The 56,830-nt window shown below is 71.6% G+C and carries 53 protein-coding genes (2 of these 53 only partly in view); 28 read left to right on the forward strand and 25 right to left on the reverse strand.

Annotation, left to right across the window (positions count from 1 at the left end; genetic code table 11):
• A protein-coding gene (locus ACFQQL_RS10740; RefSeq protein ID WP_382394153.1) for an alpha-hydroxy acid oxidase crosses the window boundary here: on the reverse strand, positions 1-1,213 show its 5' portion. It extends 5 nt beyond the left edge of the window; only the first 1,213 of its 1,218 coding nucleotides appear in the window; it begins with the start codon at positions 1,211-1,213; the stop codon falls past the left edge of the window.
• 24 nt (positions 1,214-1,237) lie between these two features.
• On the reverse strand, positions 1,238-2,551 hold the full coding sequence (locus ACFQQL_RS10745; protein ID WP_382394155.1) for an MFS transporter: 1,314 nt from the start codon (positions 2,549-2,551) through the stop codon (positions 1,238-1,240).
• 131 nt (positions 2,552-2,682) lie between these two features.
• Here ACFQQL_RS10745 and ACFQQL_RS10750 point away from each other — a divergent pair, with 131 nt between their 5' ends.
• From ACFQQL_RS10750 to ACFQQL_RS10760, 3 genes are all read left to right on the forward strand, one after another.
• Entirely contained in the window at positions 2,683-3,330 is a 648-nt protein-coding gene (locus tag ACFQQL_RS10750) for a GntR family transcriptional regulator (RefSeq protein ID WP_382394157.1), read from the forward strand.
• A gap of 352 nt (positions 3,331-3,682) precedes the next feature.
• Complete coding sequence (locus tag ACFQQL_RS10755; RefSeq protein ID WP_382394159.1) at positions 3,683-4,063, forward strand: nuclear transport factor 2 family protein; 381 nt, start codon at positions 3,683-3,685, stop codon at positions 4,061-4,063.
• A gap of 246 nt (positions 4,064-4,309) precedes the next feature.
• Positions 4,310-6,031: a dihydroxy-acid dehydratase gene (locus ACFQQL_RS10760; protein ID WP_382394161.1), complete on the forward strand. Its 1,722-nt coding sequence runs from the start codon at positions 4,310-4,312 to the stop codon at positions 6,029-6,031.
• A 224-nt stretch (positions 6,032-6,255) separates the two neighbouring features.
• On the opposite strand, the gene ACFQQL_RS10765 is transcribed toward ACFQQL_RS10760, so the two are convergent.
• Positions 6,256-7,005: an alpha/beta hydrolase gene (locus ACFQQL_RS10765; protein ID WP_382394163.1), complete on the reverse strand. Its 750-nt coding sequence runs from the start codon at positions 7,003-7,005 to the stop codon at positions 6,256-6,258.
• A gap of 102 nt (positions 7,006-7,107) precedes the next feature.
• Here ACFQQL_RS10765 and ACFQQL_RS10770 point away from each other — a divergent pair, with 102 nt between their 5' ends.
• From ACFQQL_RS10770 to thiD, 4 genes are all read left to right on the forward strand, one after another.
• Entirely contained in the window at positions 7,108-7,389 is a 282-nt protein-coding gene (locus ACFQQL_RS10770; protein WP_382394165.1) for a DUF1905 domain-containing protein, read from the forward strand.
• A gap of 55 nt (positions 7,390-7,444) precedes the next feature.
• Positions 7,445-8,212: a metallophosphoesterase family protein gene (locus ACFQQL_RS10775; RefSeq protein WP_382394167.1), complete on the forward strand. Its 768-nt coding sequence runs from the start codon at positions 7,445-7,447 to the stop codon at positions 8,210-8,212.
• A gap of 39 nt (positions 8,213-8,251) precedes the next feature.
• Positions 8,252-9,451 carry an L-2-hydroxyglutarate oxidase gene (gene lhgO / locus ACFQQL_RS10780; RefSeq protein ID WP_382394169.1) on the forward strand — a complete coding sequence of 400 codons (1,200 nt, stop codon included), beginning with the start codon at positions 8,252-8,254 and terminating at the stop codon, positions 9,449-9,451.
• A 74-nt stretch (positions 9,452-9,525) separates the two neighbouring features.
• Positions 9,526-10,317, forward strand: coding sequence for a bifunctional hydroxymethylpyrimidine kinase/phosphomethylpyrimidine kinase (thiD, locus tag ACFQQL_RS10785; protein WP_382395362.1), 792 nt, complete (start codon positions 9,526-9,528; stop codon positions 10,315-10,317).
• Between the two features lie 5 nt (positions 10,318-10,322).
• Here the strand turns inward: thiD and ACFQQL_RS10790 are convergent, their stop codons facing one another.
• A complete protein-coding gene (locus ACFQQL_RS10790) occupies positions 10,323-11,366 on the reverse strand; it encodes a LacI family DNA-binding transcriptional regulator (RefSeq protein WP_382394171.1) in 1,044 nt (347 codons plus the stop codon).
• 151 nt (positions 11,367-11,517) lie between these two features.
• On the opposite strand from ACFQQL_RS10790, the gene ACFQQL_RS10795 reads away from it, so the two are divergent.
• The 5 genes from ACFQQL_RS10795 to ACFQQL_RS10815 all read left to right on the forward strand — a co-directional run bounded on the left by ACFQQL_RS10795 (position 11,518) and on the right by ACFQQL_RS10815 (position 19,044).
• Positions 11,518-12,819 (forward strand): ABC transporter substrate-binding protein, encoded by a 1,302-nt coding sequence (locus ACFQQL_RS10795; RefSeq protein ID WP_382394173.1) that lies wholly within the window; start codon positions 11,518-11,520, stop codon positions 12,817-12,819.
• A gap of 26 nt (positions 12,820-12,845) precedes the next feature.
• Positions 12,846-13,814, forward strand: coding sequence for a carbohydrate ABC transporter permease (locus ACFQQL_RS10800; RefSeq protein WP_465254049.1), 969 nt, complete (start codon positions 12,846-12,848; stop codon positions 13,812-13,814).
• Positions 13,815-13,924: 110 nt separating this feature from the next.
• Complete coding sequence (locus tag ACFQQL_RS10805; protein ID WP_465254050.1) at positions 13,925-14,731, forward strand: carbohydrate ABC transporter permease; 807 nt, start codon at positions 13,925-13,927, stop codon at positions 14,729-14,731.
• A gap of 59 nt (positions 14,732-14,790) precedes the next feature.
• The gene (locus ACFQQL_RS10810; protein ID WP_382394179.1) at positions 14,791-17,115 is read left to right on the forward strand and encodes an FAD-dependent oxidoreductase; all 2,325 of its coding nucleotides are present in this window, start codon (positions 14,791-14,793) and stop codon (positions 17,113-17,115) included.
• A gap of 99 nt (positions 17,116-17,214) precedes the next feature.
• Complete coding sequence (locus ACFQQL_RS10815) at positions 17,215-19,044, forward strand: glycoside hydrolase family 2 protein (protein ID WP_382394181.1); 1,830 nt, start codon at positions 17,215-17,217, stop codon at positions 19,042-19,044.
• Between the two features lie 6 nt (positions 19,045-19,050).
• On the opposite strand, the gene ACFQQL_RS10820 is transcribed toward ACFQQL_RS10815, so the two are convergent.
• From ACFQQL_RS10820 to ACFQQL_RS10845, 6 genes are all read right to left on the reverse strand, one after another.
• Complete coding sequence (locus ACFQQL_RS10820; protein ID WP_382394183.1) at positions 19,051-19,419, reverse strand: DUF4342 domain-containing protein; 369 nt, start codon at positions 19,417-19,419, stop codon at positions 19,051-19,053.
• Between the two features lie 124 nt (positions 19,420-19,543).
• On the reverse strand, positions 19,544-20,443 hold the full coding sequence (locus ACFQQL_RS10825) for an alpha/beta fold hydrolase (RefSeq protein ID WP_382394185.1): 900 nt from the start codon (positions 20,441-20,443) through the stop codon (positions 19,544-19,546).
• Positions 20,444-20,491: 48 nt separating this feature from the next.
• Entirely contained in the window at positions 20,492-21,934 is a 1,443-nt protein-coding gene (zwf, locus tag ACFQQL_RS10830) for a glucose-6-phosphate dehydrogenase (protein WP_382394187.1), read from the reverse strand.
• 80 nt (positions 21,935-22,014) lie between these two features.
• Positions 22,015-22,644, reverse strand: a complete 630-nt coding sequence (locus ACFQQL_RS10835; protein WP_382394189.1) for a DUF998 domain-containing protein — start codon at positions 22,642-22,644, stop codon at positions 22,015-22,017.
• A 1-nt stretch (position 22,645) separates the two neighbouring features.
• Positions 22,646-23,737: an LOG family protein gene (locus ACFQQL_RS10840; protein WP_382394191.1), complete on the reverse strand. Its 1,092-nt coding sequence runs from the start codon at positions 23,735-23,737 to the stop codon at positions 22,646-22,648.
• Between the two features lie 54 nt (positions 23,738-23,791).
• Entirely contained in the window at positions 23,792-24,556 is a 765-nt protein-coding gene (locus tag ACFQQL_RS10845) for a maleylpyruvate isomerase family mycothiol-dependent enzyme (protein WP_382394193.1), read from the reverse strand.
• Positions 24,557-24,699: 143 nt separating this feature from the next.
• On the opposite strand from ACFQQL_RS10845, the gene ACFQQL_RS10850 reads away from it, so the two are divergent.
• The gene (locus ACFQQL_RS10850; protein ID WP_382394195.1) at positions 24,700-25,254 is read left to right on the forward strand and encodes a flavin reductase family protein; all 555 of its coding nucleotides are present in this window, start codon (positions 24,700-24,702) and stop codon (positions 25,252-25,254) included.
• Positions 25,255-25,262: 8 nt separating this feature from the next.
• On the opposite strand, the gene ACFQQL_RS10855 is transcribed toward ACFQQL_RS10850, so the two are convergent.
• The 4 genes from ACFQQL_RS10855 to ACFQQL_RS10870 all read right to left on the reverse strand — a co-directional run bounded on the left by ACFQQL_RS10855 (position 25,263) and on the right by ACFQQL_RS10870 (position 28,165).
• Complete coding sequence (locus tag ACFQQL_RS10855; protein ID WP_382394197.1) at positions 25,263-25,532, reverse strand: hypothetical protein; 270 nt, start codon at positions 25,530-25,532, stop codon at positions 25,263-25,265.
• Positions 25,533-25,590: 58 nt separating this feature from the next.
• On the reverse strand, positions 25,591-26,622 hold the full coding sequence (locus tag ACFQQL_RS10860) for a trypsin-like peptidase domain-containing protein (RefSeq protein WP_382394199.1): 1,032 nt from the start codon (positions 26,620-26,622) through the stop codon (positions 25,591-25,593).
• A gap of 52 nt (positions 26,623-26,674) precedes the next feature.
• Positions 26,675-27,640: a DMT family transporter gene (locus ACFQQL_RS10865; RefSeq protein WP_382394201.1), complete on the reverse strand. Its 966-nt coding sequence runs from the start codon at positions 27,638-27,640 to the stop codon at positions 26,675-26,677.
• Positions 27,641-27,745: 105 nt separating this feature from the next.
• Positions 27,746-28,165: a ChaB family protein gene (locus ACFQQL_RS10870; RefSeq protein WP_382394203.1), complete on the reverse strand. Its 420-nt coding sequence runs from the start codon at positions 28,163-28,165 to the stop codon at positions 27,746-27,748.
• Positions 28,166-28,276: 111 nt separating this feature from the next.
• On the opposite strand from ACFQQL_RS10870, the gene ACFQQL_RS10875 reads away from it, so the two are divergent.
• The gene (locus ACFQQL_RS10875; protein ID WP_382394205.1) at positions 28,277-28,771 is read left to right on the forward strand and encodes a GNAT family N-acetyltransferase; all 495 of its coding nucleotides are present in this window, start codon (positions 28,277-28,279) and stop codon (positions 28,769-28,771) included.
• A 41-nt stretch (positions 28,772-28,812) separates the two neighbouring features.
• On the opposite strand, the gene ACFQQL_RS10880 is transcribed toward ACFQQL_RS10875, so the two are convergent.
• The 5 genes from ACFQQL_RS10880 to ACFQQL_RS10900 form a co-directional block, all read right to left on the reverse strand.
• Positions 28,813-29,589 (reverse strand): HpcH/HpaI aldolase family protein, encoded by a 777-nt coding sequence (locus ACFQQL_RS10880; protein WP_382394207.1) that lies wholly within the window; start codon positions 29,587-29,589, stop codon positions 28,813-28,815.
• Complete coding sequence (locus ACFQQL_RS10885; RefSeq protein WP_382394209.1) at positions 29,574-30,371, reverse strand: fumarylacetoacetate hydrolase family protein; 798 nt, start codon at positions 30,369-30,371, stop codon at positions 29,574-29,576. Before ACFQQL_RS10885 ends, ACFQQL_RS10880 begins: the two co-directional genes overlap by 16 nt.
• A gap of 10 nt (positions 30,372-30,381) precedes the next feature.
• Positions 30,382-31,473 (reverse strand): 3,4-dihydroxyphenylacetate 2,3-dioxygenase, encoded by a 1,092-nt coding sequence (gene hpaD / locus ACFQQL_RS10890; protein WP_382394211.1) that lies wholly within the window; start codon positions 31,471-31,473, stop codon positions 30,382-30,384.
• Between the two features lie 29 nt (positions 31,474-31,502).
• Positions 31,503-33,020, reverse strand: coding sequence for a 5-carboxymethyl-2-hydroxymuconate semialdehyde dehydrogenase (hpaE, locus tag ACFQQL_RS10895; protein WP_382394213.1), 1,518 nt, complete (start codon positions 33,018-33,020; stop codon positions 31,503-31,505).
• 75 nt (positions 33,021-33,095) lie between these two features.
• The gene (locus tag ACFQQL_RS10900) at positions 33,096-34,628 is read right to left on the reverse strand and encodes a fumarylacetoacetate hydrolase family protein (RefSeq protein WP_382394215.1); all 1,533 of its coding nucleotides are present in this window, start codon (positions 34,626-34,628) and stop codon (positions 33,096-33,098) included.
• A gap of 152 nt (positions 34,629-34,780) precedes the next feature.
• On the opposite strand from ACFQQL_RS10900, the gene ACFQQL_RS10905 reads away from it, so the two are divergent.
• From ACFQQL_RS10905 to ACFQQL_RS10915, 3 genes are all read left to right on the forward strand, one after another.
• The gene (locus ACFQQL_RS10905; protein ID WP_382394217.1) at positions 34,781-36,181 is read left to right on the forward strand and encodes an MFS transporter; all 1,401 of its coding nucleotides are present in this window, start codon (positions 34,781-34,783) and stop codon (positions 36,179-36,181) included.
• Positions 36,182-36,193: 12 nt separating this feature from the next.
• Complete coding sequence (locus ACFQQL_RS10910) at positions 36,194-38,128, forward strand: FAD-binding monooxygenase (protein ID WP_382395364.1); 1,935 nt, start codon at positions 36,194-36,196, stop codon at positions 38,126-38,128.
• Between the two features lie 146 nt (positions 38,129-38,274).
• Positions 38,275-39,927 carry a thiamine pyrophosphate-binding protein gene (locus tag ACFQQL_RS10915; protein ID WP_382394219.1) on the forward strand — a complete coding sequence of 551 codons (1,653 nt, stop codon included), beginning with the start codon at positions 38,275-38,277 and terminating at the stop codon, positions 39,925-39,927.
• 15 nt (positions 39,928-39,942) lie between these two features.
• On the opposite strand, the gene ACFQQL_RS10920 is transcribed toward ACFQQL_RS10915, so the two are convergent.
• Positions 39,943-40,590 carry a GntR family transcriptional regulator gene (locus ACFQQL_RS10920; protein WP_382394221.1) on the reverse strand — a complete coding sequence of 216 codons (648 nt, stop codon included), beginning with the start codon at positions 40,588-40,590 and terminating at the stop codon, positions 39,943-39,945.
• 152 nt (positions 40,591-40,742) lie between these two features.
• Here ACFQQL_RS10920 and ACFQQL_RS10925 point away from each other — a divergent pair, with 152 nt between their 5' ends.
• Both ACFQQL_RS10925 and ACFQQL_RS10930 read left to right on the forward strand, forming a co-directional pair.
• Positions 40,743-41,051 (forward strand): EthD family reductase, encoded by a 309-nt coding sequence (locus ACFQQL_RS10925; protein WP_382394223.1) that lies wholly within the window; start codon positions 40,743-40,745, stop codon positions 41,049-41,051.
• Positions 41,052-41,080: 29 nt separating this feature from the next.
• A complete protein-coding gene (locus tag ACFQQL_RS10930; protein WP_382394225.1) occupies positions 41,081-42,451 on the forward strand; it encodes an aminomethyl transferase family protein in 1,371 nt (456 codons plus the stop codon).
• Positions 42,452-42,496: 45 nt separating this feature from the next.
• Here the strand turns inward: ACFQQL_RS10930 and ACFQQL_RS10935 are convergent, their stop codons facing one another.
• From ACFQQL_RS10935 to ACFQQL_RS10945, 3 genes are read right to left on the reverse strand one after another with little or no spacing between them, the layout of a single operon-like run.
• Entirely contained in the window at positions 42,497-44,380 is a 1,884-nt protein-coding gene (locus tag ACFQQL_RS10935) for an FAD-dependent oxidoreductase (protein ID WP_382394227.1), read from the reverse strand.
• A complete protein-coding gene (locus ACFQQL_RS10940) occupies positions 44,377-45,318 on the reverse strand; it encodes an intradiol ring-cleavage dioxygenase (protein WP_382394229.1) in 942 nt (313 codons plus the stop codon). The genes ACFQQL_RS10935 and ACFQQL_RS10940 overlap by 4 nt, the downstream gene beginning before the upstream one ends.
• Positions 45,319-45,364: 46 nt before the next feature.
• Entirely contained in the window at positions 45,365-46,522 is a 1,158-nt protein-coding gene (locus tag ACFQQL_RS10945) for a maleylacetate reductase (RefSeq protein ID WP_382394231.1), read from the reverse strand.
• Positions 46,523-46,655: 133 nt separating this feature from the next.
• On the opposite strand from ACFQQL_RS10945, the gene ACFQQL_RS10950 reads away from it, so the two are divergent.
• Positions 46,656-47,660: a LysR family transcriptional regulator gene (locus tag ACFQQL_RS10950; protein WP_382394233.1), complete on the forward strand. Its 1,005-nt coding sequence runs from the start codon at positions 46,656-46,658 to the stop codon at positions 47,658-47,660.
• A gap of 39 nt (positions 47,661-47,699) precedes the next feature.
• Here the strand turns inward: ACFQQL_RS10950 and ACFQQL_RS10955 are convergent, their stop codons facing one another.
• Both ACFQQL_RS10955 and ACFQQL_RS10960 read right to left on the reverse strand, forming a co-directional pair.
• On the reverse strand, positions 47,700-48,188 hold the full coding sequence (locus ACFQQL_RS10955; RefSeq protein ID WP_382394235.1) for an SRPBCC family protein: 489 nt from the start codon (positions 48,186-48,188) through the stop codon (positions 47,700-47,702).
• A complete protein-coding gene (locus ACFQQL_RS10960) occupies positions 48,185-48,526 on the reverse strand; it encodes an ArsR/SmtB family transcription factor (protein ID WP_382394237.1) in 342 nt (113 codons plus the stop codon). Before ACFQQL_RS10960 ends, ACFQQL_RS10955 begins: the two co-directional genes overlap by 4 nt.
• A 103-nt stretch (positions 48,527-48,629) precedes the next feature.
• On the opposite strand from ACFQQL_RS10960, the gene ACFQQL_RS10965 reads away from it, so the two are divergent.
• The 8 genes from ACFQQL_RS10965 to ACFQQL_RS11000 form a co-directional block, all read left to right on the forward strand.
• Positions 48,630-49,076 (forward strand): nitroreductase family deazaflavin-dependent oxidoreductase, encoded by a 447-nt coding sequence (locus ACFQQL_RS10965; protein WP_382394239.1) that lies wholly within the window; start codon positions 48,630-48,632, stop codon positions 49,074-49,076.
• A gap of 194 nt (positions 49,077-49,270) precedes the next feature.
• Complete coding sequence (locus tag ACFQQL_RS10970; RefSeq protein ID WP_465254051.1) at positions 49,271-50,293, forward strand: ABC transporter ATP-binding protein; 1,023 nt, start codon at positions 49,271-49,273, stop codon at positions 50,291-50,293.
• The gene (locus ACFQQL_RS10975) at positions 50,290-51,354 is read left to right on the forward strand and encodes an ABC transporter ATP-binding protein (RefSeq protein ID WP_382394243.1); all 1,065 of its coding nucleotides are present in this window, start codon (positions 50,290-50,292) and stop codon (positions 51,352-51,354) included. The genes ACFQQL_RS10970 and ACFQQL_RS10975 overlap by 4 nt, the downstream gene beginning before the upstream one ends.
• Complete coding sequence (locus ACFQQL_RS10980) at positions 51,351-52,304, forward strand: ABC transporter permease (protein WP_382394245.1); 954 nt, start codon at positions 51,351-51,353, stop codon at positions 52,302-52,304. The genes ACFQQL_RS10975 and ACFQQL_RS10980 overlap by 4 nt, the downstream gene beginning before the upstream one ends.
• A complete protein-coding gene (gene opp4C / locus ACFQQL_RS10985; protein WP_382394247.1) occupies positions 52,301-53,230 on the forward strand; it encodes an oligopeptide ABC transporter permease in 930 nt (309 codons plus the stop codon). Before ACFQQL_RS10980 ends, opp4C begins: the two co-directional genes overlap by 4 nt.
• A 124-nt stretch (positions 53,231-53,354) precedes the next feature.
• Entirely contained in the window at positions 53,355-54,578 is a 1,224-nt protein-coding gene (locus ACFQQL_RS10990; protein ID WP_382394249.1) for a M20 metallopeptidase family protein, read from the forward strand.
• Between the two features lie 89 nt (positions 54,579-54,667).
• A complete protein-coding gene (locus ACFQQL_RS10995) occupies positions 54,668-56,335 on the forward strand; it encodes an ABC transporter substrate-binding protein (protein ID WP_382394251.1) in 1,668 nt (555 codons plus the stop codon).
• A 252-nt stretch (positions 56,336-56,587) separates the two neighbouring features.
• Positions 56,588-56,830: the beginning of an ABC transporter substrate-binding protein gene (locus ACFQQL_RS11000; protein ID WP_382394253.1), read on the forward strand. The gene runs 1,407 nt beyond the window's last position; only the first 243 of its 1,650 coding nucleotides appear in the window; its start codon is at positions 56,588-56,590; its stop codon lies off the right edge, out of view.

Consider the following 56,830-nt stretch of genomic DNA (forward strand, 5'->3'; position numbering starts at 1 on the left):
GTCGGCCCTGGTGCAACAGGTGCGGCCCCAGCTGGTCCACCGAGCCGGCCCCCAGCAGCTTCATCGTCGTGCGGATCTCCTGAGCCAGGATCTGCAGAGCCCGGTCCACGCCCGGCCGACCACCGGCCATGAGGCCGTACAGGTACGCGCGGCCGACGAGCGTGAAGTCGGCCCCGGCGCACAGCGCGGCCACGACGTCCGTACCGGAGAGGATTCCGGAGTCCAGCACGAGCTCGACGTCGGGTCCGACTGCGGTGCGCACGGCGGGAAGGATCCGCAGGGGAGCAACTGCCCGATCCAGCTGCCGACCGCCGTGGCTGGACACGACGACGCCGTCGGCTCCCGCGTCGACGGCCCGGACCGCGTCCTCGGGACCCAGTACCCCCTTCACGAAGAGCTTTCCGCGCCACACCGACCGGATCCATGCGAGGTCGGTCCAGTCCAGCGTGGGGTCGAACATCGAGTTGATCATGGAGGGCAGATCGGTCGTCGAGTGGGACAGCGAGGCGAACGCCAGCGGTTCCGTGGTGAGGAAGTTGAACCACCATCCCGGTCGGTATGAGGCGTCGAGAACGGTGCGAGCCGTGAGGCGTGGTGGGATCGTCATCCCGTTGCGCAGGTCCCGCAGCCGCTGGCCGGCGACGGCCGTGTCAGCGGTCACCAGCAGCGTGTCGTATCCGCCGGCGGCGGCACGTTCGACGAGTCGGCGCGACGCGTCGCGGTCCTTCCACAGGTAGAGCTGGAACCAGCGACGGGCGTCGGGCGCGGCCTCGGCCACCTCCTCCACCGACCGCGTACCCATGGTGGACAGCGCGAACGGGATGCCCGCCTCCTGGGCTGCTCGCGCTCCGGCGATCTCGCCCTCGGCGTGCAGGAAGCGGGTGAACCCGGTCGGGGCGATCCCGAACGGGAGGGCGGCACGGCCCCCGGCGATCGTCGTGGTCGTGTCGGCCTCCGCCTGCCCGCCCTGCAGCACCCGAGGCAGGAACTCGACCTGGTCGAACGCGGTACGCGCCCTGCGATAGCCGATCTCGTCCAGGGCTGCACCGTCCGCATAGTCGAACGCGGCCCGGGGTGTCCGCCGTCGCGCGATGAGACGCAGGTCGGCGATGTCGGCGGCGCGAGCGAGCAGGGCCGGTGTGCGGCGAAGCGTCGGTGCCTCGAGCTGCAGCAGGCTCGCAAGGTCGCGGAGGTTGGGGACCTGCCGCCTCATGGGTCTCCTTTCGGGACGAGTGGCTCAGTCCTGGGTGGGGCGGGGCGCGACGGCGACGGCGACCAGAGAGAGTCCGCAGCACAGCACGAGGTAGAGCGCGGCGTAGAGCGTGCCGCCGCCCGCAGCCTCGATGAGCGCCGCCGTGATCAGTGGCGTGAGGCCAGCCACGATCGCGCCGTTGATCTCGCGGGTCAGCGCGACGCCGCTGTAGCGGCGGTCGAGCGGGAAGAGGCCGGTGAGGAACGCGCCCTGGGAGCCACCGGTGGCGGACATGGCGAAGGCGTAGCCGCACAGCAGTGCCGCTGTCGCCTGCCAGAAGTTTCCGCTGGACAGCGCGTTGAAGAGCGGGAACGCGAGTGCCAGGCCGACGATGCTCCCGGCGATCATCATGGTCCGGGAACCCACACGGTCGGCAAGTAGGCCGCCCACCGGGCTGAGCACGACCGCCGCGAGGGAGGAGATCGTGACGGCGAGGAGCGCCTGCGTCGCCCCGAGTCCGACGGCGTCGGAGGAGAGATAGCCGACGGCGAAGACCGCCATGATGTAGTTGAGCGCGTTGTGCCCGGTGATGGACAGGAAGCCGGTGGCGAGTGCGCGCTTGTTGTGGCGGAAGATCTCGGCGGCGGGCAGCTTGCGCTCGACGGGCTGCTCAGCCATCGCCGCCCGGTACTCGGGTGTCTCCTCGAGGCTCCGGCGGATGTAGAGCGCCACGAGGAAGAGCACCGCGGACACCAGGAACGGCAGCCGCCACGCCCACCCGAGAAGGACGTCGTCGCCGAGCGCGGAGACGCCGAGGAAGGCAAACGTCGCCAGGGCGATGCCGGCCGGTGGGCAGGAGAGTGGCAGCGACGTGATCAGGCCGCGGCGGCGCCGTGGCGCATACTCGGCGACGAGTGTGACCGCACCGGCCAGCTCGGCCCCGGCACCGAAGCCCTGGATGAGACGGAACAGCACCAGGAGCACGGGCGCCAGGAGTCCAACCTGGCTGTAGGTCGGCAACAGGCCTACGGCTACGGTCGCGACGCCCATGAGTAGCACGGTCAGGAGCATGGCGGGACGGCGTCCGAAACGGTCACCGAAATGACCGATCAGTACACCGCCGAGCGGTCGGGCGCCGAAGCCCACGGCGAACGTGGCGAACGCCGCGAGGTCGCCGGCCGACTGATCACCCGAGAAGAACAGAGGTCCGATGACCACGCCGGCTGCCGCACCGTAGAGCGCGTAGTCGTACCACTCGATGACCGTTCCCGTGACGGCGGCGATGACGGCCTTGCGAGCCCCGCGCGGCCAGCCGTCCGTGGCGTCTGGGTGCTTCGTGTCCTCGTGCGGCAACGCCATGATGTTCCTCCTCGAACACGTCTGGGCGTGACGTACCTGAAGAATATTTCTAGCGCATCTATGATCTGACCCGCGAGGCCCGTACCACGTGGCGAGCAGGACCGGCCGGGAGGTCAGGTGTGCGACGGTTGATGACGGACCGCATCCTCGAGCGGCTTCGTGAGCAGATCCTCGAGGGCGGCCTGGCCCCCGGCGAGGTCGTTATCGAAGGTGCGCTGGCGGCGAGCTTCGGGACGTCCAAGACGCCGGTCAGGGAGGCGTTGCGCCAGCTCGCCAGCGAAGGGTTGCTCACCGTGCTGCCGAAGAAGGGGTATCTGGTGCGCGGCCTGAACCTCAACGACCTCCGTGAGGTCCTGGACCTGCGGATGCTCCTGGAGCCGCATGCCGCCGGGTCGGCGGCGGAGTTCGTCGATGACGTCGTCCTCGAGGACCTGCGCGCCGCGGTGGAGCGCCAGTCGGCAGCGGGCGAGGGCACGGTCGAGGCGACGCGCAGCGCCCGCCGGTTCCACGGCGCCGTCGCGCGCGGCTCGCGGAACGGGCATCTCGCGGAAGCCCTGGAGCGTTGCTTCGTCGACATGTCGCGGGCGCACCACCTGCATGCCGGACTGCATGCCTCGTTGTCGACCGCGGCCGACGTGTCCGGGCACGAGGCCGTCTTCTCGGCCATCGCCGCGGGTGACGCGATGGCCGCCGAGGAGGCGATGCGTACGCATCTGCGGTCGGTGCGTCGCACGGTGATGGCGCAACTGCACCGGGCCGGCCGACTCTGGGAGGAGTGATCTCAGCGGCCATGAGCGGGCTGCTTCGGTTGGGAACGTTTCGCGTGCGGACGGATCGCGTTGCGGCGGATCACGCGAGGCCGTCACAGGACGAACGGGGGTACAACGCAACGGTTGACGTCGTGTACGGAATCATATATTGCTAGTCGTCGAGTCAATCCACTGACCAGTTGTGGTGGTCAGTGGGAATTGGTGAGGCATCCGGGTGGGCGGCGCAGTGGGCCCAAGTGATCCCGAGGCCTGCGGCGCCGCTTCACAGTGGACCGTGAGCCCATCCGCGTGTTCCCTGGCCGGCCGGGCTTTGCTTCCGGTGCGGATGTCCGCCCGGCGCAACTCCGACCGAGGGAGAGACATGAGTCAGCACTCCAAGGAAATTGTTCTCAACTTCTACGAGGCGTATAACCAACGCGACGTCGAGCGAGCGATGTCATACATCGGGGACACCTATATCCAGCACAACCCGTGGGTCTTGGACGGGCCGGCCGGATTTCGTCGGTTCGTCGAATTTCTGCGCGACAAGTTCCCCGATGGACGGAACGAGGTCAAGCGTGTCATCGCCGAGGATGACCTCGTCGCCCTGCACGTCCACTCCCGCCGGACTCCGGATGAGGAGGGGCGCGCCATCGTCGACATCTTCCGTGTGGAGAACGACAAGATCGTCGAGCACTGGGACGTGATCCAACCGATCCCGCGCGAGATCTATCCCCCCGTCACTGACAACGGGTACTTCTGATCGGTACTCGGAGATCGCGTCACGGCGGGCGGTCTCGCCAAGGAGCCTGACGCAGTCGCGGTTGCAATAGGACGGTTCGCCGTACCCCTGAACGTCCCGAACCCAACCCACTAGGCACATACGACCCGCGACGCCAGCCCGGTTCGACGTGCGGCTGCGGCGTTCGTCGGATCCGAGACGAAGCCGGCGCGGCGCGGTGCCTCTAGCATGTCGGCGGGCCGTGCGTGCCGCCGCGAAGGAGCGTCCATGTCGCAGGAGCACATCCATCGGCTCGACGGTCGGATCTTCCGTGACGACGGCGCCGACGGCATGGTGCACCGGGCGTTCCTGCGCGCCGAGGGCTTCAGCGCCGAGGAGGTGCGCCGCAGCCCTGTCATCGGGATCTCGACGAGCTGGAGCGAGCTCAACCCTTGCAACAACGGCTTCCGGGAGCTCGCGGCGGCGGTCAAGCGGGGCGTCGAGGCCGCCGGCGGGCTCGCCCTCGAGTTCCCCTCGATCTCGATCAGCGAGCCGTTCAGCCGACCGTCGTCGATGTACCTGCGCAACCTCATGGCGATGGACGTCGAGGAGGCGACGCTCGCGGCTCCCATCGACGGCGTGGTGCTGCTCGGTGCCTGCGACAAGACGGTGCCCGCCGTCCTCATGGGAGCGATCAGCGCCGGGACGCCGGCCGTGCTCGTCACGGGGGGCCCGCGACCCGTCGCCTGCTGGCAGGGCAGGCCGGCGACCGTCGACGACCAGTGGGAGGTCATCGACTCCCGGCGCGTCGGGAACCTCAGCGACGAGGACTGGCGCGCGTTCGAGGGCGTCATCCACGGCGGTCCCGGAAGCTGCAACGTCATGGGCACGGCGACGACGATGGCGGCCATCGGCGAGCTCCTCGGCTTCGCGCTGCCCGGCTCGAGCCTGCACCCGGCGGCCTCGCCGGAGCGCACGGAGGTCGCCGAGGCGTCGGGGCGGCTCGTGGCCGACGTGGTGGCGCGCCGCATCACGCCGGCGTCGCGCATCACGATGGACGCCCTCGAGAACGCCGTGCGCACCGTCTGCGCCCTCGGCGGCTCGACGAACGCGCTCATCCACCTCGAGGCGATCGCCGGGCGCGCCGGGCTGCGCATCGGGTTCGACCGGCTGCGCGAGTGGTCGCGGAGCACCCCGTTCATCACCGACGTCAGACCGAACGGCCGCGGCTTGCTGAGCGAGCTCGAGGCAGCCGGCGGCATCCCGGCCGTCGCTGCCCGGATCCGGCACCTGCTGCACGAGGACGTTCCCACGGCCGACGGCCGCTCGTGGGGCGAGGTGTTCGACGACCTGCCGTCGCCCCCGCCCGCGGGCCCGATCGGTGACCCGGCGGCGCCCCTGACGCCCGACGGCGGGATCGCCATGGTGCGGGGCACGCTGGCACCCGGTGGCGCGGTCATGAAGATCGCCGGTGCTCCCGGCAGCATGCGGCGACACCGGGGCAGGGCGGTCGTCTTCGACGGTGTCGCCGACATGTGGGCCAAGATCGACCGCGACGACCTCGACGTGGACCCCTCGAGCGTGCTCGTGCTCCGCGGTGTCGGGACGCTCGGCGGGCCAGGGATGCCGGAGGTCGGCCACGTCCCGATCCCGGCAAGACTCGCCAACGCCGGCGTCACCGACATGCTCCGGGTGACGGATGCCCGGATGAGCGGTACGTCGAGCGGCAGCGTCGTGCTGCACGTCTCGCCGGAGGCCGTCGTCGGCGGGCCGCTCGCCTACGTGCGGGACGGCGACGAGATCGAGCTCGACGTCGCCGACGGGCGCCTCGACCTGCTCGTCCCGCCCGAGGAGCTTGCGCGCCGCGAGCCGGCGGATGTCGGGCCCACGGAGCCGGCCCGCGGGTGGGGCCGGCTCTACGCCAGGCACGCGCTCCAGCCCGACGCCGGGTGCGACTTCGACTTTCTCGTCGCCGAGGCACAGCACCCGGGCAGAGGGGACCTGGCCTGAGCACGATCGGTCGGCCGATGGTCATCCGGGTGCTGGCGGCCGGGCAGATGTCGTCGTGCGGGGACGGGTCCCCACCAGGCTGTAGCCGGTCCTCGATGCCGGAGCGCGGCTGGGGGTCGCCCGAGACCGCCTGGCTCGTCCTCGCGCAGCTCGCACACCAGCCGCGGGGAGCCGTGCAGCCCCCGAGCCGCCTGGAACGCGACCTTCGCCGGCCGGATCGGTGCCTACTCGGACCCGACGGGGAAGTCGCCCCAGAGTCGGTGCAGGAAGGCCACGCTCAGCGCGAGCCATCCCTGCACGGGCTCGTTGACGTAGTCGCTCCTGCCGTCGGCCGTCAGCGGTTTGGCGAGGCTGAGGCCGTGGGTCCCGGAGTCGTAGACGTGCAGCTCGAAGCGCACGCCGGCACGGGCGAGCGCGCTGGCGAACGCGAGGCTGTTGACGATCGGGACCACCTCGTCGTCGGCCGTGGAGAAGAGGAACGTGGGCGGCGTCTGCGCCGTGACGTGCTCGTCGGTCCCGGGGATGGCGGTACCCATCGGGTCGCCCATCGCGGCCAGGGTCACCGGGTAGCCCAGCACCAGGGCGTCGGGCTTGACGTCGCTGACCGTGCCGAGGCTGGACGCCAGATGCCCGCCCGCGGAGAAGCCGACGGCGGCGATCCGGTCCGGGGCGAGACGCAGCTCCGCGCTGCGCTCACGGATCAGGCTGAGCGCGGCCTGCGCCTCGCTCAGGGCCTCCTCGAACGTGTGCTCGTCCCCGACCGAGTAGCGCAGCACGAAGGCGTTGAACCCCTCGGCGAGGTAGGCGAGTGCGACGGGCTCGGCCTCCCGGTCCGAGACGTGCCGGTAGCCGCCGCCCGGGAGCACGAGCACCGCCGGCCGGACCGCCGCGTTGCTCAGCGCGTCCGATTCGTCCTGGAGGTAGCCGGTGAGCCGTGCGCCGGCATCGCCGACGGCCTCGGTGAAGACGTGCATGTCGCCCCTTCGCGTCGCGGAGATCTCTCAGCCGATATGGCGATTCAGGATAGGGCGCGTCGTCATCGGAGAGACACTGCTGGACGAGGAGGAGGGACGATCATGGCTACGACGCCGCTCGACATCCGCTTCACCGCCACGCTCGGCAAGGCACGCGAAGGCGACACCTGGACCTGTGTGCAGCTGCCGGACTCCGCGACGATCTTCGGCACCAGGGGACTCGTCAGGGTCAGCGGTACGGTCGACGGGCACCCGTTCCAGGGCTCCTTCATGGCCCTCGGTGACGGCACGCACAAGCTCCCGGTCGCGGCCGCCGTACGCCAGGCCATCGGCAAGACGGACGGCGACGACGTCGAGGTCCACCTCACCGAGCGCCGCGGCTGACCCTGGGGGCGCGGTGACGCCCGCCCAGGGCCGGCCGTCGTGGGAGGATCGCCGGGTGCCGCTCGACCGCATCGCCCTGATCTCGGACGTCCACGGCAACCTCACGGCGCTCGAGGCCGTGCTGGAGGACATCGCCGCTCGCGGCGTCGACCGGATCATGAATCTCGGTGACTACGTGGGCAAGGGCCCGCGGGGCAGCGCCGTCGTCGACCGGTGCCGCGAGGTGTGCGAGGTGAACGTGCGCGGCAACTGGGACGACTTCCTGCCCGGCTACGACGTGGACAACCCGATGAGCCCGGACAACCCCGCGTTGCTCTGGTGGCGGGACGAGCTGCGGCCCGACCAGCGCGACTGGCTGCGGACGCGACCCCTGAGCCACGACCTGCTGATGAGCGGACGCCGGATCCGGCTCTTCCACGCCTCGGCCTCGAGCGTGCACACGCGCGTGTGGTTCCACCACACCGCGGAGGAGTTCGCCGGGATGTTCGCCACCACCGAGCTCACCGGGCCCGGGCCGGAGCCGACGATGGTGGGCTACGGGGACATCCACGACGCCTACGTCGAGACGAACCGGGGCCGCACCCTGTTCAACGTCGGCAGCGTCGGCAACCCGCTCGACGAGCCGGTCCCGTGCTACGTGATCCTCGAGGGCGTCCTGGACGCCCCGGACCCGGCACTGTTCGGGCTGCAGCACGTGCGCGTGCCCTACGACGTCGAGGCCGAGATCGCCGTCGCCGCCGAGGCCGGGATGCCCGAGCTCGAACCCTGGACGCGGGAGCTGCGCACCGGCGTCTACCGGAACGCGGAGGCGGCACCGGGCTGAGGCCGACCGTGAGCGGCTTCCGCCCGTACCCTCGGACGGATGACTGAGGGGCGCGCGTTCGCCGTGGTCGGTGCGGGCATCATCGGGTGCGCCGTCGCACGCGAGCTGCTCTCTCGCCTGCCCGGGGCCGCAGTGACGGTGTACGAGAAGGAGCCACGGGTCGGGGCGCACCAGAGCAGCCACAACTCCGGCGTCGTCCACGCCGGGCTCTACTACCCGCCCGGTGGCCTGAAGGCGCGGCTGTGCCGGCGGGGTGTGGGGCTGCTCGAGGAGCTCTGCCGCGAGCACGACGTCCCGTACCTCACCTGCGGCAAGGTTCTCGTCGCACGGGACGAGCCCGAGGTGGACAGGCTCCGGGCGATCCACGCCCGGGCGACGGCGAACGGCGTCCCGGGCGTCAGGCTCGTCGGACCGCAGGAGCTGCGGGAGATCGAGCCGCACGTCGTCGGGGCCGGCGCGCTCCACTCGCCCCGCACGGCGATCACCGATTTCGCGGCGGTCACCCGCGCCCTGGCCGACGACGTTCTCGCCCGCGGCGGCACACTGCAGCTGGGGGAGGAGATCCGCACGATCCTCTCGACGGCGTCCGGCGCCGAGGTCCGCACCGATACGGCAGCCGCACGGTACGACGCGGTCGTGGTGTGCGCGGGCCTCCAGTCGGACCGGCTCGCGCGCCGCTCCGGCGCGCCGCGTGAGCCCGCGATCGTGCCGTTCTTCGGTCAGTATTACCGGGTCGACCCCAGCCACGAACACCTCACCCGCGGCCTCGTCTACCCGGTGCCCGACCCGCGCCACCCGTTCCTCGGCGTCCATCTGACCAGGCGCGTCGACGGCGGGATGACGGTGGGCCCGAACGCCTTCCTCTCCCCGGGGCGTGAGCGGTACGCCGGGTGGATGCCCGACCTGCCGGACCTGCGGGACGTGGTGACCGCACCGGGCTTCTGGCGGCTCGCCGCGCGTAACGTGCCGACGGCGGCGGCGGAAGCCCTGACCGTCCTGCGCCCGGCACGGTTCCTCGCCGAGGCGCGTGCCTACGTCCCGGCGCTCGCCGACGCGACGCTCACCTACGACACCCGCGGCGTACGGGCCCAGGCTCTGGGCCAGGACGGCGCCCTCGTCGACGACTTCGTCATCCAACGGTCCGGCCCGGTCACGCACATCCGCAACGCCCCCTCGCCGGGCGCGACGTCGTCGCTGGCCATCGCCGAGCACATCGTGGACGACGTCCTGGACCGGTGAGCGGAGGGGCCCGCGTCAGGAGTACGTTGGGACGATCGAACCTGCTCGTCGCGCGTTCCCGAATCGGAGGACCGATGGTCAACCTCGCCTACGTCATCGCCGGCTCTGAAGCCACCGGCGGCGCCGGTATCCAGGCGGACCTGAAGACCTTCCAACAGCTGGGCGTCTACGGCGTCGGCACCCTCACGTGCATCGTCTCCTTCGACCCCAAGAACGACTGGTCGCACCGCTTCGTCCCGGTCGAGCCGGAGGTGATCGCCGACCAGATCGAGGCCGCGACGGCCACCCATGACCTCGACGTCGTCAAGATCGGCATGCTCGGCACCCAGGGCACGATCGACGTGGTCGCCAAGGCGCTGAACGAGCACGACTTCCGGCACGTGGTCCTGGACCCGGTGCTCATCTGCAAGGGGCAGGAGCCGGGCGCGGCGCTCGACACCGACAACGCCCTGCGCGAGCACGTGCTGCCGCACGCGAGCGTCGTCACGCCGAACCTCTTCGAGGCCAAGACGCTCTCCGGCATGGACACGATCGAGACGGTCGAGGACCTCACCGAGGCCGCCCGCCGCATCCACGAGCTCGGTCCCACGTACGTGATCGCCAAGGGCGGCGTCGAGCTGCCCGGCGACGAGGCCGTCGACGTGCTCTACGACGGCGAGGAGACGCACGTCTTCGCAGTGCCGAAGGTCGGGCAGGAGCGAGTCTCCGGCGCCGGGTGCACGCTGGCCGCAGCCGTCACGGCGGAGCTGTCCAAGGGCGCCGACGTGCGTGACGCCGTTGCGACCGCGAAGGCCATGGTGACGGCCGGCATCGAGGGCCGGGTGGCCGCCCGCACGCCGTTCGAGACGGTCTGGCAGGGCGCCTAGGCGCGCTAGCGTCCGGCCAGCACGCCTGTCGAGCTCTCCCGCGGAACGAGCGTATGTCCGACGACGGTCTCCTCCGGTGCCGCGTCATGGTCCTCGATCCGACGGATCACCAGCTCGACGGCCCGCTCCGCGCTTGTCTCGATGTCCGGTGCCATCGTGGTCAACGTCGGGTTCGAGTAGGCCCCCTCGGGGAGGTTGTCCCACCCCGTGACGGCGACGTCGTCGGGAACTCGCACGCCGTGCCGTCGGAGGGCGTGCATGGCGCCGACCGCGATGAGGTCGCTGGCGCACACGAGACCGTCGAACCGCACGCCACGCTCCATCAGGTCCTCGACAGCCCGAGCCCCTGACTCGCGGGTGAACTGCTGCGCCGGGACGACGTCCACCACCGGCGTGCCGGCCTGCTCCAGTGCCTCGCGGAACCCCAGCATGCGCAGCCATCCCGGCCCGAACTGCCGGGTCTCCTCGGCGCCGACGAACACCAGCGACCGCCGGCCGAGATCGTGGAGGTGCTGGGTCACCTCCCTGCCGGAGGACTTGTTGTCGATGATGACGTGGTCCAGGTGCGAGCCGTCGACGGGCTCGCCGAGGAGGACGAGCGGCAGGGGACCGTGCGCCTGCGTGACCGTGACGCTGTCCAGGCCCTCCGGCCGCAGGATGATGCCGTCCACGAACTGCGCGTCGAACCCACCGGCGACATACCGTTCGGCCTCGGGCCGTCCGCTCGTCTCGCTGATGAGGACGGTGTAGCCACGGGCCTCGGCCGCCCGGATGATGTTGTGCGCGAGGTGAGCGAAGTACGGCATCGTGAGATCCGGGAGCGCGACGGCGAGCAGGTGGGTCCGGCCGGAACGCAGCTGGCGCCCGACCAGGCTCGTGCGGTAGCCGAGCTCGGCGATGGCCTGCTCGACCCTGGCGCGGGTCTCGGGGCGGACGTTGGTGCGGTTGTTGACGACGTTCGAGACGGTCTTCCACGACACGCCGGCACGCTCGGCGACGTCCTTGACACTCGGACGTCGTCGCGGACGTCCGGACCCCTCGCGAGCCACTAGCTGCCCCCCGTCGTCCGCTGCACCGCTCTTGGGCGGGCGAGTCTACGAGGCCGGGCGTTGACGCTTGCGAGCATGCTCAGTACCTTAACGTTCTCACGTTGTAATACAACGTTAGAACGAGTCCCCGCCAGTGAAGCCGGAGGTATCCATGTCCAGGTCGCATGCTCGCCGAACAGGTCGGCACATCGCCGTCATCGGGACGGCGGTGCTCGGGGTCTCGCTCGCGCTCGCCGGCTGCGGCGTCGGCGGCGCGGGGCAGGGGGACAACCAGCCGCAGGACGGTCCCGGGCGGATCCGCGCCACCTGGTGGGGCACGGACTCCGAGAACCAGGCCCTGAACGCGGCCTTCGACGACTTCGTCGAGGCATCCGGCGTCGACGTCGCGCGCGAGACCCAGGCGTGGGACGGCTACTGGGACCGATTGGCCACGCAGACCGCGGGACGCAACGCCCCCGATCTCATCATGCAGGCCGGTAGCCAGATCCCGGACTACGCCGGCCGCGGGGCGCTCATGGACCTCAGCGCTGTCGACGGACTCGACACCGACGTCGTGGACGAGGGCCTGCGCGACTTCGGTGCGGTGGACGGCACGCTGTACGGCGTCGTGGCTGCCGCCAACGCCATGGGGCTCGTCACCAACGACGACCTGATGGAGCAGGCCGGGGTCTCCGTGCCGGACGGCGAGTACACCTGGGACCAGCTGGCCGAGGTCGCGGTCCAGGCGTCCGAGGAGCTGGGGGAGGACGTCTGGGGCATCCAGGACGGTGGTGGTGACCTGATCCTGTTCATCCTCACGGTCCGCGACGACGGTCGGGAGTTCTACGGCGACGACGGCTCGATCAACGCGACGCGCGAGGATCTCACCGCGTGGCTGCAGTACTGGCAGGACCTCCGCGACGCGGGCGGTGCCCCACCCGCGGACGTCACCGCCGAGGGGCAGGGCGAGCTACCCAACGCGCCGCTGGCCCAGGGGCGCGCTGCCATGGGCTTCGGCTGGACCCAGGACTACGTCTCGTACACGAACCTGATGGACGCTGACCTGTCCATCGGGCTCCCGCCCTACAACGCCGAGCACCCGAGCCTGTGGATGAACGCCGCGAGCCTGTGGTCCGTCTCCGCCCGCAGTGAGAACCCCGACGCGGCGGTCGCCGCCATCGACCACTTCCTCACCGACGAGGACGCGATCGAGAAGATCGGCGTGAACATCGGCATGCCGCCGTCGCAGGAGGCTCGGGACCAGCTCGAGGGCACCCTCCCCGCGGAGGAGCAGGCGGCCATGGACTACATGGACGAGGTCGCGGAGACCTCGACGCCGCTCACCCGCCTGTGGCCCGCCGGCTTCGCGGAGCAGCGCACGCTCCTTGCCGAGCTCAACGAGGCCGTCGCCTTCGGTGAGATGACGATCCCCGAGGCGGTGGACGAGTTCTTCGCGACCGCAGAGTCCGCATGACCGGCGGGACGGGTCTCGGCGTGCGGGTGACGGGGGCACCGCCAGGTGCAGGCGGCCGAGTAGCGGTCGCCCGGCCGTCGCCGGCGCCCCGAGGCCGAAGGTCCCGACGACGGCGGGCGTCCGCCGTCGCGGGGTACCTCTTCCTCCTGCCCTGGTTCGTCGGTCTCGTGGGGTTGGTCCTCGGGCCCATGCTCGCCTCGGCCTACCTGTCGTTCACCGAGTACGACCTGTTCACGGACGCGCGCTGGGTGGGTCTCGCCAACTACTCGGAGGCGCTGACCGCCGACACGGACTTCCGCCAGTCCGTGAGCGTCACCTTCACCTACGTCGTCGTCTCGGTGCCGCTGCGGCTCGCCGTCGCGCTCGCGCTCGCACTGGTCATGAACCGGGCGATGCGCGGCATGGCGTTCTATCGGTCGGTGATGTACCTGCCGTCCTTGCTCGGCGGCAGTGTCGGCATCGCGGTCCTGTGGCGTCAGCTCTTCGGACGCGACGGTGCCGTCAACGACCTGCTCGGGCTCGTCGGCATCCAGGGGCCGAACTGGATCGCCGACCCGGACTACTCGCTCCTGACCATCATCGTCCTGGCGGTCTGGCAGTTCGGCTCACCCATGATCATCTTCCTCGCGGGCCTTCGGAACATCCCGGCGGAGCTGCTCGAGGCGGCGTACGTCGACGGCGCCGGAACGATCCGCCGCTTCTTCTCCATCACGCTGCCGCTGCTCACGCCGATCGTGTTCTTCAACCTCGTGATGCAGACGATCGTCGCGTTCCAGGCCTTCACACCGTCGTACATCATCAGCAACGGCACCGGCGGACCGGTCGGCTCGACCCTCTTCTACACGCTGTACCTCTACCAGAAGGCGTTCGCCGAGTTCGAGATGGGTTACGCCTCCGCGCTGGCGTGGATCCTCGTGGCGATCATCGCGGCCTTCACCGCCGTGGCCTTCCTCAGCTCGCGGCGCTGGGTCTTCTACGCGGACGAGGGGCGGTGAGGGGCATGGTGACTGCACCGGTGACACCGAGGGCACCGACGACGTCCGGGTACGACGTCGCGTCCGCGGCGGCACGGCGCTCGGGACGCCCGGCGTTCCGGCGTGTGCTGATGCACGGCGGCCTGGCGCTGCTGTGCGCCGGCATGGTGTACCCGCTGCTGTGGATGGCACGGGGATCCATCGCTCCTGAGGACCAGATCTTCGGCTCGGACTCGATCGTCCCCAGCCAGGTGGTCCTGTCGAACTACGTCGACGGCTGGGGCGCGAACCCGCCCGGCTTCGGACGCTTCCTCCTCAACTCGGCGGTCGTGTCCCTCGGTGCCGTCATCGGCAACCTGATGGCCTGCACGCTGGCCGCATACGCCTTCGCACGCATCGAGTTCCCGCTCAAGCGCCTGTGGTTCGCCGCGATGCTGGCCACCGTCATGGTCCCGGCGCACGCGACCCTGATCCCGCAGTACACGATCTACACCGTTCTCGGGTGGGTCGACACGTACCTGCCGCTCGTCGTGCCGAAGTTCCTTGCGACCGACGCGTTCTTCATCTTCCTCCTCGTCCAGTTCATGCGGAGCATCCCGCGTGAGCTCGACGAGGCGGCCGAGATCGACGGGTGCGGTCACTTCCGCCGCTTCGTCAAGGTCATGCTGCCGCTGATGACGCCGGCACTGGCGACGACAGCCGTGTTCACCTTCATCTGGACGTACGAGGACTTCATGGGGCCGCTGATCTACCTGGCCGACGTCAACGAGTACACCGTGCCGCTCGGCCTGCGGATGTTCATGAACAGCATGGGGCAGTCCTCCTACGGGCAGCTCTTCGCCATGACGACGCTGTCCCTGCTGCCCGTGTTCGTCGTCTTCATGATCTTCCAGCGCCGCCTCATCGAAGGGATCGCCACCACGGGTCTGAAGGGATGAGAGGCGTAGGCAGACGGCAGGTCAGGCAACAGGTGACTTTCGATTGCGTGGGTACAGAGATGACGAGACGTGTGACGGAGAACTACGACCTCGTGGTGTGCGGCGGTGGCCTCGCGGGTTTCACGGCCGCAGTCGCGGCGGCGCGCATGGGGCACCGCGTCTGCCTCGTGCAGGACCGGCCCGTGCTCGGCGGGAACAGCTCGTCAGAGGTGCGAGTGGTCCCGCGAGGCAGCACGACGTACCACGCCTACGCCCGAGAGGGCGGCGTGCTCGCCGAGCTGATGATCGGCGAACGGATGCGCAACCACGAGCCCATCTTCGAGAACGGCTGGGCCAACAGCGTGTGGGACCTGTCTCTGTACGACATGGCTCAGCGCACCGACAACCTCACCCTGCTGCTCAACACCGTCGTGCGGGAGGTGAGCGTCGAGGACGGCCGGATCACCTCCGTCACCGGATGGACGTCGTCGGCGGAGACGGACACGGTGCTCGGCGCGGAGGTCTTCCTGGACTGCACGGGCGACGGCGTCGTCGCTGCCTTGGCGGGGTGCGACTTCCGCTCGGGTGAGGAGGCCCGTGCGGAGTTCGGGGAGCCACACGCACCCCTCGAGGCCTCCGAGGCCACGATGGGCAACTCCATCCACTTCAAGACCAAGGATGTCGGTCATCCGGTCGACTTCGAGCTGCCCGAGTGGGCCGTGGAGTACGACGACCCCGACTTCTTCTACGCGCAGGGCCGCGTCCCGTACGACGTGCGCGGCGGATTCTGGTGGATCGAGCTCGGCAAGCCGTGGCACACGATCCACGACGCCGAGGTGATCCGCCACCAGCTGACGCGCCACGCCCTCGGTGTCTGGGACTGGATGAAGAACAAGGACCCGCGCACGCGTGAGGCGACGCGCAACCTCGCGCTCGACTGGCTCGGACAGGTCCCGGGCAAGCGCGAGAGCCGGCGCATCATGGGGCTTCACCTGCTGACGGAGCACGACCTGGTCCGCGACGAGCCCTTCGAGGACGAGGTCGCGTACGGCGGGTGGAACATCGACCTGCACACCCCCGGTGGGCTCCTGGCGCCCACGAGCGAACCGACCGCGGCCGCCGGCTATGACCTGCACTCCACTGAGTCGACGACGGCGTACGTCGGTCCGTTCGGGATCCCGTTGCGCTCGCTCGTCGCCAAGGACGTGAGCAACCTGCTCATGGCGGGGCGCAACGTCTCCGCCACGCACGTCGGCCTCGGCTCGGTGCGCGTCCAGGCCACGACGGCCATCATGGGGCAGGCAGCCGGCACCGCTGCCGCGGTGGCACTGGCGCGCCGGTTGCCGGTCCACGAGATCCCGACCGCTGCGATCCGGGACGTCCAGCAGCAGCTGCTCAAGGACGGCTGCTTCCTGCCGAACGTCGTCAACACCGACGAGCAGGACCTGGCCCGGTCGGCGACCGTCACCGCCTCCTCCGAGGCGGTCAACCTCGGGGCCTCGCCCGGCGACCGCTGGGTCGACGGCGGGCTCCGCGAGAACACCCGCCACAGCAGCGGTTACCTCACGGCGCTGCGCGCCCAGTGGATCCCCGTGGAGACCGGGCCCGAGGCTCCCGGGCTGCGCACGGTCAGCGTGCTCCTCCGCAACCACGCCGACCGGCCCGTCGAGATCCCGGCCCGGCTCCAGCAGGTCGAGCACATCTGGGACTACCGCGTCCGGACCGGCGCGGTGCTTGCCGAGACGGTGCTCACGGTCGAGCCGGGTGAGCACTGGGTGACGTGGGAGGTGGGCGTGGAGGCGACCGCGCTACGCGTCCAGGAGCCCGGCGGCCAGTACGTCCGGGTCGACCTCGCGTCCGCGCCCGACGTGGAGTGGCTCCGCGCCGGACGCATCCTCCCCGGTGCGGTGTCGGCGTTCGAGATGTCCCCGGGTCGGATGCGCCGGTTCGGTGACGGCGTGACCATGAGTCACCGGATCACACCGGCACAGCGTGCGTACCGGCCGATCAGCGTCGTCCGCGGAGCCGCACGTCCGCACCGGGCGACCAACAGCTGGCGGTCCGACCCGGGCCACCCCCTTGATCAGTGGCTCCAGCTCGCCTGGGACGAGCCACGACAGGTCGGCACGGTGCACCTCACCTTCGCGGGGCACCTGCTGCGCGAGTACGACCACACGCCCACCCTCTGGCGCGACCCCCAGACGGTCCGCGACTACACGCTCCAGACGTGGTCCGGGGAGGGCTGGCGGGACGTGCTGACAGTCCGGGAGAACGGTTTCACGCGGCGGGTGCACCGGCTGCCCGAACCCGTCCTCACCTCCGCGCTGCGCCTCGTGGTCCACGCGACGAACGGTGACCCGTCGGCGGCGGTCTACGAGGTCCGCTGCTACGCCGACGCCCGGTGACGGACTAGGACCCGAGAGCGCCCGAGATCTACGATGACCGGGCACCACCGCGAGTACATCGATGCAAAACATCCGACCAGCCGAACCTGGAGTACACCCATGCCCGGCGCCGACGCCGCTCCCACGCGTGCCACCACCGACGTGCCCCGTCCCGAGTACCCGCGGCCCCAGATGGTCCGGCCCGACTGGCAGTGCCTGAACGGGTGGTGGGACTTCCAGATCGACCAGGGGGACTCCGGGCTGGAGCGCGGCCTGCTCGAGACCGCGCTCGACGGGCGGATCCTCGTACCCTTCGCACCGGAGTCGGAGCTCTCCGGCGTCGAGAACACCGACTTCCTCGAGGCCGTCTGGTACCGCCGCACCGTCGAGGTACCGGCCGCGTGGGCCGGGCGGCGGGTCCACCTGCACTTCGGTGCCGTCGACCAGGACGCCACGGTGTGGGTGGACGGTGAGCAGGTCGGCCGGCACCGCGGCGGGTTCACCCCGTTCATCGTTGACCTCGGGGACCGTGCCGGGCAGACCGTCACCCTCACCGTGCGGGCGCGCGACACCCGCCATGGCCCGCAGGCGCGCGGCAAGCAGGCCACCTGGTACGCCAACACGGACTGCCACTACACCCGCACCACCGGGATCTGGCAGACCGTGTGGATGGAGCCGGTGGCGGACCCGCACATGCGCCGCCCCCGCATCACCCCGAACCTCGCGGCGTCCTCCTTCACCGTCCAGGTGCCGCTCAGCGCCAACCGGTCCGGCACCCGGCTCACGGCGGACCTCACGGCCGACGGCGAGACCGTCGCGTCCGCCGTCGTGCGGGCGGATCTCGACCTGGCGCCGTCGCTCACGCTGAGCGTGCCGGCGGACAAGGTGCGCCCGTGGGGCCCGACGGACCCCTACCTGTACGGGCTCGAGCTGCGGCTGGAGGACGCGGACGGCGTCGTCGTCGACCAGGTCACCTCCTACGCGGGCCTGCGGTCCGTGGCCATCGACGGCACCTCGTTCCTGCTCAACGGTGAGCGGATCTTCCAGCGGCTGGTCCTGGACCAGGGCTACTGGCCGGAGTCGCTCATGACCGCCCCGAGCGAGGACGCCCTCGTCCGGGACATCGAGCTCGGTCTGCGCGCGGGCTTCAACGGTGCCCGCCTGCACCAGAAGGTCTTCGAGGAGCGCTTCCTGTACCACGCCGACCGACTCGGCTACCTCGTGTGGGGCGAGTTCGGCGACTGGGGCATCTCCGGGTTCGGTCCGGCGGGGGACAACCAGCGCCCCACCGCCACGTTCGTCACCCAGTGGCTCGAGGCCCTGGAGCGGGACTACTCCCACCCCGCGATCGTGGGCTGGTGCCCCCTGAACGAGACGCACCAGGACCTCACCGACGGGATCACCGTGCTCGACGACGTCACGCGGGCGATGTTCCTGGCCACCAAGAACGCCGACCCGACCAGGCCCGTCATCGACGCCTCCGGGTACTCCCACCGCGTGGCCGAGACCGACGTGTACGACTCCCACTCCTACGAGCAGGAGCCGGCGGCGTTCGCGCGCGAGCAGGCCGGCCTGGCGGACGGTCGGCCGTACACCAACGTCGGCGGGCAGGGGCAGCCGTGGTCGCTGCCCTACCGGGGCCAGCCGTACTTCGTCAGCGAGTTCGGTGGCATCTGGTGGAACCCGGACCACCTGGAGCTGTCCGGCCAGGACAACACCGAGTCATGGGGCTACGGGCAGCGGGTCGGCGACGAGGAGGAGTTCCACGCGCGGTTCGAGGGGTTGACCGGCGTGCTCCTGGGGGACGCCAACATGTTCGGGTACTGCTACACCCAGCTCACCGACGTCTTCCAGGAGCAGAACGGCATCTACCGGTTCGACCGCTCCGAGAAGCTCGACGTGGAGAAGGTGCGGGCGGCCCAGCTCCGGGCGGCGGCGTTCGAGCAGTAGCGCGGGTCAGTCCTGGGAGGAGCCGATCTGCCCAGGGAGCTCGGCGTCCGGCCCGGTGCCGGACGAGGGCTCCGCGCCCGGCTCGGCCCGTCGCTCCACACCGACCGTCGCCTGGGTCAGCAGCGCTGCCACGGCCCCCACGGCGACCAGGGCGGGTGCGATGACGGCGGTGACCGCCGTGACCGCCACCCCGGCGGTGAGCGGGATCTCCAGGAGCGTGCGTCCGTCGCTGTTCTTGATGAACACGCGGCGGACATTGCCCTCGTGGACGAGCCCCTTGACCTGGTCGAGCAGCTCGGAACCGGAGACGGTGAACTCCTCGTACCAGGTCTTGCCGTCCCTGCCGTCCTTGCCGTCCCTGCCCGCCTCGCTCATCGCCCGACCGTCCTCTCTCCGACTCGCCCGCGGCCCTGTCGGCCGCGCCGTGACGCGTCCTCGGTCCAGTCTCTCGTGCGAGGACACCGGCCGTCGATGGTCCGGACGACCGGGATGAGCCGCGTCAGCCGCTGAGGAAGCCTTCGAGACGCTCCGCGACCTCGGCGGGCCGCTCCTCCTGCGGCACGTGGCCGCACTCGAGCGCCGCGCCGTCCACCGCCGCGTCGGAGACCTCACGCCACGTCTGCAGCACGTCGTAGGTCCGGCCGACCGTGCCGCGGGATCCCCACAGCGCGAGCAGCGGTCGTCCCAGCCGCCGGCCGGCGTCCCGGTCCGCGCGGTCGTGGGCCAGGTCGACGGTGGCCGCCGCCCGGTAGTCCTCGCAGATCGCGTGCACGTTCGCGTCCCGGTAGCAGCGCCGGTACTCGGCCGCCAGCTCCTGGTCCGGGACGCCGGGCGTCGCACTCTGCCGCGCCAGGTGCTCCGCCAGGAACGCCTCCCGGGCGCCGGCGATGAGCGTCTCGGGCAGCGGGGCGGGCTGGATGAGGAAGAACCACCAGAAGTACCGCGTGGCGAAGTCCTGGTCGGTCCGCTCGTACATGGTCAGCGTCGGCGCGATGTCCAGCACCGCCAGCCGGGTCACCGCGTCCGGGTGGTCCAGCACCATCCGGTGCGCCACGCGGCCCCCGCGGTCGTGCCCGACGACGGCGAACCGCTCGTGCCCGAGGTGACGCATCAGTGCGACGGCCTCGGCCGCCATCACCCGCTTGCTGTACGGCCGGTGCTCCCGGTCGCTCGGCGGGACGTCGGAGTCCCCGTAACCCCGCAGGTCCGGCGCGACCACGGTGTGCCGCCGAGCCAGCGCGGGGACGACGTCGCGCCAGGTCGCGTGGGTCTGCGGATGCCCGTGCAGCAGCAGCACGGGCGGCCCGTCGCCGCCGACGGCGACGCGAAGGCGGACGCCGTCGACCTCGACGTCGCGGGCCGCCAGGCCGGGCAGCAGCGTGCGTGGCGCGGCCGTCACGGCGTCGTCCCGGCTGAGACGGTGTCGACGCTCGGGTAGCTCACGTCCTCACGCTCCCATCGCGTTCGGGTCCCGCCAGGCGCGTTCGAACGGCAACCGCCACGCGTACGGTGAGACGAGCTGGTGGATCTGGTTCGGACCCCAGCTGCCCTGCCGGTACGGCCGGATGACCGGGGGGTCCTGCAGCAGCGGGGCGGAGACCTCCCAGAGCCGTTCGATGCCCTCGGAGTCGGTGAACAGCGTGTGGTCGCCGCGCGCGGCGTCGTAGATGAGGCGCTCGTAGGCCTCGAGCACGGACCCCGCCCAGCCGGTGTCCGTCATGGCGAACTGCATCGACAGCTTGTCCAGCCGCATCCCCGGCCCAGGTCGCTTGCCGTAGAACGACAGCGACATCCGGGCCCGGTCGGCCAGGTCGAAGGTGAGGTGGTCCGGCCCGTGGTCGCCGACGCCGGAGTTCTTCGGGAACATCGAGCGCGGCGGCTCCTTGAACGCGATCGAGATGATCCGGGCGCTCTCCGCCATGCGCTTGCCGGTGCGCAGGTAGAACGGCACGCCGGCCCAGCGCCAGTTGTCGATGTGGCACTTCAACGCGATGAAGGTCTCGGTCTCCGACTCCGGCGCGACGCCGTCGATGTCGCGGTAGCCGTCGTACTGCCCGCGGACCACCTCGCTGGGCTCGATCGGCACGAGGGACCGGAACACCTTGTTCTTCTCGGCGTTGATCGCCACGGGGGAGAGGTCCGTGGGCGGCTCCATCGCCGTGAACGCCAGCACCTGGAACAGGTGGGTCACCACCATGTCGCGGTAGGCGCCGGTCGACTCGTAGAACGACGCCCGCTGCGCGAGCCCGAGCTCCTCGGGCACGTCGATCTGGATGTGGTCGATGTTGTTCCGGTGCCAGATCGGCTCGAACAGCCCGTTGGCGAACCGGAACGCCAGGATGTTCTGGGCCGCCTCCTTCCCGAGGAAGTGGTCGATCCGGTAGATCTGCGACTCGGTGAAGACCTCGTGCAGCTTCGCGTTGAGGTCGCGGGCGCTCTCGAGGTCGACGCCGAACGGCTTCTCCATGACGATCCGGGCACCGCGCGCGAGGTCGGCCTCGTCGAGCGTGCGCACGACGGCGAGTGCCGCCTTGGGCGGAACCGACAGATAGTGCAGCCGCACGACGTCGGAGCCGTCCCAGTCCGCCTCGGCCTTCTCCACCGCGGCACGCAGCCCTGCCGCGCCCTCGGCCCCCGGTGCCCAGTGCAGGCGCTCGGAGAACTCGGGCCAGCTGTCGGTGTCGCCGTCGTCCCCGGAGTACTCGTGCACGGCCTCCGCGGCGAACTCGCGGAAGGAGTCGGTGGTGTGCTCCTCGAGCGAGGTCCCGATGATCTGGACGTCCTCGAGCAGACCGGTCTGGAAGAGGTGCAGCAACCCGGGCAGCAGCTTCCGCCGCGACAGGTCGCCGGTGGCCCCGAAGAGCACCACGGTCGTTCGCCTGGCGGTCATGTCGTTCACGGTGCCTCCCTGCGTCTCGGTGCCGACGGACCTGGTCCGAAGGTGGCCCGTCTGCCGGCCGCCATGATTCCTCACCCGTCGAGCCCCGGCAGACTCACCGCGTGTCCACCGGCGAGGTGCACGAACGTCCACGCGAGCCAGGCCCACGCGGTGATGATCGTGGCGCGCTGGACCAGTCCTGTCCGGGGCCAGTCCTCGGTCCACGCGCGGGTGAAGAGGTGGTTGAGGACGAGCAGCAGCACGCCGACCGCCGCCGACCCGATACGCCAGGCGGCGCCGTCCAGGACGAGCGCACCGACGAACGCCGACACCGGCATGGCCAGGAACACGACGGCGCCCGCCGCGTCGTGGAGCTGGTGGGTGCGGCTGAGCACCTCGGGATCGCCCTCCGGCGTCCCCGGGGGATAGCCCCGCACCGGATCCATGGGGAAGAGGCCGGAGGCGACCAGACCGAGACCGAGGCACCCGACAGGTGCCGCCAGCCAGCCGGCGGAGGTGGCCAGGAGGCCGACGGCGCCGGCGGTCACCAGGGCACCGCACAGCACGAAGTTCACCGCCTGCACCCAGCCGCGCCCGCCCAGGGCCAGCGCGCTCACGGGGTGCCGCACGGGGCGGTAGCCCGGCCGGGTGGCGCCGTCGATCAGGAACGTCAGGACGAAGAGCATCAAGCCGGCAGCGCCGAGCCAGAGGAGGGCGGTCACGTCATGTCGCCAGGATCGCCGGGACGTCGGTGACGTCGTCCACGAGGTGGACGTGCGGGCTCATCGACCGACCGTCTGCCAGCGACTGCAGCAGCGGCCACGCGGGCAGCGTCCGGGTCCAGTGCTCACGCCCGACGAGCACCATCGGCGCCACCGAGGAGGCATCGGCGTAGTAGTTCTCGCAGGCGTCCTGGAACAGCTCCTGGACGGTGCCCGCCGCACCGGGGAGGAACACCACGCCCGCCGTGGCGATCTGGAGCAGCACGGCCTCGCGGACCGCGTTGCGGAAGTACTTCGCCACCTGGGTCGCGAAGGCGTTCGGCGGCTCGTGCCCGTAGTGCCAGGTCGGCACGCCGAGCGACTCGGCGCCGTCGGGCCAGCGGGACGTGACCTCGAGCGCTGCGCCCGCCCACTCCGGCACGGACGGGCTGAAGCTCGGCGTGGTCGCGAGCAGGTCCAGCGCGCCGTCCAGGTCCGCGGGGGAGTGGCCCGAGAGGTAGGCGCCGAGGTTGGCCGCCTCCATGGCTCCCGGCCCGCCGCCGGTCGCGACGGTAAGGCCCGCCCGGCTCAGCTCCGCCCCGAGGCGGGCGGCCGCCGTGTACTCCGCGCTGCCGCGCACGACGCCGTGGCCGCCCATCACGCCGACCACGCGGCGGTTCTCGGCCGCGGCGAGGAGGGCGTCGTCGATCGCGTGGTCGTGGAGGGCCTGCGCGAGGGTGAGGTCGAGCGAGCGCGGCTGCCGCGACCAGGCGTAGACCCGTGCGTCGACCGTGGACTCGTACCCGTCCTCGAGCCCCGCGTAGAGCTCCTCGGGTGTGTAGAGCCGCGCCCGGTAGGAGTCCACCGGAGTGCCGGGCACGACCGGGAAGACCAGGGCACCGCGCGCCCGGACACTCTCCTCGTCCGCCGGGTCCATGGTGCAGCCGAGGAACAGCGCCCCGGCCACGTCGAGGGTCCGCAGCGTGCGGCCCTGCCCGCGCAGGTCGAGGGCCTGCAGGTGCCAGCCGGACAGCACCGACGCGCCGGCGGCGACACGCGCCTCGAAGTCTGCGACGGACTCGACCTCGACGGTGCTGCCCTGCCGCGTCCTCACCCGGTCAAACCTACCGGGGCGCCGGCGATCGCGGGCACCGCTCGCGGACGTCGCCTAGTGCCAGGTGACCTGGGCGAGGCCGGCCCAGTCGAGCCCGTCGCCGGTGAGCGGTTCGTCCGTACGGTTCCACAGCCGCAGGTACAGCTCGACGGCGGAGCCGGTCACGGCCCAGTCGGCGTCGCTCTCGCGCCCGCCCGCGTGACGCGTCGTGACCGGTGGCTCGGGTCCGAGCTCGACGAGCCACGACCACGGTGCGTCCCGCGGTGCGACGACGAGCCGCGCCGCGCGCTCCAGCCGGAGGCGCGAACGGCGCCGCGGGAGGAACCCGCCGAGGAGCTCGTCGATGCCGTCGGCCGCGAGCTCCGGCGTGATCCAGTCGACCTCGCCGGTGTCCGGCGGTCGGCCGAGCGCCGCCGCCTGCGCATCCACGGCGTGGATCGTCGTCTCGTGGCACTGCCGTCGCGCCCAGAACGCCCGCGGACGGGGCGCGTCGCGCAGGAAGACCTTCGCCGCGAGGTCGTCCGGCGCGTCCGTGAGCTGCCGGGCGAGCTCGACGGCGCCGTCGCGCAGCCACTCCAGCGGGTCGGCGTGCCGGCGCCCCTCCTCCTCCCACCCTGCCGAGTCGCCGTCGGCGCCACGCAGCTGGGCGGCCGCCCATCGGTGCACCATGCCCTGGTGGGCCAGGAGGTCCCGCACCCGCCAGCCGGGGCAGGTCGGGACCTCCGCGCGCAGGCCGGCCCGGAACGCCTCGGCGGTGAGGGCGAGGACGGCAGCACGCAGACCCTCGAGGTGCTGGGTCACGCTCAGCTCGGTCGGCACCGGTGGATCCTCCTCAGGCTGGTGTGCGGGCGGGCGTTCCTCTCCGGGTGATTCAACCGCACGCCGCCGCGCGGCCTCTCGCCAGGCGAGACAGTCTGGTCGGCCGATGGCACGGTGCGGCGCCGGGCCGTCACCGTGGGGCCATGTCCGCCGCACTCAACGAGGGCCTGCACACCGTGGGTGTGGACGCGCCCGGGCACCCGCAGTCCGTCAGCGCGCGGACGTTCAAGGAGCTGTTCCGGCACCACGCGGCCGGCGTCTGCGTCGTGACGGCGGACCCGGGCGACGGGCCGGTGGGCCTGACCGTGACGTCGCTCGTGACGATCTCGGCGACGCCGCCGCTGCTGGCGTTCTCCCTCTCCGCGGAGTCCTCGGCGACACCGGGACTGCGCCGCGCCGGGTCCGTCGCGGTGCACCTGCTGGCCGCGGGCGACCGTGCGCTCGCGGAACGGTTCGCCACCAGTGGCATCGACCGGTTCGCGCCGCCGACGGCGTGGTCGTGGCTGCCCACGGGCGAGCCGCTGCTGGAGGTCGAGGCGTGGCTGCGCGGGCGGGTGGTGAACCGGATGGACGCCGGCGGTGCCGTGGTGGTCGCCGTCGAGCCCGTGGAGGCCTCGCTCCCGGCGCCGGGGCGCGTGCCGCTCGTGTACCACGACCGCACGTGGCACGGCGTGGACGCCGTCTCGCGGTTGGCGTAGCGGCGGGGTCAGAGAGCCTCGATCGTCCCGGTCACACGGACCCGGACGGGGACGCCGGACACCTCCGCGGGGATGTCGGCCCGTGCCTCGGACGAGACGACGTTGACCAGCACGCACCACTGGTCGGCCTCGGTGCCCCCGGGAGTGCCGTCGTCGGCCGCCGGCCGTGGCCGGCCCGCGGGTGCCGGGGCGATGCCGAGGCCCGTCACGCCGTCGGCGGCGGCCAGGGCCTCCCGCAGCGCCCGCTTGGCCGCGCGGGCCTCTTCCATGGTGGCCACGGCGATCACCTCCGACGCCCATTGTGCGCCTCCTGGGCGGCACCGGGGCGTGCGGGCCTCACGCGGTCGCGAGACGCACGCCCAGGACCTCGAGCACCGTGCCGATCGGGTTGACGTACGTCAGACCCGTGCCGTTCGGCCCGCCGGTCTCGGAGCCGGCGAACAGCAGGCCGACCGCCACGCCGTCCTCCCGGTAGACCAGGGATCCGGAGTCCCCACCCTGTGAGAACGGGCCGGCTCCGGTGGACTCGACCTCGATCTGGTCGTCGAAGCTGATGGTGCCGAGCTCTCCGTAGCCGACCACGACGTCGTCCAGCTCGACGGCCGAGACCCGACCGGTCGTGCTGCCCGTGGTGCGGCCGACCTTCGCGACCTGCTCACCACCGCGTACCTCGGCGGTCTCGCTGATCGGGCCCACGGGGTAGGCGAGGTCGACCTCGGGATCGTCGAGCAGGGCGAGCGCGGCGTCCACCGTGGCCGGCTCGCTCGGGCGGAGCGGCACCATGTCCGCGAGGGCGCCGACGCGGTCCTCCGGTGCCGTGCCGCCGTCGGCGGGACCGGGCTGGAGGATCGCGTCACCGGCTGCGGCGGACGGCGAGCCCGCGAGCACGTGCCAGTTCGACAGCACGAACACCCGGTCCGACCCGTCCCGGGTGACGAAGGCGCCGAGGGTCCCGGCCGTGACATCGGCGTGCGCGATCGACACGCCGGGCCGCAACGGACGGACCCGGCCCGTCTCGCCCTGGGCGGGCTCTGCGGGCAGGGCGGCACCGGACCACGGTCCATCCGCCAGGCTGAGGATCCGGCCGGTGCGGCGCACGTCGGCGTCCGGGCCCGCCTCGACCGCGACCTGCTCCGCGACCGCGGCCGCTCCGGCGACGTCCATCCGGTACCGGACCGCGATGCCGTAGTCGTCATCGGCGCGCGGCGCGAGGCCGATCGCGAGGGTGGGGGCGTTGAGGACGTCCTCGGCCGTGACGCCCTCCTGGCCGTAGCTGCTCGCACGCAGGGCGACACCCTGCGCCTCGGCGAGCTCCCACGCCAGACGCGCGAGCCGCTGCTTGATCGTGCGTGCCTCGTCCCGGTGCATGTGAGGAGTGTGACCGAGGCCACCCACACGCGCAGCCGATCAGGTGCCGCGGTCAGCCACCACCGCCTCCACCACCGCCCGCGGCGGGCACGGGCTCGGCCTGCGGGCGCCGTCGTCGCAGCAGCCTGACGTGGCCCTGGCCGACGACGATCCCGGCGATGACGATCAGCGCGCCGATCGGCTGGTTGATCGTCAGCGCCTCGCCGAGGACGAGCACCCCCAGCAGGACACCGACCAGCGGCGTGAGGTAGGTGACGGTCGAGGCCAGCGCCGCGCCCCAGGCCCGCACCACCTCCGGGTTCCACGCGTAGGCGATGCCGGTGCTCAGCGCGCCGAGGGCGAGCATGGAGCCGACGATGGACGGACTGAGGGTGACCGGGTCGCTGGCCAGGAACGGTGCGAGCAGCACCATGATGACGGCGGCGCTGCCCACCTGGGTGGCGGCGATCGTGACGCCGTCGACGTCCGGCCGGCCGGAGACGAACCGGCGCATGTACACGAACGCCATGCCGTAGCAGGTCGTCGCCCCGAGCGCGGCGAGCTGCGCGAGGTAGTAGTGCTGGTCGACCGGGCCGCCGGCCAGCCGCCACGGCGCGGCCACGACGACGACCCCGACGCCTGCGAGCACGAGGGCCAGGGACCGCACGGGGGTCAGCCGCTCGGCCGGCAGCACGACCAGGCCGACCAGCATCGTCATGATCGGGGTGGTGGCGTTGTAGATGCTCGACAGGCCCGAGGGAATGTGCTGGCCGGCCCAGGCGAAGAGCAGGAACGGCACCACGCACAGCAGCACGCCGAGCACGACCGCGTGGCCCAGCAGCCGAGGGTCGCGGGGCCAGCGCCGACGGGTGACGGTCATGATGGCCGCCAGCGTCAGCGCCCCGATCACGATCCGGCCCAGCACCACCTGGGCGGGGGAGAGCCCGTCCAGGCTGACCCGGATGAACAGGAAGCTGGCGCCCCACATGAGGGCGAGCCCGAGGTACTTCGGAAGGGTGCGCGACCGGACGTCGGTCATGGCATGCCCGGAGAGGTCATGCGTTCATGGTCCGACCGCGCCGAAGCGCCGAGCAAGCGGAATCCGGACAGGGTGCCGGAACATCCCGCCAGCCCTGCCCGGGACTCAGCGCTTGGCTCGGGTCTTGCTCGCGTTGGCCTTCTTGATCGCCTTCACCAGCTCGCTCTTGCTCATCGTGGACCGGCCCGGCACGTCCAGCTTCTTCGCGACGTCGTACAGGTGCGCCTTCGAGGCGTTCGCGTCGACACCGCTCGCGCTGGTGCCCCGTGGGTTCCGGCCGCCGCTCTTGGCGCGGCTGTCGGACGGACCGGCCTTCTTCTTCGGCTCCCAGTGGTCGCCGACCTTCTCGTGCGTGTGCTTGAGCGCGGAGTACGCGGCGCGGTGCGCCCGCTGACCCTCGCCGTAGGTCTCGACCGCGGAGTCGTGCGCCTTGGTGAACGTCCGCTGCGCCTTCTTGTCCGACTTCTTCAGCGTGCTGGGCAGCTCGCTCTTCTTCGGCTTCCCGCTCTTGGTGGTCTTCGGCATCGTGCGGATCCCTCCTCGGGTACGGGTTCGGTACCCAGGGTGGAGCGGTTCCCGGGTGGGCGCATCCCGAGAACCCGGCACGGGGCCGTGGGCCCGGAGTACGTTCGGTGCGTGGTCGACCGTCCCGCCTTCGCCGTCCGGGCACCGACGCCGGACGACGCCGCCGCGATGGCCGAGGTGCACAACACCGGATGGCGCGAGACCTACCACCAGCTCCCGCCACGGTTCTACGACGACGCCGCGCTCGAGCGGCGCCGGCAGACCTGGCACCGGACGCTCACGGAGCCCCGGCCCGGCCGCACGGTCCGCGTCGGCGCGGTGGCGGGCTCCGTCGTCGGGATCGCGATGTCCGGACCGCCGCTCAGCGGCCACCCGGTGCGCGACCTCGAGCTCTACGCGCTGTACGTCCTCGCCGCACACCACGGCACCGGCGTCGGGCAGGCGTTGCTCGACGCGGTCCTGGGGGAGGAACCGGCCCAGCTGTGGGTGGCCGAGGACAACCCGCGGGCGCGGGCCTTCTACGCCCGTAACGGCTTCCGGCCCGACGGCGCACGGAAGGTCGACGCAGGCCTGGACGACCTCGCCGAGGTGCGTCTGGTCAGGTGAGGGGTTGCGCCCGCCTCCCGCACGGATGCCGCCCGCGCCGCTCAGTCCGGGATGTAGGTCCGGGCCAGCTGCTCCGAGCCGCGGGCGAGCAGCGCGACGTCGGCGCCCACCAGCACGTAGGCGGCGCCCGCGTCCGTGTAGGCCTGGGCGGCCGCCGGATCGAAGGCGTTGACGCCGGCCGGCTTGCCCGCCGCGGTGATGTCCGTCAGTGCCGTGGTCGCGGCGGCCACCACGTCCGGGTGGGTCTGCTGACCGAGCAGGCCCATGGAGGCGGCGAGGTCGCTGGGGCCGACGAAGACCCCGTCGATGCCGTCCACCGCCGCGATCTCACCGGCCTGGCGCACCGCCTCGACCGACTCGACCTGGACGAACACCGACACGTGCTCGGCGCCGTGCGGCAGGTACCCCTCGACCCGGTTCCACCGCGCCGACCGCGCCAGGCCGCTGCCCACGCCGCGGACACCTGCCGGCGGGTACTGCGCCATCGCGGCCACCTCGCGGGCGTGCTCCGGCGAGGAGACCATCGGCACGAGGATGTTCTGCGCGCCGAGGTCGAGCACCTGCTTCATGACGACCGTCTCGCCGACCGGCACCCGCACCATCGGGGTGGCCGGGTATCCGGAGACGGCGTGGAGCTGGGCGAGCACGGACTCCAGCCCGTTCGGCGCGTGCTCCATGTCGATGAGCACCCAGTCCAGCCCGGAGCCGGCCATGATCTCGGCGGCGACCGGCGAGCCGGAGCAGATCCACCCTCCGAAGAGGGTGCGGTCCGCCTCGGCGAGGCGCTCGCGGAAGGTCGGGGTCAGACGAAGCGGCATGCGATGGTCCCCATCGGTCCGTAGTCGGCCAGCACGGTGTCACCCGGCTCCACCCACATCGGGCGGGTGAAGGAGCCGGCAAGGACGATCTCGCCGGCCTCGAGGCGGTCGCCGTGCGCAGCCAGCTTGTTCGCCAGCCACACGACGCCGGACGCCGGGTGGTTGAGCACCGCCGCGGCGACGCCGGACTCCTCGATCGTCTCGTTGCGGTACAGCAGCGCGGAGACCCAGCGCAGGTCCACGGCGTCGGGTGCGGTCGGGTTGCCGCCGTGGACCATCGCGCCCATCGCCGCGTTGTCCGCGATGGTGTCGACGATCGTGCGGCCCGTCATCTCGATCCGGCTGGAGAGGATCTCCAGGGCGGGCACCACGTACTCGGTCGCGCGCAGCACGTCGAAGACGGTCGCGCCGCCACCGTCCGCGCCGCCGTCGACCGCGTCCCGCAGGACGAACGCCAGCTCCACCTCGATCCGCACGTTGGAGAACCGGGCGTGCTCGATGACCGAGCCGTTCTCGAAGACCATGTCCTCGAAGATGGCGCCGTAGTCCGGCTCGGTGATGCCGGTGGCGGCCTGCATGACCTTGGACGTCAGCCCGATCTTCCGGCCCACCGGCCGTCGACCGGACTCGATGCCGCGGCGGCGCCACGTGTTCTGCACCGCGTAGGAGTCCTCGATGGTCATCTCGGGGTGGCGGGCGGTCAGCAGCGGGACGGTGCTCCGGTCCCGCTCCGCCGCCGCCAGCTCGTCCGCGATCGCGGTGATCTGCTCCGGTCCCAGCACGGCCACCACCCTAGAGCTGCTCGCCGAGCTTGTACTCGCCCTGCTTCCAGGACGGGAGCTCGCCGTCGTCCTCCTTGCGCGTGTAGGAGAAGCCGTCCGCGCCCACGGTCACGTCCATCTCCCGCTCGTCGGTGCGCTCGGTGAGCGGCTGCGGGTTGCCGTCCAGGTCGAGCACGAGGGAGGCCTCGGTGTACCAGCTCGGCACCACCGGGTTGCCCCACCAGTCGCGGCGCTGGTTGTCGTGCACGTCCCAGGTGACCACCGGGTTGTCCGGGTCGCCGGTGTAGTAGTCCTGCGTGTAGATCTCCACCCGGTGGCCGTCCGGGTCGCGCAGGTACAGGTAGAACGCGTTCGAGACGCCGTGCCGGCCCGGCCCACGCTCGATGCGGTCGGACATCCGCAGCGCGCCGAGCTTGTCGCAGATCGCGATGATGTTGTGCTTCTCGTGGGTGTTGAACGCGATGTGGTGCAGCCGCGGACCGTCACCGCCGGTCATGGCGGTGTCGTGCACGGTCGGCTTGCGACGCATCCAGGCGGCGTAGACGGTGCCGTTCTCGTCCTGGATGTCCTCGGTGGTGCGGAAGCCGAGGTCGGACATGTACTTCACGGCGCGCGGGACGTCGGGCGTGACCTGGTTGAAGTGGTCGAGACGGACGAGGGCGCCGGGGGTGTAGAGGTCGTAGCGCCACGCGAGCCGCTCGACGTGCTCGACGTCGTAGAAGAACTCGTACGGGAAGCCCAGCGGGTCCTCCACGCGCACCGAGTCACCGACACCGCGGACGAAGCCCTCCGGGCGGCGCTCGACGCGGCAGCCGAGCTCGCGGTAGAACGCCTCGGCCTTGTCCAGCTCCTCCGGGCTGCGCACCCGGTAGGAGAACGCGGCCGCGGCCGCCACCGGGCCCTGCCGGAGCACGAGGTTGTGGTGGATGAACTCCTCGAGGGAGCGCAGGTAGACGCACGTCTCGTCCTCGTAGGTCACCACCAGGTCCAGGACGTCGACGTAGAAGTCACGCGACCGCTTCAGGTCGGTGACGACCAGCTCGAGGTAGGCGCACCGCAGCACGTCGGGCGGGGGAGAGGTGGGGGTGGGGATCTCGCTCATCGTGGGCTCCTCGTCTCGCCTCGAGCTGCTCAGGCCTTGCCGAAGGTCGGGTTGTGGACCTTGCCGAGCGTGATGTGCACGGCCTGCTGGTCGGTGTAGAAGTCGATCGAGCGGTAGCCGCCCTCGTGGCCGAGGCCCGAGGCCTTGACGCCGCCGAACGGGGTGCGCAGGTCACGCACGTTGTTCGAGTTGAGCCACACCATGCCCGCCTCGATCGCCTGGGCGAAGTTGTGGGCGCGCTTGAGGTCGTCCGTCCACACGTAGGCGGCCAGCCCGTACCTGGTGTCGTTCGCCAGCTCCAGGGCCTCGGCGTCGGTGTCGAACGGCGTGATCGCGACCACCGGACCGAAGATCTCCTCCTGGAAGATCCGCGCGTCGGGCGCGACGTCGGCGAAGACGGTGGGGGCGACGAAGTTGCCGGTCTCGAAACCCTCGGGACGGCCCCCGCCGGCGACGAGGCGGCCCTCCTGCTTACCGATCTCGACGTAGCTCATGACCTTCTCGAAGTGCTCCGGGTGCACGAGCGTGCCGACCTCGGTGGCGGGGTCGTGCGGGTAGCCGACCGTGACCCGCTTCGCCTGGGCCGCGTAGCGCTCGACGAACTCGTCGTAGATCTCGCGCTGGACGAGGATGCGGCTGCCGGCGGTGCAGCGCTCGCCGTTGAGGGAGAAGACCCCGAAGATCGTCGCGTCGACCGCGGCCTCGATGTCGGCGTCCGCGAAGACGACGGCGGGGGACTTCCCGCCCAGCTCCATCGACAGGCCCTTCAGGTGCGGGGCGGCGTTGGCGAAGATGAGCTGCCCGGTCCGGGACTCGCCGGTGAAGGAGATCAGTGGGACGTCCGGGTGCTTCACGAGCGCGTCGCCGGCCTCCTCACCGATGCCGTTGACGAGGTTGAACACCCCCTGGGGGACCCCGGCCTCCTCGAAGATGCCGGCCCACAGCGACGCGGAGAGCGGCGTGAACTCGGCGGGCTTGAGCACCACGGTGTTGCCGGTGGCGATCGCCGGGGCGATCTTCCACGACTCGAGCATGAACGGGGTGTTCCACGGGGTGATGAGCCCGGCGACGCCGATCGGCTTGCGGTTGACGTAGTTGATCTGGCGGCCCGGCACCTTGAAGGTGTCGTCGGACTGCGCGACCACGAGGTCGGCGAAGAATCGGAAGTTCTCGGCGGCCCGTCGGGCCTGGCCCAGCGCCTGGGTGATGGGCAGGCCGGAGTCGTAGGACTCCATCTCGGCGAGCTGCTGGTCGCGCGAGGTGACGATGTCGGCGATGCGGTGCAGCACTCGCGAGCGCTCGCGAGGGAGCATGCCCGGCCAGGGGCCTTCCTTGAAGGCCTTGCGCGCGGCGGCAACGGCGCGGTCGACGTCGTCCTTCTTCCCGGCGGCGGCCTGGATGTACACCTCGTTCGTGACGGGGTCGATGACGTCGAACGTCGCCCCGTCGACCGAGTCGACGAGCTCGCCGTCGACGTAGTGCTGGATGCGTTCGGGCAGGCCGGCGGGCGCGGTGCGCTCGGCGGGTCCGGTCACGGTCTCGGTCATCGACTTCCTCCAGTCACTCCTGTACGACCTGTCCGGCGTCCTGACGGACAGTCTCGTCATCGGGGTTCGATCTGCCTACGGGCGGTCGTCGGTGCGCTGCGCCGCCTCGTACCTCTGCCGCCACTCCTCGTTCATCGGGAACAGCCCGTCGACGGCATGGCCCGCCTCGACCTGCTCCGCGATCCAGGCGTCCTCCTGCTCCTGCGCGAGGGCCGCGTCCGCGACCTCCTCGGCCAGGTCCGGCGGGATGACGATGACGCCGTCGTCGTCGCCGACGACGACGTCCCCCGGCAGCACGGCCGCACCGCCGCACGCGACGGCGACGTCGACGTCCCACGGCACGTGCTTGCGGCCCAGGACGGCGGGGTGGCCGCCGCGGCTGAAGACCGGCAGGTCGATCCCGGCGACCACGGCATGGTCCCGGACGCCGCCGTCGGTGACGATCCCGGCGGCGCCGGCGGCCTTGGCCCGCAGGGCGAGGATGTCGCCGAGCGTGCCGGAGCCCGGTTCGCCGCGGGCCTCGATGACGAGGACCTCGCCCTCGCGGACGGCGTCGAAGGCGCGCTTCTGCGCGTTGTACCCGCCCCCGTGGCTGCGGAAGAGATCCTCGCGGTTCGGCAGGAACCGCAGCGTCTTGGCCGTGCCGACGAGCTTGGCGCCGGGCCGGGAGGTCCGCACGCCGTCGACCGCCACGTTGTTCAGGCCGCGCTTGCGCAGCTGCTGGGACAGCCCGGCGACCGGTGCCGCGAGGAGCTTCTCGCGCAGGGCGGGGGAGAGCGTGGCGGGACCGCCGGTCGAGGGGGAGGAGGTGGGGGCCGCTTCCTCGCTCGCGGGCGGCAGCCCGGCCGCCTCCCGGGAGCCCCAGGCTTCCTCCCGCTGCCGGTCGTCGACGCCCGGCAGCGAGCCGAGCGCGGGGTCGAAGTCCCCGCGCCCCTCGACGACGGTGGTGACCAGCCGGCCGGAGCTCGGGGCACCGGGCGCGCCCGGGGCGTCGACCTCGACCTCCACGACGTCGCCCGGCGCGGCGACGGAGGACCCGGCCGGCGTGCCGGTGAGCACGACGTCGCCCGGCTCGAGGGTGAGGTGCTGGGACAGGTCGGCGATGATCTGCGCGAACGGGAAGATGAGGCGGTCGGTCGTGTCGTCCTGGACGAGCTCGCCGCGCAGCCAGGTGCGCACCCGCAGGCCGTCCGGACGCACCTGCCGGGCGTCGATGAGGCCGGGCCCGAGGGGCGTGTAGCCGTCGCGGCCCTTGTTACGCAGGTTGGACCCCTTGTCGGCGGCGCGCAGGTCGTACAGCCCGAAGTCGTTGGCCGCGGTGACCCACCCGATGTGGTCCCACGCCTCCTCGACGGTGACGTACCGCGCCGCGGTGCCGACCACGAGCGCCACCTCGCCCTCGAACGCGAGGAGCTCGGTCCCCGCCGGGCGGTCGATGCTCGAGCCCGTGGCCGCGAGCGAGCTCGCCGGCTTGAGGAAGTAGGAGGGGTGCTCCGGGCGGCGGCCGCGCTGGGCGGCACGCGAGTGGTAGCTGAGGTGGACCGCGACGATCTTTCCCGGCGGGAGCGGGAGGGCCGCCTGGCGGTCAGGTGTCGAGCTGAGTGTCATGGGCGCCGCTGCCTTCCATTCGTACTCGAAATCGTATACCTTCCTGGTGGGGCTCCGCAACGGAGCGTACGGTGCGAGCAGCCCAGCACGGGGTGGGCGTACGGCACGGACGGCGTGCCCACCACCCGGCATCGAGGACAAGGGAGTGAGTGATGTCAGCACCGGGAGGACCCGCCACCCCCGCGGGCGCCACCCCGCGGAGCTCCGACCGCAGACGCGTCGCGTTCGCCACCGTCATCGGCACGACGGTCGAGTGGTACGACTACTTCATCTACGCCTCGGCCGCCGGTCTGGTGTTCGGGCGTCTCTTCTTCGAGCCCGCCGGCCAGGAGTTCGCCACGATCCTGTCGTTCCTCACCGTCGGGATCAGCTTCCTGTTCCGTCCGCTCGGAGCCTTCCTCGCCGGACACTTCGGCGACCGGTACGGCCGTCGGGTGGTGCTCGTCTTCACGCTGATCCTCATGGGCGCCGCGACCTCGCTGATCGGCATCCTGCCGACCCACGCGCAGATCGGCCTCGCCGCACCCGCGCTGCTGCTCCTGCTGCGGATCCTGCAAGGCATCTCCGCCGGTGGCGAGTGGGGCGGCGCGGTCCTCATGGCCGTGGAGTACGCGCCCTCGCACCGCCGCGGGCTGTTCGGCGCGATGCCGCAGATCGGGGTGCCCATCGGCCTGCTGCTGGCCAGCGCCATGATGGCGGTGATGGACCTGCTGTTCCCCGGAGACGCGTTCCTCGAGTGGGGCTGGCGGATCCCGTTCCTCTTCAGCGTGGTGCTCATCGCGGTCGGGTACTGGGTCCGCCGCCGGGTCGAGGAGAGCCCGATCTTCGCCGAGATCGCCGCGCGCAAGGAGCAGACGAAGGCGCCGGTCCCGACGCTGTTCGCCAGGTTCACGCCGCTGGTGCTCTTCGCCGCCTTCGTGTTCGCCGGCAACAACGCGATCGGCTACATGACGACCGGCGGCTACGTGCAGAACTACGCCACGGAGGGACTGGGCCTCGAGCGCGGCCCGGTGCTCTGGGCCGTCACCGCGTCATCCGTGAGCTGGCTGGTCTTCACGTTCGTCGCCGGGTGGCTCAGCGACCACATCGGGCGCCGCACCACCTACCTCATCGGGTACGTGCTGCTCGGCGCCGGGGTGCTCGCGCTGTTCCCGCTGGTCAACACCGCCGAGCTGCCGCTGCTGGCGCTCGCGCTCGTGCTGCTGACGGTCGGGCTGGGGCTGACGTACGGGCCGCAGTCCGCCTGGTACACCGAGCTCTTCCCGTCCTCGGTCCGCTTCTCGGGCGTCTCGATCTCGTACGCGATCGGCGCCGTGCTCGGCGGGGCCTTCTCGCCGGCGATCGCCTCGTGGATCCAGCAGTCGACCGGCTCCTCGACGAACGTCAGCTACTACCTCCTCGGGATGGCGCTCGTCGGGCTCGTCGGCACGCTGCTGCTGCGCGACCGGCGTGGCATCAACCTGCGCCCGACGAACGAGGAGCAGCAGTCACGGGGCATCTACATCTGGGACGATTCCTCCAGCGCGCCGTCCCAGACGTCCACGACGACGTGAGGAGTGAGCACAGTGCAGTTTCATCACCACGGATACGTCTCCGGTGACCCGCGCATCCTCCCGGCGGCGGGCGTGGGCGTCGACCGGCCGGCCGAGCTGCCCGACGAGGTCGACGTCCTGATCGTCGGCACCGGGCCGGCCGGCATGATCGCGGCCGCGCAGCTCGCGCAGTTCCCCGAGGTCGACACCCGGATCGTGGACCGCAGGCCCGGACGCCTCGAGGTCGGCCAGGCCGACGGCATCCAGGCCCGCACGGTGGAGACCTTCCAGGCCTTCGGGTTCGCCCAGCACATCATCGCCGAGGCGTACCGCATCACCGAGATGAACTTCTGGAAGCCTGACCCGCAGCGGCCGACCCACATCGTGCGGACGGCACGCACCCCGGACGACCCGACCGGCATCAGCGAGTTCCCGCACCTCATCGTGAACCAGGCCCGCGTGCTGGACTACTTCGGTGACGTCGCGGCCAACGCGCCGGCCCGGCTCACCCCGGACTACGGCTACGAGTGCGTCGGCGTCGAGGTCGCCGAGGAGGGGGAGCACCCGGTGACCGTGCGCCTGCGCTGCACCGCCGGGGAGCGGGAGGGGCAGGTGCGGACCGTCCGCGCCAAGTACGTCGTCGGGTGCGACGGCGCACGGTCCGCGGTCCGTGAGTCCATCGGCCGCAAGCTCGTCGGGGACAAGGCCAACCACGCCTGGGGGGTGATGGACGTCCTCGCCGTCACCGACTTCCCGGACATCCGCACCAAGTGCGCCATCCAGTCGCACACCGGCGGCTCGATCCTGCTCATCCCGCGGGAGGGCGGGTTCCTGTTCCGGATGTACGTGGACCTCGGCGTGGTCCCGCCGGACGACCAGGGCGCGGTGCGGCGGACCACGATCGACCAGATCGTCGCCAAGGCCAACGCGATCCTCTACCCGTACACCCTCGAGGTGAAGGACGTGGCCTGGCACAGCGTGTACGAGGTGGGCCACCGCCTGACCGACAAGTTCGACGACGTCCCGCACGAGCAGGTCGGCACCCGCACGCCGCGGGTGTTCATCACCGGCGACGCCTGCCACACCCACTCCGCCAAGGCGGGGCAGGGCATGAACGTCTCGATGCAGGACGGCTGGAACATCAGCTGGAAGCTCGGTCACGTGCTCACCGGCCGCAGCCCCGAGTCGCTGCTGGACACCTACTCGGCCGAGCGCCAGGTGGTCGCCCAGAACCTCATCGACTTCGACCGGGAGTGGTCCTCCCTCATGGCCGCGAAGCCGGAGGAGCTCGAGGACCCGACGATCCTCGAGGACTTCTACGTCAAGACCGCCGAGTTCCCGGCCGGGTTCATGACCCAGTACGAGCCCTCGATGATCGTGGCCGACGACAGCCACCAGGAGCTCGCCGGAGGGTTCCCGATCGGGAAGCGCTTCAAGTCCGCGCCCGTGGTGCGGGTCGGGGACACCAACCCGCTGCACCTCGGCCACCACCACCGCGCGGACGGCCGGTGGCGCATCTACGTCTTCGCCGACCGTCCGGCGCCCGGTGAACCCTCGGCGACGGCGGACCTCGCCGCCTGGCTCGCCACGTCACCGGAGTCGCCGGTCGTGGCCTACACGCCCGACGGCGCGGACATCGACGCCTGGTTCGACGTCAAGGTCGTCTACCAGCAGCCGCACCCGGAGGTGGACCTGGGTGCCGTGCCGGAGATCTTCCTGCCGCGGGTGGGTCCGTTCGCGCTCATCGACTACGAGAAGGTGTACGCCACCGACCCCGAGCACGACATCTTCGAGCTGCGCGAGATCGACCGCGGCGGCGCCGTGGTCGTGGTCCGCCCCGACCACTACGTCTCGCACGTGCTGCCGCTGGACGCGCACCAGGAGCTGGCCGCGTTCTTCGCGCAGAGCATGCGGGCCGGCGCGGGGGAGCGCCGCACCGCGCCGAAGCCGCAGGCGACGCCGGCCTAGCGACTCGGACGGGCGGCTAGCATGGGTCCGTCAGCCGGGGCCGGCCCCGGCGGTGCTCGACAAAGGGGTACGTAGCCGCGCAAGCGAGCGAGACACATACGGCCATCAGCACGACCTGTCCGTCCCTGTCTCGAAAGGCCTCGCCCGTGCCCACCGTCGCCGCGCTCGTCGCCCGCACCCTCGCCGCCCACGCCGACCACGTCTTCGGCCTGATGGGGAACGGCAACGCCTATGTCCTGGACGCGCTCGCGCGCGACACGACGGCCACGTTCACCGCGGTGCGGCACGAGGCCGGCGCGGTGGTCGCGGCCGACGCCTACCACCGCGCCTCGGGCCGGCTCGCCGTCGCGACGGCGACCTACGGCGCCGGCTTCACCAACACGCTCACCCCGCTCGCGGAGGCCGTGCAGGCGCGCACGCCGATGGTGCTCGTGGTCGGCGACGAGCCGACGTCCGGACGCCGGCCGTGGGACGTGGACCAGATCGCGCTCGCGGCCGGCGTCGGGGCCCGGACCTACACCGTCGGGCGCACCGACGCGGCCGCGACCACCGCGATCGCCGTCGAGCACGCCCTGACCGGCCGGCGACCGACCGTCCTCGCGATCCCGTACGACGTCGGCGCGCAGGAGGCGGGTCCGGGCGCGCAGGCCCCGCAGCCCAGCCTCCCCGCCCCGCTGGCCCCGACCGACCCGGCCACCCGGGCCGCCATCTCCCGGCTTGCCGACGCGCTGGTCGCGGCCGAGCGGCCGCTGCTGCTGGCCGGCCGCGGCGCCTGGCTCGCCGGTGCCGGTGCGGCGCTCGGCGAGCTGGCCGAGGCCACCGGCGCGATCACCGCCTCGACCGCACTCGGTCGTGGCGTCTTCCCCGACGACCGGTACGACGTCGGCGTCGCCGGCGGCTTCGGCGCCCCGGGCGCGATGGACCTGGTGCGCGAGGCCGACGTCGCCGTCGTGCTCGGGGCGTCCCTCAACCAGTTCACCATGCGGTTCGGCGGGCTCTTCGACGCCGGCACCGCCGTCGCCCAGGTCGACGTGGCGCCGACCGCGACCCACCCACGGGTCGGGACGTACGTGCGCGGCGACGCGGCCCTCGTCGCCGCGGACCTCGCCCGCGAGGTCCGCGCCCGCGGCGGTGCCGGGTCCGGATGGCGCGAACGGGTCGACGTCGGGGCATTGCGTGCCCAGGAGGCGGGGGAGGAGACGGCGCCGGACGGGCGGCTCGACCCGCGCAGCGCCGCGACGGTGATCGGGCGGCTGCTGCCGGAGGACCGCGTCGTCGTGTCCGACGGCGGCCACTTCATCGGGTGGGCGAACATGTACTGGCCGGTCGCCTCGCCGGACCGGATGATCATGGTCGGCACCGCGTACCAGTCGATCGGGCTCGGGTTCCCCAGCGTGGCCGGCGCCGCGGCCGCCCGGCCGCAGGCGACCGTGGTGCTGACCACCGGCGACGGCGGCGGCCTCATGGCGCTCGCCGACCTCGAGACGGCGGTGCGGGTCGCCGGCGGCCGCGGACTCGCCGTCGTCTGGAACGACGCCGCGTACGGCGCGGAGGTCAACCTCTACGGCCTCAAGGGCCTCGCCCAGGAGCCCATGCGCATCCCGGAGGTCAGCTTCGCCGCGCTTGCCTCGGCGGTCGGTGCCGAGGGCGTCGTGGTCCGGGAGCTGGGCGAGCTCGAGCGTCTCCGGGAGTGGGTGGCCACGCCCGTGGCCGAGCGGCGGTTCCTCGTGCTGGACCTGCGGGTGTCCGGGGACGTGGTGGCGCCGTACCAGCGGGAGATCATCCGCGTGAACAGCTGACCCGGCGGCGTTGCGTCAGTTCTCCTGCCGCCGGTCCAGGTACGCGTGCAGCGACCGCAGCCGGTGCTCGCGGACCGCCAGCTCGACCTCGCGGGCGTCGGCGCCGCGCTCGAGCAGCTCGAGGATGCCCTCGTGCTCCTCCACGGACTCCCGCGCCCGCCCGGGCACGAAGCCGAACGTGGACTGGCGGATCTGCGCCAGCCGCCGCCAGCCGCTGTCCACCAGCGCCCGGATCTGCATGTTCGGGCAGCCGTCGGAGAGCGAGCGGTGGAACGCCTCGTTGCGGCGGGTGAAGGTGACCGGGTCGAACTCCTCGAGGCTCTCCCGGAGCCGGACGTTGAGGCGGCGGGCCTCGGCGATCTGCTCGGCGCCGAGGTACGGGACGGCGAAGGCCACCGCCGCGCCCTCCACGACGGCGAGCATCTCGGTCGTCTCACCGAGCTGGCCCGGGTCGATCTCCGCGACACGCGCGCCGACGTTGCGCTCGAACGTCACGACGCCCTCGGCCTCCAGTCGCCGGATGGCCTCCCGAACCGGGACCACGCTGACCCCCAGCTCGCGCGCGATGCTGTCCAGCACGAGCCGGTAACCGGGTCCGTAGGTGCCCGACTCGATGCGCTCGTGCAGGTGGTCGTAGGCGAGCTGCGACTTGCTCGTCGTCATCCGCCTGATCGTATATTGTCCCGGCACTGCCGGTGCGGACGTCCACGGTGGGTGGGTCCTGCGGGTGTGTGGGGAAGGGCGGGACCTGTCGCCGCGACCCCACACAATGGGACCCGTGCGCCCGATCCCGGGCGCCACGACGAGGAGGTCTCGTGCACAAGGTTCTCGTGCTCTACCCGCCGCCGGCCGACCCTGCGGCCTTCGAGCAGCACTACCGGGACGTCCACCTGCCGCTCGTGCGGAAGCTGCCCGACATGCTCGCCCACCGGTTCACCCTCGCGGTCCGCTCCCAGGAGGAGCCGAGCCCGTACTTCGCCGTGTTCGAGGCGGACTTTCCCGACGAGGAGACCTACGTCGCGTCGATGGCCTCCCCTGAGGGGCAGGCCGTCGGCGCAGACGTGCCGAACTACGCGAGCGGTGGTGTCGTCGTCCTGCACTACGACGTCGAGACCACCGACTGACCGACCGACCCCAGGAGGAGCACCGCACCATGCCCAGCAATCTCGAGGAAGCGATCGCCGAGGCAGGCAGCCCGGTCCGGCTGCTGTGGGAGTCGCAGACGCCGCCGTCGGTGGTGCCGCGGGTGGTCCCGGAGTTCCGCAACTGGCGCGACGAGCAGCTCGCCTGGCGCCGGACGGCCGTCATCTACGACCAGTCGCACCACATGGTCGACCTCAACATCTCCGGGCCGGACGCGTTGCGGCTCATCAGCGACCTCGCGGTCAACAGCGTCGAGAACTTCCCAGTCGACAAGGCCAAGCAGTTCGTCGCGGTCAACCACGACGGCTACGTCATCGGCGACAACATCCTGTTCCACCTGGCTGAGGACGAGTACCACGCCGTCGGGATCCCGCCGTCGATCAACTGGCTGCACTACCACGCGGAGACCGGCGGCTACGACGTGCGCATCTGGCGGGACGACAACTCGCTCGTCCGTGCCGGCGACCCCGTGCTCTACCGGTACCAGGTCCAGGGTCCGGGGGCGATGGAGGTCATCCGGGACGCGATCGGCGAGGAGCCGCCGACGCTGAAGTTCTTCGGGATGACGCGGTTCACCATCGGCGGCAAGGAGGTCCGCGCGCTGCGTCACGGCATGGCCGGCGAGCCCGGGTTCGAGATGTTCGGTCCGTGGGCCGACAACGACGCCGTGCACGGCGCGCTGCTCGAGGCGGGGGAGAGGCACGGCCTGGTGCAGGTCGGCGCCCGGGCGTACCACACCAACGCGCTGGAGTCCGGCTGGCTCCCGCGGCCGCTGCCGGCGATCTACACCGGGGAGAAGCTGGCCGACTACCGCCGCTGGCTCGACGAGCGCGCCTACGAGGCCATCTCCCCGCTCGGCGGGAGCTTCCACTCGGAGAACATCGAGGACTACTACGTCACCCCCTACGAGCTCGACTACGGCCGCATCGTGAAGTTCGACCACGACTTCGTCGGGCGCGAGGCGCTGGAGCGGATGGAGGCCGAGGGTCGGACGGACACGCGCCGCAAGGTCACCCTGGTGTGGAACGACGAGGACACCGCCAGGGCTTACGGGTCGATGTTCGGTCCGGGACCGGGCGCGAAGTTCATCAACCTGCCCATGGCGTTGTACGACACCTTCCACTTCGACCGGGTCGAGGCGGACGGTGAGCTGGTCGGCGTCTCCTCCTGGACCGGCTACTCGGCGAACGAGCGGGCGATCCTCTCCCTCGCCGTCGTGGCGCCCGAGCATGCCGAGCCCGGGACCGAGGTGACGCTCGTGTGGGGTGAGGACACGCCGTCGTCCAAGGTGCAGGTGGAGGACCACGTGCAGGTGACGATCCGGGCGACCGTCCAGCCGGCGCCGCTCACGGAGTTCGCCCGCACGACCTACCGGGCGTAGCGGCCGACCTCATGTCCTGACCCCACCCCACCCCGCGGGGAGGGGTCAGAGCGGGGCCAGGCGGGCGTCGGATGAGCTCGGCGCGGGGTCGGAGCCCGCGGGGCGGGAGAGGGTCGCGCGCAGCACACGCTCGAGCTCGCCGGCGGGGTCCGGGACGAGCGACGGCGACCGCCACGCGACGTGCATGTCGGGGCGGACGAGCACCACTCCGTCGTCGGCGACCTCGGAGCGGCGCGCCCAGTCGTCGTAGATGTCGGTGTGCTCCTGGCCGGGCCCGATCACGTGGGCGGAGATCTCGAGGCCGAGCCGCTCGCCCACCTCCCGCGCCGCCGCGGCCCACGGCTCGCCCCCGATGCCGGTCAGCACGGTGAAGCGGCCCTTGCCGGCGAGGTCGTGCGTGGAGACCTTGTGCCCGTCCCGCCCCACCCAGACGTGCGGCAGCCGCGCGCCCGGCCAGGTGGTGGCGTGGTAGTACAGCTCCGGGTCCCGCTCGTAGCTCGGCTCCGGCGTCCCGTCCGGCACGACGGCGCTCGAGGCGTACCGCTGACCGAGCTCCACGCCGTGCGCGTTGAACTCGTAGTCCTTCAGCTCCATCGCCGCCCGCAGCATCGCGCGTCGCCGGGACCCCTCCTCGGTCGCGTCCTTCCGTGAGTCGATCGCGGCCTGCATCCGCTCGGCGTCCTGGTTCTCCTCGACGCCGAGCGCCTCGAGGATCGCGCCGAACTCCTCGATGGACTTGTTGGCCCGCAGCACGATCTGCCGGCCCACCGGGGCGCGCTCGGCGTCGTAGGTCTCCAGCAGGTCCTCGCCGGCCAGGCCCTTGAGGACGTGGGCGAGCTTCCAGGCCAGGTTGTAGGAGTCACCGATCGAGGTGTTCGATCCCAGCCCGTTCGAGGGCGGGTGGCGGTGGGCGGCGTCGCCGGCGATGAACACCCGCCCGGCCGAGTAGCGAGTGGCGTACATCTTGTTGTTGCCCCACAGGGACAGCGACCGGATGGTCACCGGGACGGTGTCGTCGCCCACCAGGCCGTGGACGATCTCGGTGGCCATGGCCTCGTCGAGGTCCGGCGGCGGCTGGTTGATGTCGTAGCCCCACGTGATGAGCCACTCGTTCCACGGCCGCACCATGCGCACCAGGCCCAGCCCGATGCCGCCGATGGTCGCGCCCGGCTGCAGCACCCAGTACAGGACGGACGGGCGGTGCGCGACGAACTCCGAGAGGTCGACGTGGCAGACGATGTTCATCGACCCGGCGAGGTCCATCTGGCCCTCGAACGGCAGCCCCAGGTCCTTCGCCACCTGGGAACGGCCCCCGTCGGCGGCGATCACGTAGCGCGCCCTGATGTTGTACTCGTGGCCGGAGATCCGGTCCCGGACCCGGACGGTGACGCCGCTGTCGTCCTGAGTGAGCGAGAGGTACTCGGTGTCGAACTTGAACCGGCTGCCGCGGTTGGCGGCGTTGGAGACGAGGATCGGCTCGAAGAGGGTCTGGGGCAGGTCGCAGTTCATCGACGGGCTGGCCTCGACGTAGTCGGCCTCGCGGCGCGGGTGCGTGCCCCAGGTCCGCACGCGTCCGATCTCGTCGCCGGCGAGCGAGGAGCAGAAGACCGTGTCGCCCATCAGGTGGTGCGGCGTGGCCTGGGCCTGGACCTGGTCCTCGACCCCCATGTCGCGCATGATCTCGACGGTGCGCTGGTTGGTGATGTGCGCCCGCGGGGTGTTCGCGGTCCACCGGTACTTCGTGATCGCGATGTGGTCCACGCCGTAGGTGGCCAGGAACAGGGCCGCCGAGGCACCCGCGGGGCCCGAGCCGATGATGAGGACGTCCGTGTGCAGGTCCTCCGGCTGCTCGCCGGGGATCTGCTCCCGGGCGCCGGCGGAGGTGGAGGTGGTGTCCTGGTCGAGCGGTCGCGGGCTGGTCTGGCTCATCGGTGCCTCTCCGGTTCGGTGCCGGCCTCGGCGGGCGGCAGGACGATGTCGAACGTGACCTCGCTCCACGTGCCGTCCACCCGGCGGCCGTCGGGGGCGGGGGTTCCGCCGTCGTGCCGGGTGAAGGTCTTCACGAGGGAGTCCTTGACGCCGAAGACGGCGTCGGTGGCGAGCAGGTCGTCCCCGTCGACGAAGATGTGCGTGACGAGCCTGCGGAAGCCGGGCGCGGTGACCATGAAGTGCAGGTGCGCGGCACGCATGGGGGAGCGGCCGGTCGCGGCGAGCATGCGCCCGACGGGTCCGTCGTGCGGGATCGGGTACGGCGTGGGGGTGACGCCCCAGAACCGGTAGGTGCCGTCCTCGTCCGAGTACAGGTGCGCCCGCCCGGCGGTGCGGCCGTCGTCGTACTGCACGTCGTAGAAGCCGTCGTCGTCCGCCTCCCACACCTCGATCCGGGCTCCCGAGACCGGGCTGCCGTCCGTCGAGCGGACCGTGCCGGTGACCCAGCACGGCTCGCCCGCGGCGCCCTGGGCGATGTCGCCGCCCGGCTCGATCCGCGGCGCGTCCTCGACGAAGAACGGGCCGAACACGGTCGCCTCGGTGGCCTCGCCCACCGCGGGCTGGTTGACGCAGATGGTCTGCATCGAGATCCCGAGCACGTCCGAGAGCAGGATGAACTCCTGACGCGTGTCCGTGGTGATGTCGCCGCAGCCGCGCAGGAACCGGACGGCGGCGTCCCACTCGTCCTCGGTGAGGCGCACCTCCCTGACGAACGCGTGCGCGTGGCGCGTCAGCGCCTGGAGGATCTCCTTGAGGCGTTCGTCGGGCGAGCCGTCGAAGCTGGCGAGCACCTGCTCGGTGACCAGCTCCTCACGAGCCTCCTGCTCGCTGCCGGGCGGTGGCGCGGGGACGATGTTGCTCGCGGCGTTGCTGCTCACGGCGCTCCTCGTCGGGTCGGGGTCTCGTCGGCTCGTCAGCGGCTCGTCAGCGGCTCGTCAGCGGGACGACGACGGCGCGCGTCCCGGCCTGGGCGCGGCCGAGCAGGTCCGCCAGGTCCTGCTCACGCACCGGTCGGGGGTTCGACGGCGGGACCTTCTCGAGCGCGAGCCGCGCCGCCTCGGGCAGCTGCTCGGCACGCAGCCCGAGGTCGCCGAGGCTGGTCGGGGCGCCGAGGCAGGCGTAGAGCGCCTGGAGCGTGGCGAGCGCGTTCGCGGCCGCGTCGTGCTCGGGATCGGCGACGTCGGAGAGCCCGTTCGTGCCGCCGTCGGGACCGAAGCCGGCTCCCTGGAGCGCACCGGCCAGGCGGTCCGCGGCCTCGGGTGCGGCGGGGGCGTTGAATCCGACGACGTGGGGGAGCAGCACCGCATGCATGGCGGCGTGCTCGAGGTCGTAGGCGCCGCCGAGGACGTGGCAGATCTTGTGGTGCAGGCCGGAGCCGGCGGCGGCGAACGCGGAGGCGGCGAGGTAGGTGCCGTCCTGGCAGCGGGTACGGGCCTCGAGGTCGGCGCCGTCGGCCTGCACGGCGGACAGGCCCATGGTGAGCAGCCGGGCGCCCTCGACCGCGAAGGCCGTCGAGGCCGGGCCGGCCTGCGGCGCCCAGAGGGAGTCCACGCAGTGCGCCAGCGCGTTGAGGCCCGAGCTGACGGTGAGGCGGGTAGGCAGGGAGACGGTGAGCTCGGGGTCGTAGACGACCGTGCGTGGCAGGACGGCCGGGTCCGTCCCGTTCGTCTTGCGTCCGGCCTCGGTGAGGCCCCACACGTCGGTGGCCTCGGAGCCCGCGTACGTGGTGGGGACGGCGAGGATCGGCAGGTGCTCCGTGAGGGCGACGGCCTTGGCCGTGCCGGTCGTCGACCCGCCACCGACGCTGAGGAGGGCGTCAGCGCCGGCGGTCCTGGCCATCTCACGGGCGGCGTGCGCCGCCTCGACGGGGACGTGCGGACGGACGGCGGTGAAGGTCGCGACCACGTCGAGCCCGGCCACCACCTCCCGGGCCATCTCCACCTCGGCCTCGGCCGCGATCAGCATGACCCGGCGTGCGCCGAGCCGGCCGATCTCGTCCGCGACCAGGCGTCGTGCCCCGGGGCCGCTGAGCACTCGCTGCGGCCGGGTGTCGTACGTCGTGACGTCGACGTCGCCCCTCATACGTCCGCTCCTTCGCGTCCAGTGCCGCGCCCCCTGCACGCGACGTGTCCAGCGTGCCTGGGCCCCCGCTATTCGTCCAGTACGAATGTGTTGGGTCTGCGATACGCGCGGCGAATAGCTAGGCTTGGCAAGCATGGAGCTGCGGCAGCTGCAGTACTTCGTCACCGTGGTCGAGGAACGCTCGCTCTCGCGCGCCGCGGGACGGCTCCACATGACCCAGCCGCCGCTCTCGACGGCCGTGCGTCAGCTCGAGAAGGAGATCGGCGTGCCGCTGCTGCGCCGTCATCCGCGCGGCGTGGAGCCGACCGACGCCGGAACGTTCCTCGCCGACGAGGCCCGCCGGCTGCTGCGCACCGTCGACGACGTCGCCTCCCGCACCCACGCGGTCGGGACCGGGCAGGTGGGCCGGCTCGCGGTCGCCGCGGTGCCGACGGCGACCTGGCACCTGCTGCCCTCGGTGCTGGCCGCCTTCCACCGGCGCGCGCCCGGCGTGGACCTCGACGTGGTCGACGCGATGCCGGACGACATCCTGCAGCGGGTGCGCGACGGGCGTGCGGGGGCGGGCCTGGTGTACACCGCCGACACCCAGACGCTGGCGCGCTCCGCCGCGGCCGGCCTGCAGACGGCGGTGGCCCGGCGTGAGCCCCTGGTCGCCGTCGTGCCGCGCGGCCACCCGGCCGCCTCCTCGCCCGTCATCGACCTGCGTGACCTGACCGGAGAGCCCTGGATCGTCCCCTCCGGCTACGCCACGGTCGCGGGGCTGGCCGACCTGCTGCGGCAGGCGTGGCGCCAGGCGGGCATCGACCCGCCCAACCAGCGCTCGACGGCGACTCCCACCGCGGCGTTGTCCCTGGTGGCCGGTGGGCACGGGGTCACGCTGCTGCCCAGCTCGGTGCACGCCGTCGCCGGCCCGGAGGTGAGCACCGCGCCGCTGCGCCAGCCGGTCGCCCCGCTCGAGGCCGCGGTGATCTGGCGGCGCGAGCAGCCGGCACCGGTGCTCGCCGCCTTCCTCTCCGCGGCGTTGGCCACCCCCGAGCCGGACCGGCTCGGGGAGGACGTGGCGCGCGTGGTGGTCGAGACCGAGGAGGGGGCGGATGCGCCGCCCCTGCCGCTGCCGAAGGAGCCGGGCCGGGCCTGAGGCGGCCCGGCCCGGTCGTGCCAGACCCGTCGGGCCCCGTCAGGCCCCTGTGCCGAAGAGCCCTTCGAGCCGCTCGTAGCCCTCGGACATGCCGACCTCCATGCCGGAGGCGGCCATGCCGTCACGCGCCTCCTGCGTCGGATAGGTCGAGTGACCCGCCAGCCTGCTGCGGCCGCCGCCGAGGTCGACGAAGGTGAGCGTCTCGATGCTCACGACGTCCGGGAAGCCGTCGAACTCGAAGGTCTGCACGAGGAACTCGTTCTCCCGCACGGTGTGGAAGCAGCCGCGGAAGCCGAACTCCTGCCCGCCCTCGGTGTGCGTGTAGCGGTAGGCGCCGCCGGAGCGGAAGTCGAACTCGTGGACGGTCATGGTCGTGCTGCGCGGCCCGAGCCACTGGGCGAGCAGGTCGGGGTCGGCGTGCGCCCGGTACAGGTCGGCGACCGGGACGTCGAACTCCCGTGTGAAGTCGATGAAGGGCTGCCCGTCGGGGATGCTGAGCTCGAGGGCGTGGCCCGTGGTGGTGGTCATGAGGTCTCCTGGCGTTGGAGGGCGGCGTCGAGGGCTCGGTACTGGCTCTCCTTGACGAGCCGGTACCGGTCGATCCATGCGGTCAGGTCCTCGAGCCGGGCGGGGGCGAGATGGACGGGGCGGCGTTGCGCGTCCCGGGTGCGGGTGACGAGGCCGGCCTGCTCGAGGACCTGGATGTGCTTGGAGATCGCCTGCTTGGTGATCTGATGAGGTTCTGCGAGCTCGTTGACCGTCGCCGGACCTCGGCTGAGGCGGGCGATGATGTGACGGCGGACGGGGTCGGCCAGGGCCATGAAGGCGCGGTCGAGCTGGGCGTCGTCGGTGGTGGGACGTGGCATCTCGTCAACTCGAATCTTGATCAACAGTACGCTTTACAAGCGTGGACCCCGACACCTGCAGTGTCAAGGGAATGTCACCCGGAGACGTCGTGTTCGCGACGGTATGAGCTCAGACACCGAGTACCTGCCCAGCCCGAGCGCCCGGTCCCGCAACCAGGTGGAGGAGTACGAGTCCTCCGGTGGGACGCGCGCCAACACCCTCGAGGGAACCGGCATGCCCGTCGTCATCGTGACGATGCGCGGAGCGCGTTCGGGCAAGATCCGCAAGGTGCCGCTCATGCGCGTCGAGCACGACGGCGCCTACCTCGCCGTGGCCTCCATGGGCGGGGCGCCGCAGCACCCGCAGTGGTACCACAACCTGGTCGCCGACCCGTGGACGCGGGTCCAGGACGGCCCGGAGCCGGTCGAGACCCGCGCCCGGCTGATCAGCGGCGCGGAGCGCGCCGAGTGGTGGGAGCGCGCCGTCGCCGCGTACCCGCCGTACGCGGAGTACCAGCAACGCACGGAGCGTGAGATCCCGCTGTTCCTGCTGGAGCCCACGGGGCGGTGACACCCGAGGTCCCCGGGGTGGCCGCGCCGCCCCGGGGACCCGTACGTCCGCGAAATGGGACGGAAACGGCCCCTTAACACCTGCCTGCTTGACTCCCGGCTAGAAAGGTCCGAGACGCACGGTCTCGGAGCCGCTACGGTGCACGCACCGCCGGCGTCGGCTCCGTGCCGCCGTGACCGAAGGAGTTGATTGGGCTGGGAGAGCACGTGCTCGAGGTCCGAGGGATCAAGACCGAGTTCCGGACCGATGACGGCGTCCTGACGGCGGTCGACGAGGTCAGCTTCGACCTGCGGGCCGGGGAGACGATCTGCCTCGTCGGCGAGTCCGGCAGCGGCAAGTCCGTGACCGCGCTGTCGATCCTGCGGCTGCTGCCGCGCAACGGCGACGTCACCGCCGGGGAGATCCGCTTCGACGGCCGCGACCTGCTGCAGCTGTCCGCGGAGCAGATGCGCGAGATCCGCGGCAACGCGGTGGCCATGGTCTTCCAGGAGCCGATGACCTCGCTGAACCCGGTGCTGACCATCGGCGACCAGCTCGGTGAGAGCCTCCAGCTCCACCTGGGCATGTCGAAGCAGGAGGCGCGCGGCCGCGCCGTCGAGCTCCTCGAGATGGTCGGGGTGCCGCGCCCGCGCCAGATCGTCGGTGACTACCCGCACCGGCTCTCCGGCGGCATGCGGCAACGCGTGATGATCGCGATGGCGCTGAGCTGCTCGCCCGCCCTGCTGATCGCGGACGAGCCCACCACCGCGCTCGACGTGACGATCCAGGCGCAGATCCTCACCCTGATGAAGGAGCTCGCCGAGGCCTCCCGGACCGCCACCATCCTCATCACCCACGACCTCGGCGTCGTGGCCGAGATGGCGGACAAGGTGGCCGTGATGTACGCCGGGCAGGTGGTCGAGGAGGCCGGGGTCTTCGAGCTCTTCGACAACCCGAAGCACCCGTACACGGTCGGCCTGATGAAGTCGATCCCGCACGTGGCCAGCGAGCCGGACGCCGAGGACCGGCTCGAGTCCATCCCGGGCACCGTGCCGTCCCTGGCGAACATGCCGCACGGCTGCCGGTTCCAGGACCGGTGCCCGTTCGTCATGGACCGCTGCCGCGCGGAGCGGCCGGAGCTGGCCGACACCACCACCGGCCGGACGCACCGCGTGCGCTGCTTCCTCTTCGAGGACGAGCAGGTGGCCGCCCGCTCGGAGGCGGTGACGACCTCGTGAGCACCGCCACCAAGGCGCTCGAGAAGGCGGGCCTGCGTGAGGGCGAGCCGCTGCTGAGCGTGCAGGACCTCAAGCTCCACTACCCGATCCGGGGCGGCATCTTCTCCCGGCAGGTCGGCTCGGTCCGCGCCGTCGACGGTGTCAGCTTCGAGGTGTTCCCGGGCGAGACCCTGGGCATCGTCGGGGAGTCCGGCTGCGGGAAGTCCACCACCGGGCGGGCGATCATCCGGCTCGAGGACCCGTCCGCCGGCGCCGTGGTCTTCGGCGGGCGGGACCTGGCCTCCCTGCAGTCCCGGGCGCTGCGCAAGGTCCGGCTGGACCTGCAGATGGTCTTCCAGGACCCGTACTCCTCGCTCAACCCGCAGAAGCGGGTAGGGGACCTCCTCGCCGAGCCGCTGACCGCGCACGGCCGCGTGTCTCGGAAGGAGGCGGGCCGGAAGGTCGTCGAGATGCTCGAGCGGGTGGGCCTCTCGTCGCAGTTCCGCAGCCGCTACCCGCACGAGCTCTCCGGGGGCCAGCGGCAGCGGGTCGGCATCGCCCGCGCCCTCATGCTCGACCCGACCCTGGTGGTCCTCGACGAGCCCGTCTCGGCGCTCGACGTCTCCATCCAGGCGCAGGTGCTGAACCTCCTCAAGGATCTCCAGCGGGACCTGGGGCTGACCTACATCTTCATCTCCCACGGCCTGGGCGCCGTGAAGTACATCAGCGACCGGATCGCCGTGATGTACCTCGGCAAGATCATGGAGACGGCGACGACGGCGGAGCTGTTCGCCAACCCGCGCCACCCGTACACGGAGATCCTGCTGGACGCCTACCCGGCGCCGAACCCGCACCTGCGGGACAAGGAGCGCATCGTCGTCCAGGGCGACGTGCCCAACGCGGCGAACCCGCCGTCGGGCTGCGTCTTCCACACCCGGTGCCCGTTCGCGCGGGAGAAGTGCAAGACCGAGGTGCCCCAGCTGGAGGGCGGGAAGCACGCCTTCGCCTGCCACTTCCCGCTCGAGGTCGGCCGGCCGCCGGCGTCCGCGACGGGCACGACGACGGAGGGCGGCGAGGCATGACCACCTACCTCGTCCGCCGGCTCCTCATCTCGATACCCGTGCTGCTCGGCGTCACGGTGCTGAACTTCGCGATCATCCAGCTCGCCCCCGGCAGCCCCGCCGACCTCTACCTCGACCCGAACGCCGGGCCCGACTACCGCGAGCGCGTCGAGGCGGCGCTCGGCCTGGACCAGCCGGTCCTCGTGCAGTACTGGAACTGGTTGTCCCAGCTGGCCCGCGGCGACCTCGGCCTGTCCTACGTCTCGCGCACCCCCGTCGCCGACGTCCTCGCCGAGCGGATCGGGCCGACGCTGCTGCTCATGGGGCTCTCGCTGGTGGTCGCCTACGCGATCGCGATCCCGGTCGGGATCCTCGCGGCCAAGAAGAAGGGCACCTGGGTCGACTACACGGTGGTCGGCGGCGCGTTCTTCGGCGTCTCGGTCCCGAACTTCTTCCTCGGCCTGGCGCTGATCTACATCTTCTCCCTGCAGCTCGGCTGGTTGCCCACCGGCAACATGGTCACCATCGGCGGCGGGGGAGGCGGGCTCGTCGACCGGATACTTCACCTGATCCTGCCGGTCACCGTCCTGTCCACGGCGATCGCCGGCAACATGGTCCGGTACGTGCGCGCCTCGATGGTCGACGCCCTCTCCGAGGACTACATCCGCACCGCGCACGCCAAGGGCCTGGCGCCGAAGGTGGTGACCAACAAGCACGCCCTGCGCAACGCGCTGATCCCCATCGTCACCATCCTCACCGTGGACCTCGCCGGGCTCCTCGGCGGCGCGATCGTCTCCGAGCAGGTCTTCCAGTGGCCCGGCCTCGGCCTGCTGACGATCCAGTCCATCTCCTCCCGCGACTACTCGGTGCTCATGGGGATCAACCTCGTCGCCGCGCTCGCGGTCTTCACGGCGAACATCCTCGCCGACATCCTGTACGCCGTCGTCGACCCGCGGATCGAGTACCGATGAGCAGCATCCGGACCGTCTCCGGCGCCTCCGAGGACCCGACCGCCGAGCGCGCGGTCACCGCGAGCCTGGGCGAGGAGGAGTCCAACCTCCGCCGCGTCGTGCGCCGCTTCTTCAAGCACCGCCTCGCCGGCGTCGGCCTCGTGGTGTTCGTGGCGATGCTCTTGGTGGCGATCCTCGCGCCGCTCATCGCGCCGTACGACCCGAACCGGATCTTCGACACGTTCCAGGCCCGGCCCTCCGCCGAGCACCTGCTGGGCACCGACCCGGTGGGCCGGGACGTGCTGAGCAGGCTGATCCACGGCACCCGGGTCTCGATCACGGTCGGCGTCGGCGCCGTCGCCGTGTACATCGCCATCGGCGTGACCCTGGGGCTGGTGTCCGGCTACTTCGGCCGGGCGGTCGACGCGGTGCTCATGCGGGTGACCGACGTGTTCATGTCCTTCCCGTACTTCATGGTCATCCTGATCCTGGTGGCGGTGATCGGCCCCAGCCTGCTGAACATCACCCTGGCGATCGGCTTCCTGGGCTGGCCCGTCGTCGCGCGCCTGGTCCGCGGCTCGGTGCTGTCCATCAAGCAGGCGGACTACGTCAAGGCGGGCATCGCCCTGGGCTACAGCACCCCGAAGATCCTGTTCCAGCACATCCTGCCGAACGCCCTTTCGCCGATCGTGGTCAACGCGACGTTCGGCATCGCCAGCGCGATCATCCTCGAGTCGGGCCTGAGCTTCCTGGGCCTGGGCGTGCGCCCGCCCGCCGCCTCGTGGGGCAACATGCTCAGCGACGCCCAGTCGATCACCGTGCTGAGCAGCCAGCCGTGGCTGTGGGTGCCGCCGGGCCTGGCCATCTTCATCACCGTGCTGTCGATCAACTTCGTCGGCGACGGTCTGCGCGACGCGCTGGAGTCCCGCGAGAGCAAGGTCCGCTGACGACGGCGGCCGGAGACCGCCGTCGGGACGCGACCGGCCACCCCTCTTCGGCACCGCACGAGCGACAACCGACAGACGACGGACAACCGACAGACAACCGACAAAGGACAAGGAGCTGACCCGAGTGGGCTTCGTCGACGACGCCGCACCGATCCTTCCCGAGCTCATCGACCTCAGGCGCCGCATCCACGCCTACCCGGAGGTCGGGCTGCACCTGCCGGAGACCCAGGCGGCGGTGCTCGACGCGCTCGGCGGGCTGCCCCTCGAGGTGACTACCGGGGCGGGGCTGAGCTCCGTCGTCGCGGTGCTGCGCGGCGCCCGGCCGGGGCCCACGGTCCTGCTGCGCGGCGACATGGACGGCCTGCCGCTCAAGGAGGAGTCCGGCGAGGAGTTCGCCGCCACCACCGGCACCATGCACGCCTGCGGGCACGACCTGCACGTCGCCGGCCTGGTCGGCGCCGCCCGCCTGCTCAGCGCCCACCGGGACCAGCTGGCCGGGAACGTCGTCTTCATGTTCCAGCCGGGTGAGGAGTCCCCGGGCGGGGCGCTGCCCATGATCGAGGAAGGCGTGCTGGACGCCGCCGGGGCACCGGTGGACGCCGCCTTCGGCATCCACGTCACCGGCCTGGTCGACAAGGGCGTGTTCGTCTCCCGCGGCGGGGTCAACATGGCCGGCGCGAACGTCCTGGACGTGACCGTGAACGGCCTCGGCGGGCACGGCTCGTCCCCGTGGACCACCGTCGACCCGGTGCCCGTGGCCGCCGAGATCATCGGCGCGCTGCAGTCCTACGTCACCCGCCGGCACAACGTCTTCGACCCGGTCGTCATCTCGGTGGGCCAGGTCCACGCCGGCAGCGCCTTCAACATCATCCCCTCGACGGCGCAGCTCGCCTGCTCGGTGCGGACGCTGTCCCGCGAGTCCTTCGAGCAGGTCTCCGTGGAGCTGCCGCGGCTGGTGGAGAGCATCGCCGCGGCGCACGGCTGCACCGCCGACGTCGACTTCCACCAGCTGTACCCGGCGACCATCAACGACGCCGGGATGTGGGAGCACGCCAAGGGCGTCCTGGGCGAGGTCTTCGGCGCCGGGCGGGTCACCGACCGTCCCGACCCGATCATGGGCTCGGAGGACTTCTCCTACGTGCTCGAGCGCGTGCCCGGCTGCTTCATCCACCTCGGTGCACGCCCCGACGACGTCCCGGCGGAGGGTGCGCCGTCGAACCACTCCGCCACCGTCCGGTTCGACGACGCGGTGCTCGGGGACCAGGCGGCCGCGCTCGCCGAGCTCGCCGTGCGCACCCTCACCAAGCTCGCCTCGCGCCGACCCGTCGAGGTCGCCGCGCAGGCCTGAGACGGCCGGTTCCGGCCGGCCGTCGGGCGCCCGCTGGCGGCGCCACCCACCGGAATGCGCCTCGCGCGCGAGAGGAAAGAAGGTACGACGTGGCACGTTGGACGACCACAGCACGACGCCGGAGGCCGGTGCTCGCGGCGGCGAGCGCGGCGGCGCTCCTCGCGCTGACCGCCTGCGGCGGTGGCTTCTCCGAGCAGCAGGCCGAGGACCAGGGTGACCAGGGGCAGGGCGGGGGCGGCGGCGAGACGCTCGTCATCGGCACCATCAACCCGCCGGCCTCCTTCGACCCGATCAACCAGACGGACGTCGGCGGCCAGTGGGCGAACCAGTTCGTCCTCGACACGCTCCTGAACCAGCCCGAGCCGCTGGAGTTCACGCCCGAGCTCGCGGAGGAGTTCGGGACCGAGGACAACCAGACGTTCACCTTCACCCTGAACCCGGACGCCACCTGGTCCGACGGGGAGCCCATCACGGCAGAGGACGTCGTCTTCACCCTCAACCTCATCGCGCACCCGGAGTCGCTGACCTCCCGGGGCGCCAACATCTCCACCCTCACCGGCGTCGACGGCGCCACGGGCAAGCTGCCCGACGGCGAGACGGAGATCCCGGGGCTGGTCGCCGTCGACGAGCAGACCGTGCAGTTCGAGACCAAGGCGCCGGTGGACCCGAACTACATCTACGAGATGATCGGCTCCACGATCCCCGTCCTGCCGGAGCACCACCTGGCGGACGTCCCGCCCGCGGACTTCGGCGAGAGCGAGTTCGCCCAGCTGCCGGACGTCACCTCCGGCGCGTACACCTACACGAGCTACACGGACGACGTCTCGATCGAGTACGCCGCCAACGAGGACTACTACCGCGGCGCCCCGCAGATCCCGAGCATCGCGATGCGGATCATGCCGGCCGCCAACCTCGCCGGCGACCTCCAGGCCGGGGCCATCCACATGAACTCCGGCGGCGGGATCGGCAACATCCCGGTGCAGGACATGCCCACGGTCGAGGGCCTCGAGAACGTCACCACGTCGATCGACCCGACCATCGGGTTCCAGACCATGATGTTCAACCTGCAGACCGTCGAGGACGTCAACGTCCGGCAGGCGATCGCCCACGCGGTCAACCGCGAGCAGATCGTCGACCAGCTGCTGCGCGGCAACGGCGAGATCATCGACGGTCCGTACACCTCCCAGAGCCCGTACCTCGACGAGGGACTGGAGACCACCCAGTACGACCCGGACCGCGCCCGGGAGCTGCTGGAGGAGACCGACTTCGACGAGAACACCACCCTGCGGTTCGTGGTGCCCACCGGCAACGCGATCCGCGAGCAGTCGGCCGACATCATCCTCCAGAACCTCCAGGACGTCGGCTTCACCGTCGAGCAGTCGAACTTCGACTTCCCGACCGTCCAGGGCATGGCCCAGAACGGCGAGTTCGACCTGCTGCTGATGGGCTACACGTTCAACGTCGACCCGGACATGTCCGCGCTGTACAGCTCGCAGGGCCAGTACAACTACATGGGGTACGAGAACCCGCGCGTGGACGAGCTGCTCGACCAGGGCAAGGCGGAGCCGGACCCGGAGGCACGGCAGGAGATCTACGCCGAGCTCCAGCGCATCTGGCAGGAGGACATGCCGATCCTCACGACCTACTCGGACCACGCCACGAGCGTCGTCAGCAACGAGCTGGAGGTCGGCGGTGCCGCGCCCTTCTGGCCGGGCACGCTGACCGACCTGCCCGAGTGGCACTTCGGGACACAGTAGAACCTGCGGCGTGGGCCGGGTACCGGGACGGCAGAGCCCGGGGCCCGGCCCGCGCCGGGCCACGCGGTACCGTATGGCCGTTACCCAGGCGGTCGGTGTCCGAAACCCGGCCGAAACCGGCGAAGAGGCCAGGTGAAACACCCCGCTGATTGACTCGGCAGCGTCGACGACGGCACAGACCCCGTCGGCGGCGCACGCTGACCACTGCTTGCCGCGGCGTGGACGCCCGGCCGGAACGGAACGAGGTACGACGTGGCTCGCTCGACGACCAAGACCCGGCGCAGGATCCTCGCGCTCGCGGGCGCGACCGCCCTGGCGCTGAGCGCATGCGGAGGCGGCTTCTCGGAGGAGCAGGCGACCGGGGACGACGACGGCGGGGGCGGCGGAGGCGGCGGGCAGACGCTGGTCATCGGCACCATCAACCCCGTCGCGAGCTTCGACCCGATCAACCAGACGGACGTCGGCGGCCAGTGGGCGAACGAGTTCGTGCTCGAC

Origin of the sequence: Georgenia alba, from assembly GCF_042665525.1 — a bacterium.
Taxonomy (GTDB): domain Bacteria; phylum Actinomycetota; class Actinomycetes; order Actinomycetales; family Actinomycetaceae; genus Allobogoriella; species Allobogoriella alba.

Bases quoted from the DNA above. Each gene is read 5' to 3' on its own strand.
- ACFQQL_RS10745 (WP_382394155.1), bottom strand. From the start codon at position 2,551: ATGGCGTTGCCGCACGAGGACACGAAGCACCCAGACGCCACGGACGGC.
- ACFQQL_RS10750 (WP_382394157.1), top strand. From the start codon at position 2,683: ATGACGGACCGCATCCTCGAGCGGCTTCGTGAGCAGATCCTCGAGGGC.
- ACFQQL_RS10755 (WP_382394159.1), top strand. From the start codon at position 3,683: ATGAGTCAGCACTCCAAGGAAATTGTTCTCAACTTCTACGAGGCGTAT.
- ACFQQL_RS10760 (WP_382394161.1), top strand. From the start codon at position 4,310: ATGTCGCAGGAGCACATCCATCGGCTCGACGGTCGGATCTTCCGTGAC.
- ACFQQL_RS10765 (WP_382394163.1), bottom strand. From the start codon at position 7,005: ATGCACGTCTTCACCGAGGCCGTCGGCGATGCCGGCGCACGGCTCACC.
- ACFQQL_RS10770 (WP_382394165.1), top strand. From the start codon at position 7,108: ATGGCTACGACGCCGCTCGACATCCGCTTCACCGCCACGCTCGGCAAG.
- lhgO (WP_382394169.1), top strand. From the start codon at position 8,252: ATGACTGAGGGGCGCGCGTTCGCCGTGGTCGGTGCGGGCATCATCGGG.
- thiD (WP_382395362.1), top strand. From the start codon at position 9,526: ATGGTCAACCTCGCCTACGTCATCGCCGGCTCTGAAGCCACCGGCGGC.
- ACFQQL_RS10795 (WP_382394173.1), top strand. From the start codon at position 11,518: ATGTCCAGGTCGCATGCTCGCCGAACAGGTCGGCACATCGCCGTCATC.
- ACFQQL_RS10805 (WP_465254050.1), top strand. From the start codon at position 13,925: ATGCACGGCGGCCTGGCGCTGCTGTGCGCCGGCATGGTGTACCCGCTG.
- ACFQQL_RS10810 (WP_382394179.1), top strand. From the start codon at position 14,791: ATGACGAGACGTGTGACGGAGAACTACGACCTCGTGGTGTGCGGCGGT.
- ACFQQL_RS10815 (WP_382394181.1), top strand. From the start codon at position 17,215: ATGCCCGGCGCCGACGCCGCTCCCACGCGTGCCACCACCGACGTGCCC.
- ACFQQL_RS10820 (WP_382394183.1), bottom strand. From the start codon at position 19,419: ATGAGCGAGGCGGGCAGGGACGGCAAGGACGGCAGGGACGGCAAGACC.
- zwf (WP_382394187.1), bottom strand. From the start codon at position 21,934: ATGACCGCCAGGCGAACGACCGTGGTGCTCTTCGGGGCCACCGGCGAC.
- ACFQQL_RS10850 (WP_382394195.1), top strand. From the start codon at position 24,700: ATGTCCGCCGCACTCAACGAGGGCCTGCACACCGTGGGTGTGGACGCG.
- ACFQQL_RS10860 (WP_382394199.1), bottom strand. From the start codon at position 26,622: ATGCACCGGGACGAGGCACGCACGATCAAGCAGCGGCTCGCGCGTCTG.
- ACFQQL_RS10865 (WP_382394201.1), bottom strand. From the start codon at position 27,640: ATGACCGACGTCCGGTCGCGCACCCTTCCGAAGTACCTCGGGCTCGCC.
- ACFQQL_RS10870 (WP_382394203.1), bottom strand. From the start codon at position 28,165: ATGCCGAAGACCACCAAGAGCGGGAAGCCGAAGAAGAGCGAGCTGCCC.
- ACFQQL_RS10880 (WP_382394207.1), bottom strand. From the start codon at position 29,589: ATGCCGCTTCGTCTGACCCCGACCTTCCGCGAGCGCCTCGCCGAGGCG.
- hpaD (WP_382394211.1), bottom strand. From the start codon at position 31,473: ATGAGCGAGATCCCCACCCCCACCTCTCCCCCGCCCGACGTGCTGCGG.
- hpaE (WP_382394213.1), bottom strand. From the start codon at position 33,020: ATGACCGAGACCGTGACCGGACCCGCCGAGCGCACCGCGCCCGCCGGC.
- ACFQQL_RS10900 (WP_382394215.1), bottom strand. From the start codon at position 34,628: ATGACACTCAGCTCGACACCTGACCGCCAGGCGGCCCTCCCGCTCCCG.
- ACFQQL_RS10905 (WP_382394217.1), top strand. From the start codon at position 34,781: ATGTCAGCACCGGGAGGACCCGCCACCCCCGCGGGCGCCACCCCGCGG.
- ACFQQL_RS10920 (WP_382394221.1), bottom strand. From the start codon at position 40,590: ATGACGACGAGCAAGTCGCAGCTCGCCTACGACCACCTGCACGAGCGC.
- ACFQQL_RS10930 (WP_382394225.1), top strand. From the start codon at position 41,081: ATGCCCAGCAATCTCGAGGAAGCGATCGCCGAGGCAGGCAGCCCGGTC.
- ACFQQL_RS10935 (WP_382394227.1), bottom strand. From the start codon at position 44,380: ATGAGCCAGACCAGCCCGCGACCGCTCGACCAGGACACCACCTCCACC.
- ACFQQL_RS10945 (WP_382394231.1), bottom strand. From the start codon at position 46,522: ATGAGGGGCGACGTCGACGTCACGACGTACGACACCCGGCCGCAGCGA.
- ACFQQL_RS10950 (WP_382394233.1), top strand. From the start codon at position 46,656: ATGGAGCTGCGGCAGCTGCAGTACTTCGTCACCGTGGTCGAGGAACGC.
- ACFQQL_RS10955 (WP_382394235.1), bottom strand. From the start codon at position 48,188: ATGACCACCACCACGGGCCACGCCCTCGAGCTCAGCATCCCCGACGGG.
- ACFQQL_RS10960 (WP_382394237.1), bottom strand. From the start codon at position 48,526: ATGCCACGTCCCACCACCGACGACGCCCAGCTCGACCGCGCCTTCATG.
- ACFQQL_RS10965 (WP_382394239.1), top strand. From the start codon at position 48,630: ATGAGCTCAGACACCGAGTACCTGCCCAGCCCGAGCGCCCGGTCCCGC.
- ACFQQL_RS10980 (WP_382394245.1), top strand. From the start codon at position 51,351: ATGACCACCTACCTCGTCCGCCGGCTCCTCATCTCGATACCCGTGCTG.
- opp4C (WP_382394247.1), top strand. From the start codon at position 52,301: ATGAGCAGCATCCGGACCGTCTCCGGCGCCTCCGAGGACCCGACCGCC.